Below are 56,621 nucleotides of genomic sequence, written 5' to 3' on the forward strand. Positions count from 1 at the left end.
CGACGATGCCGCGGTACGAGGGCTGCGCGACGGGGATATCGTGCGGATCTTCAACGATCGTGGAAGCTGCCTGGCCGGGTTGGTCGTCGACGACGCGGTCCGGCCGCAGGTCGCGCAGCTGTCGACAGGCGCCTGGTACGACCCGGATCCGGCCGATCCCACCTTCTGTCGGCACGGCAACCCGAATGTGCTCACCGCGGACCGTCCCGCATCGACCCTGAGTCAGAGTTGCGCCGGACAATTGGCGCTGGTCGAGATCGAGCCCTACCAGGGTGAGTTACCGGATGTGGCCGTTGTTCGGCCACCGGCCACGATCGAGGGCATTTCGTGATGGCGCGGGTGAGGCTGGTCTCAACGGGCGGTCCCAGCTGTGGTCCGATATCGGATTTCTGTCAGGATTTCGAATTATGGTGTCGAATCCGTTGCCCGCGGTAGCTCGCCGGATCGCGCAGAAACGCTGGGTCATGCGCACGGCGCCGATAGTGATGCGGCTGGAACGGTTTGTGCGGCGGGTCAGCGGTGGTCGGCGGGGTGTGCTCGATCTAGCGGGTTTGCCGTCGATCGAGCTGACCGTCGCGGGCCGCAAAACCGGTATCCCGCGCACCACATCGCTGCTGTACGTGCCGCGCGGAGACGACTTGCTGCTGGTGGGCTCCAACTGGGGCAGCCCCAAGCATCCGGTGTGGTCGGCAAACCTGCGGGCGGCCGACACCGCCATTGTCGGGCTGAAAGGCGAGCGGTTCGAGGTGACCGTCAGCGAGGTCACCGGTATGGACCGCAAACCGGCCTGGGATCTGGCGGTCGAGTTCTGGCCGGGCTACGAAATGGAATGCGAGCTGTCCGGCGGGCGGATCTTCCGCATTTTCGAGTTGCGCCGCAGCTGAATTCACTCCGCGGCAGGCACGATCGGCGGGCCGGGATGCGGGACCGGTACTGGTGGGGTCAATGCGGCGGCGGGTGAACCCGGCTTGGCGGGTGGTGGCGGTAGGGCCGGTGTGAGCAGTGGCGGTGCGGCGGGTGCGGGAACGACGGCCCGCGGCTTGTCGGGGGTCGGTTCGGGGCAGTCGGGGGCATCGGATTCGGCGCAGGTGGCGGGCACGATCGGGGCCGCATGGGTGACTGTCGACAGCGCGCTCGTGGCGATCGCCAGGACTCCGGCCGCGACCAGGACGGCTGGGCGGGATGCGCGGGCCATGGCGATCACAACCAGATCGGGTCGCCGTACACCGCGACCGAATTGTCGGCGGTATCGGTGGAAATGGTCGCGATCACATACGAGCGCAGGCTGACCGGCCCCATACAGGCGTCGATTTTGATCTGCACTTGATCGGTGGTGATCGAACCATGAGGTCCGGTGAGGGCTTTGGTGCCGAACGGGATGGTGGTGATCGTGCCCGGTTTGAAGGTGGTGGATACGCTGGGCAGTGCCGCGGCCCCGATGCCGACGCTCAGACCGGGAGTCGGTGCGACCATCACATTGACATTCGGTCCGACCGACGCCGCGAGACCGAGTGATATGCCATTGGAAACATCTATCTGGCAACCGATTTGGTAACCCAGCGTGAGCGTGCCCGAGTTGACCGATACACTGCCCGCACCGGTGATATCGGCGGCCGCGCGCACACTGACGAAGCCCTCTCGGGTGAAAGCGGTCTCGGCAAGATTGGGAACCCGATCGAGGTTTTCGGCGGTTTTCGCGATCGTGAGCTGCCAGCCGTCCTCGGTGGTGACCGTGCGGGACTGATCCGGCAGCGCATCCGCCGAAGCCGATTGTGCTGGAACGAAACTCAGCACCCCCGCGGCCAGTAGGCATAGCGGGACGCCGGTCGAGCTATTCATATTGTCGATCTCCTCGCTTACGTTGCAGTCGAACGATATCCGACGCCGTACGGGACCTCCGTCGACAGGTCGCTCGTCCAAAACGGTGCGTGGTCGGTATCGCAGCGCGCAGAATCCGGATATGCGATTCCATGCCTTCAGCGACGATGTGCTTGCCGACTGCGATGCGGTGACGATTGCGAAACTGGTGCGTCGAGGCGAAATCGGCGCAGCCGAGGTCGCCGAGGCGGCGCGAGCGCGGGCCGCGCACGTCGATCCGACATTGCGCGCCGTCGTGGTCTCGGCGGAATCCGCGCTGTCGGCGGGTGATCCGGATGCGCCGCTGTTCGGTGTGCCGACGTATGTCAAGGACAACACCGATGTGCGCGGTCTGCCGACCAATCACGGCACCGCGGCATTCGTCGGGCGGCCTGCCGCAGAGGATGGGCCGTATGCGAAACAGTTTCTGAGCACCGGGATGTCGGTGCTGGGCAAGAGTCGGCTACCGGAGTTCGGTTTGAACGCGAGCACCGAATTCGCCGCGGCCGAACCGACGCGCAATCCCTGGCATACGGACTATTCGCCGGGTGCGTCATCCGGTGGTGCGGCCGCGCTGGTGGCCGCGGGTGTGGTGCCGATCGCGCATGGCAACGACGGTGGCGGGTCGATTCGAATTCCGGCCGCGTGTTGCGGTCTGGTCGGGTTGAAGCCGAGCCGAGGGCGGCATATCGATGGTCCGCAGGCGCGGTCGATGCCGATCAATCTGGTTTCCGAAGGTGTGCTCACCCGTTCGGTGCGCGATACCGCGACGTATTTCGCTGCGGCCGAACGTCATTGGCGCAATCCGAAGTTGCCGCCGGTCGGTCTGGTCGAGGGGCCGGCGCGGCGACGGCTGCGGATCGGGGTGATCGCCGATTCCATCACCGGCACCGAAACCTGCCCGCAGACCCGGGCCGTGCTCGACGACACGGTCGCGCTGCTGGAGAAGATGGGGCATGAGGTACTGCCGATCGCATTGCCGGTGTCGCAACGCTTCGTCGACGACTTCACCACCTACTGGGGACTTTTGGCGTTCCTGATCGAGGCGGGCGGGAAATTCGCGATCGATCCGCGGTTTCAGCCCAGCGATCTGGATGCGTTCACGCACGGACTCGGCGCGTTGTATCGCAAGTCCATGGCACGCACACCGGCGATCCTCTACCGCCTTTCACAAGTGCGTCGCGCCTACGCGGGCATGTTCCGCGACCACGAACTGATCCTCTCGCCGGTTCTGGCCCACACCACTGCGCGACTCGGCCACCTGAACCCGACCGTCCCCTTCGACGAACTATTCGCGCGCCTGATCTCCTGGGTCGCCTTCACCCCGCTGAACAATGTGGCAGGCACACCCGCGATCTCGCTGCCCATGGGCACCTCCACCGAAGGCCTCCCGATCGGCATGCAATTCTGCGCCGCCCACGGCGACGAACGCACACTGCTCGAAATCGCCTTCGCCCTCGAATCCGAACGCCCGTGGCGGCGCATCCAGGACTGACCTCGGCTACCCGGGAATCGCGCGCCAATCCTCGCCGAAGGGCCCGGTACGGCGTGCCACCATATCCAAGGCCTCTTCACACGCGCCCTCGATCGCGCGCTGCCACTGCTCGGGCACCAGCCCCAGCCGAATGGCGAGTGCGTATTCGTCCTCGTCCTTCCACCGATAGCTCAGATCCGGTTCGACAATGAGATCCAGATGCAGATCACTGGTATCGACGCCGTCGGCGGTCCGCGTGAACGGCAACTGGAAATTGACATACCACCACAGGAATTCGCCTTGCTCATTCCACATCGGGGCAATCGCGAAATAGCGATCGGCGTACATGATGGCCAGCCGCGTGGTGTGCTGCCACACCCACGTCCCCATCTCCCATTCCCGGCGCGCATACGCCTCCAGCAAGCGCGCCCGCGCGCCCCGATCGTCCTCCCGCATCGACCTGATCCACAGCTGCGGACCCGCACCGTGCGTCCCGGGCGTCAACAACACCCGCAATTCATCGCCGCGATCGGCCACCACTCGCTGCGGCCACTCGGTGAATGCCCGGCCAAAGATCATGTCCCGCACCACAATCGTCCGACCGACAGCGAAAGGCGTCACCATGTCAGCCTAGTCGGCGCGCCCCGCACGAAGCCTCGGTGATCCAGTCATCCTGAATGATCGGTGACATAGCAGCCCGGTCATGGGATAGATGTCACCATGGCTATGGTGTTCCCTCCGGCCGCAGACTGTCCGACCGGCCGCTGGTCATGGCGACGTGCGGCGAGATCGGTGGGCCGTAATCAGTGCTACCGCTCGTGTTCGCGTGCTCCTTTGCGGAGTGCGCGTGAGTGAGTTCATAGAGCACGCGCCACATTCGTGGCTAGGTTCTTGAATATGGAGAATGACGGACCCAGCCGGACAGCACTCATCACCGCGTACGCCCGCGCCTATCACCAGATCGCTGACCGACCACAGATCTTCACCGACCCCCTGGCGGCACGTCTGCTCGGCGTCACCACAGAGGAACTGGCCGAATTGGGCACGTCCACAACCGATCACCTCGGTGCCGGGGCCAGCGATCGGTCCCGCCGCCTGTTCTTCGCCGCACGCGCGCGCTTCGCCGAGGACGCCGTGGCCGCGGCCGTCGCCGCTGGTGTGCGGCAGGTCGTGATCCTCGGCGCGGGCCTGGACACCTTCGCCTATCGCAATCCGCGCCCGGACGTGCGTGTCTTCGAGGTCGACCACCCCGCCACCCAAGCGTGGAAGCGCGAACGCCTCATTGCCGCCGGAATCGACCGCCCTGAGACATTGACCTTCGTGCCGGTCGATTTCGAAACCCAGACGCTGGCAGCAGGATTGGCATCCACCGGATTCAAACGGACCGACCCGGCCGTATTCGTGTGGCTCGGCGTCGTCTTCTATCTGACTCCGAACGCCGCCCACGCCACTCTCGAATACATCGCTGGCCAGGCCCAGCCGGTCGAGGTGGTCTTCGACTACCTGCAGCCCGCGCACAGCGACGAGGACCGTGCGCACCAGCAGGCACGTGCCGATCGGCTGGCCGGCGTCGGCGAACCCGTATTCAGCTACTTCACGCCCGACGACATCGCCACACAGCTGCGCGCCCTCGGCTTCACCGACCTGGAAGACCACTCCGCCCCCGACCTCGTCACCCGGTACCTCGACGGATCCGCAAAATTCGAAGGCGAACCGCCCCGCGCACTGCGCGCAATCCGCATACTGCGCGCAAGCCGCTGAGGATTGCCCGCCACGCCGACTCGCACTGTGGCGACGACCAGCACCTCCGGCATCGGCCACGGTTTTCAGCGACGCCGCAGCGCGGGTAACGCGCCCTTGCGGCCGCGCCGGCGCGCGTGCTCGGCACGGACGTCAGCGGCATCGAACAACGCCTGGACCTCGTTATAGGTCAGCGGCCGCCGACCGGGTTGGCCCTCGAAGTCGGCGACATGCGCGTTCGTGAACTCACCGAACCGGCGGATGAGGGCGAGCTGGGGCAGTTGCAGGACTAGAGACCGAGTTTGGTGACGGCGTTGTCTTCCAAGGGGTTTGCGGTGCGAATGTAGTTGTGCACGGTGCGCGGGTTGGACCAGCGGCCCTGGCGCATGATCTCGCGGTCGCTGGCACCGCCGAGGGCGGCCTGGGTGGCGAATCCGGCGCGCAGTGAGTGTCCGGAGAAGAGGTCGGGGTCGAGTCCGGCGCGTGCGGCATAGCGTTTGACCAGTTCGGCGATGGCGCGGCCGGACATGGCGTCGGTGCCGATGCCGCCGTGGCGGGTAATGGTGGGAAACAGTGGGAGGGTGTTGTTTTCGGCGAGCGCGGTGCCCTGATAACCGTGGCAGCGGTGGATATCCGGAGATGGGGAAGTCGTTTCGGCGAGCCAGGCGCGGACATCGCCGTGCTCGCGATGCACCTCGAGCAACTGGATCCAATCGGCGAAGGCGCAGACCGGGCAGGTGTGCGGGCGCCGGCCGCGGGGAAGTGCGACGCGCTGCTCCGCGATGCCGGTGGGGTCGGTTTTGGTGGTCGGAAGTTGCACGAGCAGCAGCGGTTCACCGGTGCCGTGGTCGAGATCGACTCGCACATCGGCGATCCGCAATCCGGCGAGTTCGCTGCGGCGCAACGCCCCCGCGAATCCGACGAGCAGCGCCAGCGCGTCGCGGCGGCGCGCGGGCTCGGTGGGCCAGCCGGGCTCCGGCAGCCCAGCGAGCAGTTGTTCGAGGGTGTGCAAGAGCACGGGGCGTTTGCGTTTCGGCTGTGTGCGGCGGGTTCGGCGGATACCGCGCAACGTCAGTCGAACGACATCGGAGCGCGTGGGCGACGGTAATCCGTTGGCGGCGTGCACCGCCGCGATGGCCGCCGACTTGCGCTCGAGCGTGGCCGCACTGAACGCCCACCGCTGCGAACCATCGTCACCGTGACGCAACGCATCCGCTGCCGCTGCCAGGTATACCGCGACGTCGAGCGGATCCGCAGGCAACGCCTGGCGCCCCTCGGCCGCACACCATCCGGCCCATGCGATCCAATCGGTTCGATACGCCCGCAACGTATTCGCCGATTGCGAGGCCTCCAGATAGCGCCGCAACGCCCCGGCCTGCTCATCGTCGAACCGTTCCCGCACCAACCGCAGCGCCACGGTATCGACCAGGACACTGCGCACGCCGCGCCGCAACTCCGTGCGCACCGACTCCGGCACCGCGACTACCGCATCGCCCACCCGTTCGCTCCCATCCACCCGGCCCGGACCGGCCGAGCTTCGACGACCAACACTAGGCGCTCTCCGGTGATTTCGGAGCCGCCGCGGCGACTCGGCGATTCCGGTGTGGTCGCAACAGTGATCAGTCGGGAAGTGGCACCAGTCGCTGGGCATCGTCGAACAGATAGGACTCGGCGACCCGTGCCGCGGTGAGCGCGGCCAGAGCGGTGGCCGCGAGCAGCATGTACATGACCACGATCTGGTAGCGAATGGCGGTGAGCGGATCGACACCGGCGAGGATGAGGCCGGTCATGGCGCCGGGCAGGCTGATCAGCCCGACGACCTTCGTCGCGTCGATCGTAGGGATCATTGCGGTGCGCAGTGCGGACCGGCGGTGTGGCAGGAAAGCCTCGCGCGCCGAAAGCCCCAGGCACAGGCGGGCTTCGATGGCGGGGCGCGCATTGCGCGCGTCCTCATGCAGTCGACGCAGTGCGATGCCGGTGGCCTGCATGGCGGCCGAGACGATCATGCCGCCGACCGGGACGACCACGCGAGCCTGCGTGGAGATCACACCGAGCAGAATGAGAGCGCCCAGGGTGATGGCCGACCCGGTGCCGACCCCGATGGTCGCAGCTCGGCGCGCACGCGGCACACCTCGGCCACGGCGTCCCGCCACCTGCCCGGCGATCAGCACCATAAAGACGACCCAGGCGAGCGCACCCGGTAATCCGGTGTGCCGGAACAGGATAAGCAGAATGGCGCCGACCGCGACCAACTGGGCTCCGGCGCGGGTTGCGGCGATGAGCAGCTCGCGGGTCAGATGCAATCGCTGACGGTAGGCGATCGCGGCGGCCAGTGCGACGAGCACCAGCGAGGTCGCCACACCCGGCCATCCGGGTACGGAAAGCTGTTCTGTCACTGGCGTTTCCGTTCATCGCTGGGAGACAGGTGCCCGTGTTGCAGTGTCCAGGTGCCGTCGGCCACCTCGGTCACGAAGGCGGTGTCGTGGCTGACCAGGATGACACCGCCACCGGAGCCGGTGTGCTCGCGAATGAGAGTTGCCACCGCAGCGGCGGAGTCCGCGTCCAGCGCGGAGGTCGGTTCGTCCAGCAACAACACCTCCGGTTCTACGGCCAGCGCCCGCGCCAGGCACACCCGCTGCGCTTGGCCGCCCGAGAGTTCGAGACAGCGCCGCTCACGGAAGTCCGGTAAGCCCACCCGAGCGAGCAGCGTGTCGATGCGATCGGATGCGAGATCGCCACGACCGACCCGGATCTCATCGGCGACGATATCGGTGAGCAGTGTCGGTCGCTGTGGCACCAACCCGACGCGGCGGCGCAGGTCCGGTGCGGGGAACCCGGTGATCGGGACGTCATCGAGCAGGATCGTGCCGCTAATCGGTTCGTCGAGCCGGTTGAGCAGCCGCAGCAGCGTGGTTTTGCCGGTCCCGCTCGGCCCGACCACCGCGGTGCACCGACCTCCCGGAAACGTCGCGGAGGTGTCGGTGAGTATCGAGGTTTCGCCGTGGCTCGCACTGACCCGATCCAGACTGATGTTCGGCACCGTCCCACCATTCCCTATCTGCGCAAGTGTTTCCTGACGGGGCCGGAAAATCCGGCCGATCACGGGGCGAGTGGACGCGGCCCGCGCACATGCCCGACGATGGGCGGATGTCGCTGGGTACGCATGAGGTCGATCTGTTCGAGAGCACCAGGGGCCGTTTGGCGGCGATCGCCTACCGGCTGCTGGGGTCGGCCGGTGATGCCGAGGACGCGGTGCAGGAGACGTTTCTGCGGTGGCAGGCCGCCGACCGCGACTATGTCGAGACGCCCGAGGCGTGGCTGACCAAGGTGCTCACCAATCTGTGCCTCAACCAGCTCACCTCGGCGCGCGCCAGGCGGGAGACCTACGTGGGCCAGTGGTTGCCCGAACCCGTATTCGCCGGGGACCGGATGCTCGGCCCGGCCGATACCGTCGAGCAGCGTGAATCGGTGTCGATCGCGATGCTCACGCTGATGGAGCGGCTCTCGGCCAAGGAGCGCGTGGTGTACGTCCTGCGCGAGGCATTCGGGTACGCGCACAACGAGATTGCCGAGATGCTCGATATCACTGAGTCGAACTGCCAGCAGATCTATCGGCGCGCCAAGCAGCATCTGGCCACCGATCGGGTTCGCGTGGAGGTCGACGAGGCCGCGGCGCGCAGGATCGTCGAGGAGTTCCTCGCCGCGGCGGTCAGCGGCCGGCCCGAGACGCTGATCAGCCTATTGACCGATGACGCCATCAGCATCGGCGACGGCGGCGGCTACATCGCGACTCTCAGCAGGCCGCTCGTCGGTGCGTCGCGCGTCGTGCGGTTCCTGCGTCTGGCCGTCAAGCCGACCGACGCCAAACGGAACATGCTGGGCGGCAGGCCTGCCATGTTCGCCGCGGTCGCCAACGGCGGGCCCGCGCTGGTGATGGTGGTCGGTGACCGAATCGTCGGCATCGTGTGTTTGCAGGTGACCTCCGACGGCATTGCGGCCATCCACGCCCAGGCCAACCCGGAAAAGCTGGAGCGCGCCACCCGCAGGTGGGCGACTTACGAACATGGAGCACCCCTCCTCGAATCCTGGTGACCCACATCACAGTCCACTCCTGTCAGCATTCGTGCCGCTGTCCGGTTCAGGAAGCGAACCCACCGAGACAGGAGTAAGACCATGAAGCACCGCATCGTCGTCCTCGGAGCCGGATACGCCGGAGCCATCACCGCAGGACGTCTCGCCAAGCGGCTGCACCGCGACGACGTCGAGATCACCCTGGTCAATGCCGACCCCGAATTCGTCGAACGGGTGCGCATGCACCAGCTCGCGAGCGGGCAGGATCTCCCCGTCCGGCCACTGTGCGACGTCTTCGCGGGCACCGGCGTGCAGGTCCGGATCGCGCGGGTCACCGCGGTCGACGTGGACGGCAAGACCGTCGCGCTGACCGGGGAGAACATCGGCTACGACACCCTCGTGTACGCCCTGGGCAGCACCATCGCCGACTACGGCGTCCCCGGTGTCGCCGAGTACGCCTACCACGTGGCTGGGAAGCAGGCGGCGCTGCGGCTGCGGGCACGCCTGAACCAGTTGCGGCCGGGGGAGACCGTGCTGATCGTGGGCGGCGGTCTGACCAGCATCGAAGTGGCCGCCGAAATCGCCGAGGCACGCCCGGACCTCGAGGTCGCGATCGCCGCGCGCGGCGGCGTCGGCGACTGGCTCGACGAGAAGGCTCAACGCCATCTGCGCCGCGCTTTCGAGCGGTTCGGCATCACCGTCCACGAGCACGCCGACGTCAAGCAGGTCACCGGGAACGGTGTGGTCACGAGGTCGGGTCAGCACATCTCGGCCCAAATGACCGTGTGGACAGCGGGTTTCGCTGTGCACCCGATCGCGGCCGCGACGACCCTGGCGGTGTCCGATACCGGACGAATCGTCGTCGACGCCACACTGCGCTCGGTCTCGCATCCGGACGTGTACGCCGTCGGCGACGCCGCGTACGCCGAAGGGGTAGGCGGCAAACCGCTGCGGATGGGCTGCGCCACCGCAACCCCGATGGCATGGCAGGGCGCCGACGCCATCGCCGCGCGCTTGACCGGCCGCAAGGTTCCCGACGCCCCGATCGGCTACGCCAGTCAGTGCATCAGCCTCGGCCGCCGCGATGGCATCGTCCAGAAGGTGACCCCCGACGATCAACCCACATCCAAGGTGGCGACGGGCCGGATGGGCGCGCGCATCAAGGAGCTCATCTGCGCGTCCGCGGCCTGGAGCATCTCCCACTCGACCATGATGCTGCCCAGCCGTCGCCGCCACCTCGTGGCAATCGGCGACGTGGAGCCCCAGTTCGTCACCCGGTGACGCGGCCATCCGAACGCAGTTCGAGCCCGAAACCACCGGTCCGCAGACCGCGGACCGGTGGTTTCGCTTGGCGGCGCGAATATCGTTGCAGCGGAGTGTTATTCGCGCAACAGCTGTGCGCCTGCGGCTGGTGCCCAAGCATCCGGCCCGGCGTGGACCGAGGGCAATGAATTCGTTCGGCCCACAACTGTCCGCTCAGCTGACGGCAGCGCCGAACCACTTCGGTAGCACGCCGATCAGATCCTGCTGATCGTCACCGACCCACGCCACATGCCCATCCGGGCGCAGCAGCACCGCGGGCACCTCCAGCTCCTCGCTGACATCGACGACGTGGTCGACCCGATCCGCCCAGCCTGCCACCGAGAGCCTGCCGGTCTGGTCGAGCAGCAGTCCGCGACCGCCGCGCATCAGGCTGTAGAGGCGCCCGCGCTTCAGTCCGACGTCCCGCAGCCGCCGGCCGAGCAGATCATGTCCCGTGCCGACGTCGTAGCGGATCCCGATCGCCGTGATCTTCTCGATCAGGTACCGCGTCACCTCTTCGAACTCCATCAGTTCGGACATCAGCCGGCGCGCCGCCTGGGGACCCGGCTCGAGTGACGTCAGCTCGACCTGCGCGCGGGTGTTGTCCAGCACGTCGGCGGCCACCGGGCGCCGTTCGGTCTGGTAGCTGTCCAGCAACCCCGCCGGTGCCCAGCCGTCGACCTCGGCGGCCAGCTTCCAGCCGAGGTTGAACGCGTCCTGGATGCCGAGGTTGAGTCCCTGCCCGCCCATCGGCGGGTGGATGTGCGCCGCGTCGCCGGCCAGCAGCACCCGACCGACCCGGTACCGCTCGGCCAGCCGGGTGGCGTCGCCGAACCGGGAGAGCCAGCGCGGTGAGTGCACGCCGAAGTCGGTGCCGGCGACCTCCCGGATCTGTTGCTTCAGCTCGTCCAGAGTCGGCGGGACCGTGCGGTTCTCGGCCACTTCGGCGGCGGGCGCGACGGCGCGGTACACCCCGCCGCCGATCGGCCCGACGCCGAACCCCTTGTGGGTCTCGCGGGCTTCGGCCACCACCGCCGCCACGGTCTCCGGTGACGCGGTCAACTCCACCTCACCCAGTAGCCACTCTTTTCTGGCGGGCTCGCCGGGGAAACTCACGCCGAGCAGCTTGCGCACCGTGCTGCGGCCGCCGTCGCACCCGACGAGGTAACGAGAGCGCAGTTGCGTACCATCGGCTAGTTCGACGGTCACTCCGTCCTCGTCCTGGCTCAGCCCGACCAGTTCGCAGCCGCGCCGGATCTCGGCGCCGACCTCGACGGCGTGCTCGGTCAGCAGGCGGTCGGTGATGGTCTGCGGGATGCCGAGGGTGTACGGATGCGCGGTGTCCAGCCGGTCCGGCGCGGGCTTGATGATGCCGGCGAAGAAACCACCGAGCGGGTGCTGCCGGCCGAGCGCGAGGAACCGCTCCAGCAGTCCGCGCTGGTCCATCACCTCGACGCTGCGCGCGTGCAGGCCAAGCGAGCGCTCAACCTTGGTTGGCTCCGCATCCTTCTCCAGCACGACCACCTGCACGCCGTGCAACCGCAACTCACCGGCCAGCATCACGCCGGTCGGTCCGCCGCCGGCAACGATCACATCAATCATGGAACCCCTCTTTCGACAAAGTTGCTTGTGGGCCGGCTGCTTTGCCCCGTACCGCCACCGGCGGTCCGACATCCCGCGAGACCCACCCGCACTGCCCTCATTTCCGCAGGTACTGGCTTCGGCTGGAGATTCTGCAGCACGACCGGGGTCTTGCCGCAAGACCCGGGGTGCGATATATGTTGAAAGGGATGAGGAGTGTATTACCTCCTTGCCTTTCTTTTCAGTCCTGCTCCGGGCGCCGCACCAGCTTGCCGCAATCCATGTCGACCCGAATCGGTTCGCCCCCAGCATGTTCGAGGGCGGTGTCCGTCTGATCTGTCGTGCCGGATTCCGGCGGTTCGTGCCGTCGGTCGAACGACATGACACCTGTTAGTCGGTATGCAGTAGGTCCAGGGTGTCGAACTGGTGCGTGGACCAGATGCGACGCGAGGGTTCCTCGGGGTAGGGCCGGGTCGTCGCCTCGGCGTTGTAGACGCGGGTGGTTCGGGTGTGCGGATCGTAGGGTGCCCAGGCTGGTTCGCCCGTGGTCGCGAAGGTCACCCAGTCGGTGCGCATGCGGTGGGAAACGTGGGTGATCTCGTTCGCGGCGTTCGGGTGTGCGGATCGGTGGGCGCGTACCTCCTCGCTACCGAGGGTGCCGAATATGAGGAGAAAGTCGAGGCAGTGTGCGGCTCCCTGTTCCCGGTTGAAGCTCCAGCACAGTTCGTAGAGCCGCACCCGTCCGCCTCCGGTGTGCGCGGCATCGGCCAAGTGCAGGCTGGGCATCCGAAACAGCCAGTCGGTGTTGAGGAGTTCGTAGCGTTGCTCGGGTGTGGCGTCCGGGTAGGCGGTGCGGTAAATGCGGTCGGTATCCGTCGCAGGTGCGAGATGGTCGAAGGCTGCGGTCATTTGCGCATCGGTCGGCTCGCCGCCTGGCCGGGACGTGTATAGCCGGTATTCGTCGCGGGTGTGGCCGATGAGCAGGTCGATATCGTGCGCCGCGCCGCGGGCGAGTGCACGCCATGGCGCATCCGGGAGCAGGGTGCCGTCGACGACAGGTGAGAACGGTGTGGGTGTGAGCGCCATGGGACCCCACGATTCGACGAATTCCGGCATCTTCTGAATCACCACCTCCGTCGCGTCGGTCAGTGCGCGCGGTGTGATACGGGCCAGCTCACCGACGGTGGCCCGCACGCCGAGTTGCGCGGCGATCGTCGTGGAGATCGCGGCGGCGAGCCTTCCGGAAAAGTACGTGCCCGGCATGCTCTGACTTATCGCACGGCGAAACAACCCAGCCGCCATCGGCATAACGAGCAGAGCAGCAATGCACGCTGCACCGGCGGACTGGCCGAAGACGGTGACGTTGTCCGGATCGCCACCGAACGCGGCGATATTTGCCTGGACCCAACGCAGCGCGGCGATCTGGTCGAGAATGCCTCGGTTGTCCGGAGCTTCGGCGATATGAGCGAAGCCGTCTGCGCCGACGCGATAGTTCATGCTGACCAGCACCACACCGGACCGGGCCAGTGTCGCACCGTCGCAGTGCGGATTGGCGGAGTTATTCTCCAGGAAGGCGCCTCCCTGGATCCACACCATCACCGGCAATCCCGCGGCACCGAGGTCAGGCGACCAGACGTTGAGCGACAAACATTCGGCGGAACCGTCATCGACGCTGCCGGACAGCGACGACATCACCGAACCCGTATGGGCCACTTGGGGAACCGGTGGACCGAATTCGAGCGCGTCACGGATGCCATCCCACCGCTGCACCGCAACGGGAGCGCCGAACCGACGTGAGCCAACCGGTGGCTCGGCGTAGGGGATACCGCGGAAGACTGCGAGGGTATTCTCCCACCTGCCACGCACAACTCCTGCAGCCGTGCGGATTTCAGGTTCGATATTCACTCGGCGTACTCACTTCCCTCGATGGGTCATCCGCTGCGTGGCTCGCAGTCTTCGACGAACGCTGTAGCCCTGCTCCACCTCACTTGTCGCCCAACCCCGGCCCGCAGCCACGAAGACAGGTCTAACCCATCAGTGCGCAGCATCGGTGTCGAATCCGATCGACTCTCAATAGCATTCGGCACATCTATGGCTGGGGTGGCTCGAAACGGCTTGGAAGACAACAGAACTCGATATCGCGAAGCGCCGCGCCCGAATGTGCGTCAGCCATTGCTGCCGACGGTCGAACGGCACATGGTCGATCATGTAGCGTTCCAACTCCGCGCCCTCATCGTGCGGCAATAGGAGCGGGCTCGAGGTTCGAGTAGCGCCCACAGTCGAGCTGGGTCAGTCCAGACAGAACTCGTTGCCCTCGGGGTCGGTCATCACGATGTGGCCGGCGCCCATCGGGGGACCGGGCTCGTAGCGCTGTACCCGCGTCGCTCCCAGCGCGACCAGCCGGTCGCACTCGGCCTCCAGCGCCGCCATCCGTTCCTCACCCTGTAGTCCGGGAGCCGCACGGACGTCGAGGTGGACGCGGTTCTTGGCGACTTTGTCCTCCGGCACCTGCTGGAAGAACAGTCGTGGGCCGTGCCCGTGCGGGTCCTCGATGGCCGATCTCGTATTGCGCTGTTCCGGCGGTACACCGATACGAGCGAGGAACTCCTCCCACGCGACAAGCGGGTCGGCATCGGCGGGCAGGTCGACTCCGGGCGGGCCGGGGTGGACGTAGCCCAGTACCTCGCGCCAGAAGGTGGACAGCGCCTTCGGGTCGTGGGCGTCGAAGGTGATCTGGATGTGCCGGCTCATCGAGTTGCTCCGTTCGTGGCGGATTTCATGTGCAGGTAGAGGTCGCGCAGCAGGCAGACCTCGGACAGGTGGTGGATCAGCTCGCGGTGGATGTGTAGCACCAGATCGGCCATCGGCAACTCGGGGAAGGGCTCCTTCGCGCCGACCGGGACCCGGAGCCCGGCCTCGCCGAGGCCGCGCACCCCGGCCAGCCAGACCTCGAGCTGGGCCTCGAGTTGGTCGAGCGCAGTGGCCGCACTGGGCCCGTACTCCCAGGTCTCGTACGACGCCGCCGGTGCGCCGAAATGTGCGGCGTTACGTGCCGCCAGCACGCCGACGATGACATGACCGAGTCGCCAGGCGATCGTGGTGAAGGCCGCGGGGACCGGCTGAGGGAAGGCGTAGTCGATCGTGAAGTCCCCCGCACCGACCTGCACGGGCGCCGTCGAGCTGCCGCGTGGCCGCACGCTCCAGGCGTCCGGCACCGGCGACCAGAAGTACTCGTCGTCGGTGAGGCCGTCGAGCCGGGCTCGGATCTGGTGGTTCCAATGGAACTCCCACTGCTCGCGCAGCGTCCGGTTCCAGTCGAGTTCGTCTGCATCCATGAAGTTACCCTGACACGGCTAGCGGACAGAATCGGTCCGCTATGTCTGACAGGGTGGGCGACATGGACGTGGAGCGGGGTACGACGGAGCGGGTGCTCACCCTGCTCGGGCTGCTGCAGCAACGCCAGGTCTGGACCGGCCCCGAACTTGCCGAGCGGCTCGGGGTCACGCCGCGCACGGTACGGCGCGATGTCGAGCGCCTGCGCACTCTCGGCTATCCGGTGCATGCCAGCCAGGGTGTCGGCGGCGGCTACCAGCTCGGCGCGGGGCAGGACCTGCCCCCGCTACTGCTCGACGACCAGGAGGCGATCGTCACCGCTGTCTCACTACTCGTCGGCGCGGGTGGCGCGATCGCCAGCGCAGGCGACGCAGCACTGCGGGCGCTGACCAAGCTCGACCGGGTGCTGCCCGCCCGGTTGCGGCACGAGGTGCGCGCGCTCTCCGGCTCCGTCGAATCCTTCGGCGGCGGCCGCACGCCGGTCGACCCCGCGGTGCTCATGATGCTGGCCAGAGCCTGCCGCGACGAGGTCGAGGCCGGCTTCGACTACCCGTCCGGAAACGAGGTGCGGCGGCGGCAGGTCGAGCCCTACCGTCTGGTCGCCTCCGACCGGCGCTGGTACCTGCTCGCCTACGACCTCGATCGCGATGACTGGCGCAGCTTCCGCGTCGACAAGATGACCGAGGTGTCGGCACGGACCTGGCGCTTCCGCCCGCGCCCGGCGCCCGACGCAGCGACCTACGTGCAGGAGAGTGTGGCGAGCCGGGTTTACCCGCACCAGGCGCGCTTCCTCGTGCACGCCTCGGGCGACACCGTGCGTGCGCAGATTCCAGCGTCGGCGGCCGTCGTACGACCGCGAGGAAACGAGCGCTGCGAGGTACTCGGTGGCGCCGAAAACCTCGACGCCGTGCTCATGCACATAGTTCTACTGGGGCACGACTTCGAGGTACTCGACCCGCCAGAGCTCAGGAGGCGCTGTCGCGTGCTGGCGCAGCGACTGCTGTCGGCCGGTGCAACGATGCCGGACGTGGAGAACTCGTAAGCCGCGACCATCGCCAAGATGGGTGCAGCACAAGGCAATACGGCACGGCGTCACCAGCTTGCCCCGGTGGCCTGTGCGACCCGGTCGCGCCAATGGTCGGCCTCGGTCAGCTCACCCGCTTCGTCCGCGTCGACGCCCAGCGGCCACTCGGACACGACATGCTTGCCGGCGGCGAGCGCTTCCCTGATCACGGCGGCATGCCCGGAAGCCTTCACCGACACGACGACCAAATCGACCTCAGGGAGCCGCATCGCCCGTCAGCTGAACAAGGGCGAATCGCTGCATGGCTGCGCCGCGACCTGCTCTACGCCCACGAGGGCACCATCCGGGCCCGCCAGCTCGAAGGCCAGACCGAGCAAGCGTGGTGCCCGACCTTGGCCACGAACGCTGTGATCGCCTGGACCACAGAGTATTACGGGCTCGCGATCGAGCAGATGCGCCGCGAGGGCCGGCGCATCGACGACGACGTGCTGTCCCACATCAGCCCGGCGCACAGCGAGAACATCAACTTCATCGGCGCCATCGAGGTCGACATCGACGCCGAACTCGCTCAGCTCGGGCCGACGGGATATCGGCCGCTGCGGGTGCGTGACACGCTGTTCTGAGCGGCTCCGCTCGCCTCAGTTTCGGGGTCGGTTCGTGGTTTCGGTCGTTTCGGGGCTGGCGACGGCGTGTTCGGTGGCGGCCCAGGTGGCGAGCAGGGCGAGGTTGTCGGCTGATGCGGTGGCGGGTTCGGCGGTGTAGGCGGTGAGGATCAGTCCGGGTGCTGCGACGAGTTCCATGGAGTCGTAGGCGAGTTCGAGGTCACCGACGACGGGATGGTGGAAGATTTTGACCCCGCCGCGGTGGATGCGGACATCATGGGCGGCCCAGCGGGTCCGGAAGACTTCGCTGTGGGTGGCCAGTTCCCCGATGAGGGCGGTGAGGTCGGGATCATCGGGGTAACGGCCGGTTTCGGCGCGCAGCAGTGCGACCGCAACAGCGAGGGCGCCGTCGTAATCGGGGTAATAGTCGCCGGCGCGGGGGTCGAGGAAGTCGAAGCGGGCGATGTTGGCGCGGTGCGCGGGATTGTCGAGTACCGGTGAGTAGAGGGCGCGTCCGAGCTGGTTGCCGGCCAGGATGTCGAGGCGGCCGTTGCGGACGAACGCGGCAGTACCGGTCATGGAGTCCATCACCCGCTGCACACTCGCCGGTACCTGGGTCTTGGCGCGGCGCCGGGGCGTGCGGGCGGGTTTGGCGGTGCGGGCGAGGTTGAACAGGTGCTCGCGTTCGGCGTCGGTGAGTTGCAGCGCGCGGGCGACGGCGTCGAGCACGTCATCGGAGACCCCACTGATGTGGCCTTTCTCGAGCCGGATGTACCAGTCGGTGCTGACTCCGGCGAGCACGGCGACTTCTTCGCGGCGCAGCCCGGGAACGCGGCGCCGACCGCCCGCGGGCAAGCCGACTTGTTCGGGGGTGAGCTTGGCCCGCCGTGTTGCCAGGAAGTCTCTGATCTCGGCTCGGTTGTCCACGACCTCCACCGTACGAGGCGGCCGGGGAAATGGGAGGTCGAATCACTACCCCCTATAACGCGACCTGTCACCCGGGCGTGAACCGCGGTTACCTGGATGTCGTGACCGTGACCCCCGCTGCGATGCGCCCGCCGATGACACCGGTGGGTGCACACATGCCCGAGCCGGTTTCCGATGCTCGTCATGCACGATCGGCGCTGGCGGCGGCACTGCTCGGCTTCTTTGTCATCACCTTGGACGCGGTCGCGGTGAACGTGACACTGCCCGCGATCCGCGCCGACCTCGGAGGGGGCGTGGCTGGGCTGCAATGGGTGGTCGACGGCTACACTCTGATGTTTGCTGCACTGTTACTGACAGCCGGGTCGGTGAGCGACCGTGTCGGTGCTCGCCGCGCGTTCTCGGCCGGAATGGTGGTGTTCGTGCTGGCTTCGATCGCGTGCGGTCTCGCCCCGTCCCTGCCGGTGCTGGTCGGATCGCGGTTCGTGCAGGGCGCGGCGGCCGCGTCGATGATGCCGGCGTCGATGGCTCTGCTCCGCCAGGGATTTCCCGATCCGGCGGCTCGTGCGCGTGCGGTCGCGCTGTGGGCGATGGGCGGGGCGGTCGCCTCCTCGGCGGGCCCCGTCCTGGGCGGCATGCTCACCATGGTCGATTGGCGGTTGATCTTCTTTCTCAACGTGCCCGTCGGCGCGCTGGCGTTACTGCTGGTGGCGCGCACTGAGGTGAGCCCGCGGCGGCCGGTGCCGTTGGACCCGGTCGGGCAGCTCACCGGCGTCGTCGCCATGGCGGCCTTGACGTTCGCGGCGATCGAGTCCGGTGCCCGTGGGTTCGGCTCGCCGATGGTACTGGGGGCATTCGCGCTCGCTGCCGTCGCGCTGACCGGCTTCGTCGTTGCGCAGCGCCGGGTCGCGTCTCCGATGCTGCCGCGGGGCCTGTTCGCGTCCCCCACGGTGGTGATCACCGTGGTCACCGGGTTCGCGTTCATGGTCGGCTACTACGGGTTGCCGTTCGTGATCAGCTTGTATTTGCAGCAGCACCGTGGCCTGTCCGCGTGGCAGACAGGGCTGGTGTTCGTGCCGATGATGCTCATCGGGGCCGCGCTGACCCCGTTCTCGGCGCGTTTTCCCCGCAAGCCGATCATCGTCACCGGGCTCGCCTTGATGGCCGTCGGCCTGGCCGTCCTCGGCGTGGCCGCCGCGTCGATCCCGCTGTGGGGGCTGGCCGGACTGATGATGCTCGTCGGACTAGGCGGCCCGACTGTGTCACCACCGGCGACCGCGGTGCTGCTCGACGCGGTACCCGCCACGCAAGCCGGAGTCGCCGCCGGGGTTTTCAACACCAGCCGTCAGGTCGGCGGCGCGCTCGCGGTGGCCGTGTTCGGTGGACTGCTTACCCACCCCGACACCTTCGCCGCAGGCGTGCGCACCAGCCTGCTCATCGCCGCGGCCGTTCTCGCCGCTACTGCAGCGCTTGCCCTGTTGGTGCCCTCGATGAAGGAGAACTCGTGACCGAAACCCACTGGACACCAGCCGAACTCGCCCACATCGGTGACACCGAGGAGATCCGGATCAGCACCGGCCGCGACGACGGCACACTGCGGGCGTTCGTGCCGATCTGGATCGTCGCCGCCGACGGGAACCTGTATGTGCGCTCCTACCGCGGCCTCGACGGCGCCTGGTATCGGCACGCCCGACACCATCCCGCAGGCCGCCTCCGCACTGACGGCACCGACCGGAGCGCCATGACCGTCGCCAAAAAAGGTCTTCGGCGACTGAAGACCTCAACCACGCCCACCCCACCATCCGATCCCTGACGACCAGGAGCACGACCATGGAGCTTTTCCCGAAACCGCCCACCACCAAGGGACCCGCCGAAATGTTCACCGGTGACGTCTGGTTCGACACCCTCTTCCGCGGCGAAGCACCCTCGAAGGCCCGCCTCAACGCCGTGCACTTCTCGCCCTGCGCCCGTACCGCCTGGCACAGCCACGGCGTCGGCCAAACACTGCACGTCACCGAGGGCACCGGCCTGGTCGTCACCCGCGACGGCCGCGTCATCGTCATGCGCCCCGGCGACACCGTCTGGACCCCACCCGGAGAAGAGCACTGGCACGGCGCGGTCGCCGACGAGTTCATGACCCATCTGGCCCTGTGGGAAGGCGACGACGTCACCTGGCTCGAACAGGTCACCGACGCCGACTACCACCATGCCCAACCCAGCGGCCAGTGAACGACCCCCGCGACCACCAGTCGGCGGCACCCGAACCCAGCCATGACCTCGCCACGCGAAACGAAGGAGTAGAGCCATCATGATCATGCAAGAGACCTACGCACTGTCCAACGGCGTACGCATCCCGAAGCTGGGCTTGGGTACCTGGTTCATCGACGACGATGCCGCCGCCGACGCGGTGCGTACGGCCGTCGCGCTCGGCTACCGCAATATCGACACCGCGCAGGCCTACGGTAACGAACGAGGCGTCGGCGAGGGGGTCCGCACCAGCGGCATCGCGCGCGAGGACCTGTTCGTGTCCACCAAGCTCGCGGCCGAGATCAAAGACTACGACGCCGCGACCGCCGCGATCGACGGCTCACTGGACACGTTGGGGCTCGACCACATCGATCTGATGCTGATCCACAGCCCACAGCCCTGGAACGACTTCCGCGGCGGCGACTACGCCCAAGGCAACCGGGAAGCATGGCGCGCGCTCGAACACGCCTACCAGGCAGGCAAACTCGCCTCGATCGGCGTCTCCAACTTCGAACAACACGACCTCGACAACATTCTCGCTGCCTGTACCGTAGCGCCGCAGGTGAACCAGCTACTTGTGCATGCGGGCAACACCCCGGCCGAGCTCATCGCCTACTGCGACAGCAAGAGCATTCTCGTGGAAGCGTATTCGCCTATCGCGCACGGTGAGATCCTGAAGAACCCGGACGTGCAGGCGATGGCCGACCGGTACGACGTGTCCGTCCCACAGCTTTGCATCCGCTACACCCTGCAACTGGGCACTGTGTCGCTGCCCAAGACCGCCAACCCCGAACACATGCGCAGCAACGCCCAGGTCGACTTCGAGATTGCCGACCACGACATGGACGTACTACGAACCCTGCGAGCCCGCGACTACGGCGACCACAGCGTATTCCCCGTCTACAGCGGCAAATGACACATCCCGACCAAGGCTGGGACGCACCGGCAGTCCCGGCGTCGGCCCGGCGGTCCATCCCGCCGGACTCCGATACTCCGGTCCGGTCGCGGACCGCGATCGACCGGCTGATCTCCCGGCGCGATGTGCACGTGCGGGAGAAGACGCTGTGGCGGATACTGTACGAAACCTGCGCTCGCACAGAGGAACTGCTCCAGCTCAACATCGAAGACCTCGACCTGGCTGCACGGTTGTGCCTGGTGAAATCCAAGGGCGCCCGGCCGCGCACTCGCCGCCGCGGTGCCGCCCACGCCGAACACGTCCTCGAGACCGTGTACCGGGACGCCAGCACCGCCCGGCTGATCAAGGACCGCACCGCGGGCCCGTTGTTCGTGACCCACCGCCGACCCGGCCCCGGGAAAGTACCTCGCCGACCGCGACATGTGCCCCGACACCGGCTCGGCTCGGCTGTCCTACGACCAGGCCCGCGAACTGCTCGACGACGCCACTACCGTCAACGGCCCGGGAACCGGGTGGGACCTGCACGAACTCCGGGCTCACCCATCTCGGCGAGGCCGGCGCGAGCCTGCTGGAGTTGACGGCCAAGTCCCGGCACCGCAAGGCGGAGAACCTTCGCCGCAACTTCAAGCCGTCACCGCAGGCGATGCGCGAACTCACCAGCCTGATCGGCCCGGGCGCCGATCGCCTTCGGTGACCTGACCTGCGATTACCCGAACTTCGTTGGTTTCTGCGCGATTACTACCTGGACCTCTACCAGACCACTACGCCATATCCGCCCGATTTTCGGCCGATACTACGGCGACCCCGTTCTCGTCGAACACCGCGTCCGGCAGCACCTGGTTCGAGAATCCGTACTGACTCGTTCGCGAAGTGAGCCGAGGTACCCAGTTTTTCATTGGTTCCGTTGGTAATTCGTTTCGTATGTACAAACCAAACGAAAACGAAACTCTGGCAGGCGGATTGCTAGGCTTCACCGATGTATGACCCCCGATAATGTTCACTTATCGGGGGTCAGATCCAATGGGTTGGGGGGCGAAGCGCTTGGGGAGCCACAGATTTAGTTTCGTGTGAATACGTTAGGTTCACACGAAACCAACGCTACGATTCTGCGGTGTCCAACGTTTGCAACTACCCCGGATGTGCTCGACCGATTACGCGCGGGGGCGGGCCGGGGCGGCCCTCGGAATACTGTGATCACCCGGAGCACACGCGGTGGCGCGCTTGGCGGGAACGGCAACGGCAGCAACAGGAATCGCAGACACCGGCGGCTGCCGTCACTGTGACGCAACAGGGTCCGGTGACGGTGGCTCGGTTGCGCGCCGATGAACTGCTCACCCAGTTCCGTGGACTGGCAGATCAATTGGGGAACACGCTCAATGCGGCGGTGGCCGAGCTGTCCACGCTTGCGGATCCGGCGATCGCCGAGGCGCAGGTGCAGGCCGTGCAGGCCGATGCGGCACGGCGCATCGCCGAGGCCGAGGTCGCCACGGTGGCCGCGGATCAGGCGCGCCGCGAAGCGGAAGACGCGCGCGCGGCCGCGGAATCGGCCGCCGACGATGCGGCCGACGCGGCCGAACATGCGGAATCGCTAGTGGCCGAAGCGGATACGGCGCGGTCGGATGCATTGCGTGAGGTCGAACGGGTCACCAAACAGGCCGCCGACGATGTCTTCGCGGCACGCAGCGAAGCCGATGCCGAAATCCGCACCATCCGCCGCGAAGCGGCCGACGATGTGGAACGCGCGCGGCAGCAGGCCACCGAGGATGTGGAACTGGCGCGCCGGAAGGCGACGACCGAAATCGAACAGATCCGCCGCGAGTCCGCCCAGCAGATCACCGCGGCCGGTGCCGAACGCGATCTGGCAGTACAGCGGGCGGCCGATGCCGAGCGCGCCATCGAACGCGCCGAACAGGCCGTGGCCGAACGCAACCAGGCCGTCGCGGAGGCGCGCGATGAACTGAACCGACTGCGCGAGGAACTGGATCGCACGCGCAGTGAACTCGTCGAGGTGCGCCGCACGGCAAGTGCGGAGGTCGCTGCGGTGCGTGCCGAATCGGCGGCCGCACTCGATCAGGCACGGCGCGAAGCCGCGGAACGGTTGGCCACGCTGGACGACGCCCGCGCCCAAACCCTGGCCCGCGCCGAACGCGCCGAACGCCAGCTCGACCATATGGTCGCCGAATTCCGCCAGAGCCGAACCGGATCGGCGTCCGATGGCGCTCCCGGATAGGGGTGCCGGTAAGAATCGCGTCACCAGCCGCAAGGCAGGGCCAGCGCCGGAGTTCCACCGGTAAGGATCGAACTCGGCCGTACCCAGAAGACGGTGTTTCTGGCCCGCTACCTGCGGTCGAGAGGACTTCAGCGGGAGATCAACGACGGGTTGAACGTGATCGAGTCGTGGAACTGCGCGAACTCGATCATCTTCTACGGCAAGAACTCCGAGCTCGCGTCCAACCGGCGCGACGAGCAGGAGATGAGTGTGGTGTGCCTGCGGATCTGCCAGGCCGCCATGGTCTACGTCGACACCCTGATGATCCAGGACGTCCTCGCCGATCCGGATTGGGACGGTGTGCTCACCGCCGAGGACGAGCGCGGCCTGACCCCGCTGTTCTGGTTGCAAGTATTGCCGTACGGCGAGGTCGAACTCACCCGCCTTGCTCTCGGCGGATGACTCCGACTCTCTCCATCGAGTGTGAGTGGCGCACGTCACGTCGCATCGTGTCATGTTTCGGTGATCCGCGGTGTCTCGAGGGCATGACTCAACACAACACACACCACAAGGTCGTCGTTATCGGCGGCGGCTATGCCGGCACAGTCGCGGCCAATCATCTGCGGCTGCGCACCGACGTCGATATCACGCTTGTGAATCCCCGCCCGAGGTTTGTCGATCGAGTCCGGTTGCACCAGTTGGTGGCCGGTACCGGCGATGCGACGGTCGATTACGGCACGCTGCTGGGGGAGGGCATCGAGCTGGTGGTCGACAGCGCCATGCGCATCGACACCGCCGCCCGCGCGGTGCGGCTGGCGTCGGGGGGCGCGCTGGATTACGACCATGTCATCTACGCGGTCGGCAGCACCGCGGCGACTCCGTCGGTGCCCGGCGCCGCCGAGTTCGCCTACCCCATCGCTGAATTCGAGTCCGCGCAACGGCTGCACGCCAGGCTGACGGAGTTGCCCCCCGCTGCTCCGATCACCGTGGTCGGCGGCGGAGCAACCGGTATCGAGACGGCCGCTGAACTGGCCGAACAAGGTCGCATGGTCACCCTGGTGTGTGGCGGATGCCTGATGCCGTCACTGAGTGCACCCGGCCGCCGCTATGTCGCCAAGTGGATGTCGCGCCACGGTGTCGGTGTGCTCGAGGCCAGCAGGGTGACCGAGGTTCGGCCCGATGCGGTCGTTTTTGCCGACGGTGAGGTGCGTCCGAGCGCACTCACCATCTGGACGACAGGTTTCGGCGTGCCGAAACTGGCGGCCGACAGCGGGCTGCGCACCGATACACTCGGCCGGTTGCTCACCGACGAGACACTGACGAGCATCGACGACGAGCGCATCGTGGCGACCGGCGACGCCGCTGCACCGTCGGGACAACCGCCGCGGATGAGTGGCCAGGGGGCGGGGCCGCTCGGAGCTCAGGCCGCCAACACCGTGCTGAGCCATATCGCGGGCACCGAACCCGCGTCGATTGACCTGGCGCTGCTGGGAACCTGCGTCAGCCTCGGCCGCCGCGCCGGGATCCGACAGCTCGCGCGCAAAGATGACATCGCGATCAACCTGTACATCGGCGGCCGCGCGGGCGCGAGAATCAAAGAGATGACTTGCAAGATAGGGGTAAGCAAGATCCGCCGCGAGGCCCGCAAACCGGGTTCGCTGGCCTGGCTCGAGGGCGGCCCACGTCCCGAACAATCGGCCTCCACCGCACAATTGATCAGGTCCGCATGACAACCGACGAGCACGCCGAGCGTTTCACCCTGCTGCGGCCGCTGCTGTTCACGATCGTCTACGAAATCCTCGGCTCGGCAACCGAAACCGATGACGTGCTGCAAGACAGCTACCTGCGATGGGCAGAAGTGGACCTGACGACCGTACGCGACACCAAGTCGTACCTGGCGCGGCTGGTGACCCGTCAAGCGCTCAACTCCGTGCGCGCCAGCACTCGCCGTCGCGAGGACTACATCGGCCCGTGGCTACCCGAACCACTGCTGGTCGACGAGCACGACGCATCGGCGGATATGGTGCTCGCCGAGTCGGTGTCGATGGCGATGCTCGTGCTGCTGGAAACCCTCACTCCACACGAGCGCGCGGTGTTCGTGCTGCGCGAGGTGTTCGGCTTCGACTATGACGAGATCGCAACAGCGGTGGGCAAATCCGTGATGACAGTGCGCCAGGTGGCCCACCGTGCGCGCTCCCACGTGCACGCGCGGCGTAGACGCTTCGAGCCCGTTGACGCAGCCGAGATCGCGCACATCACCGAACAGTTCATGACAGCGGCGACCACCGGCGACACAGTCGGGCTACTCTCGCTCCTCGCTCCCGAGGTCACCTGGACCGCCGACAGCGGTGGCAAGGCCACCGCGGCGCGCCGACCGGTGGTGGGCGCGGAGAAGGTGGCCGCGGTCCTCATGAATTTGTTCCACACCAGGCGGATGACGTCGGACATGCGGATAGAGGTGGTCAATTACAACACCATGCCCGCGATGGTCGCCTACCGCGGCAATCTCCTCGAAGGAGTCTTCCTGATCGAGATCTGCAACGGGAAGATCACCAACCTCTACGCCATCCGTAACCCGGACAAACTCACCACGGTGACGGTCCCGCGCCGGATCAGCCGGTAAAGGCCCAAAGTGTTGCGCTTCGCGGTGAGGCTGCAGACACGACCAAGTTCGACCGCTTCGCCCGCAACATGGCCGAGGTCGGCGAGATCCTCACCGGCCTGCGCAAGCGCGAAGTGTTGTTCGGGCTCGGCAGCTCGATCTACGACTGGCACGACCCGTTCGGCAAATTGTTCGTGCAAACCCTGGCCATGGTCGCCGAATTCGAAGCCAACCTGAACCACCTGCGTACCCGCGAGGGCATCGCCAAGGCCCGCGCGAAGGGGCGCCTCGAGGGCAAGCTGCCGAAACTGGCTCTCGCAGCACGCAAAACGATGCACCGCCGCTATCACGACCCCGATGACGACGCGAGCCTGGCCGACCTCGCCGAGGAACACAGCGTCGGTCGCTCGAACATCCACCGCATCGTCAGTGGCACCGCCCCGCACGCCTAGAACCTCTTGCGGCTGGTGACACGTTCCTTACCAGTACCCCGGATAGGGGCAATCAAACGGGCACCCGTCGTCAGTGCCTTTGTCCGGGTACCGATTCGGATCGACAGGTGTTGCGGCTCTCAACTGTGCAACTGCGCATTGAGTCGTGCGGCCTGTCGCGTGAGGTGGTCGCGTTCGGGCAGGCTGGACGCCGAGCGGGCAGCTTCGCTGTAGAGCCGTGCCGCGGTTACCGGGTCACCGTCATGTTCGTGCAGGTACGCCGCGACGGCGGCGTAGCGAGGCAGGGCGGGATCGAGCTCGGCCAAGGCGGCCAAGCCGGCCCGCGGGCCGTCGGCCTCACCGACCGCGACGGCCCGGTTGAGGCGGGCCACCGGGCTGTCGGTGAGGCGCACCAGTTCGTCGTACCACTCGACGATCTGCACCCAGTCGGTTTCCTCGGCCGTCGGGGCATCGGCGTGCAGCGCGGCGATGGCGGCTTGGGCCTGGAACTCCCCGAGACGGTCGCGCGTGAGGGCTGCCTGGAGGACCTCGACGCCCTCGGCGATCAGACGGGTGTTCCACAGACTGCGGTCCTGCTCGGCAAGAGGTACGAGCCTGCCGTCGGGGCCGATCCGTGCCGGGCGCCGCGCGTGGTGCAGCAGCATCAGCGCGAGCAGGCCCGCGACCTCCTCATGGTGGGTCTTGGCCGCCAGCTGGCGAGTCAGCCGGATCGCTTCGCCGGCGAGATCGACATCACCGGAATAGCCTTCGTTGAAGACCAGGTAGAGCACGCGCAGCACCGTGGCGACATCACCGGGCTGGTTAAACCGGACGCCCGAGACGGTCCGCTTGGCCCTGCTGATCCGCTGGGCCATGGTGGCCTCCGGCACGAGGTAGGCCTGCGCGATCTGACGTGTGGTCAGGCCGCCGACCGCACGTAGCGTGAGTGCGACGGCCGAAGCCGGTGTCAACGATGGGTGTGCGCACAGGAAGTACAGCTGCAACGTGTCGTCCACCGCCTCGCCCGGGCCGGGCACGGGCTCGGCCTCGACGAGCACCTCACGCCGCTGCCTGGAGGGATCGGCACGGGCGGCGTCGAGGAACTTGCGCCAGCCCGCAGTGACCAACCAGCCCTTGGGATCCCGCGGTGGATCATCCGGCCACACCCGCACCGCTTCGACCAGGGCGTCCTGCACGGCATCCTCGGCCGCCGCGAAGTCGGCTCCGCGACGGACGAGAATCCCGATCACCGTGGGGGTGAGGGATCGCAGCAGGACCTCATCCACCGTCCGTCACTCCGTGATGGTCGCGCACGCGGTCAGGAACGGGCGCAACTCGAGCCACTCGTGGATCGGCTTCCCACCCGCCCCCGGTGCCGCGGACAACTCGCCGGCCAGCTCCAGCGCCCGCTCGTAGGTCTCGACATCGATCACCATCCAACCGGCGATCAGGTCCTTGGTCTCCGCGAACGGGCCGTCGGTGACCGGCGGTCGCCCCTCGCCGTCGTAGCGGACGAACGTGCCCTCCGGGGCCAGCTCCTGACTGTCGACGAACTCGCCGGTGGCCTCGAGCCGCGCGGCGAAGTCCTGCATGTACTGCACGTGGGCCGAAACCTCCTCCGGCGTCCACTGGTCCATCGGCACGTCGTTTGCCGGCGCCGGTGCACCTCGGTAGTGCTTGAGCAGTAGGTATTTGGCCATCGTGTTCTCCTTGGTACGGTACGGCCCATTCTGGCCGTGTTCACGTCGTGGACGTAGCGGCGGACGCATTCTCGACATCCCACCGCGAAATTTTCTGGCGGACTTCGAAAACTGCGCTCAGGCGCGCTGACGCTCCTCCCGCTGCCGCACCAGCTCCTCGACCGCGCTCGGCAGAGTCGTCTCGAAGTCGATCAGCTTCGCCCACGTCGGGGTCACCACGATCCGGACCATGCCGTCGTAGAGCGAACGCACCTCCGCCTCCCAATGAACCCGCTGCTCGGGCGTCATCTCGTAGCTGCCGTTCATCTGGAGATACTCGTCCGGGATGCCATCGACAAGGTCCAACTCGGCCCGGCCGCGGATGAGCAAGATCTTGGGCGGGTGCACTTCGGTATCGACCGTCATGGCAACCATTGGATTCTCGCGCAGGGCCGGGAGCTTGGGGGCGTTCTTCGACGTGCACATGACGATCTGCGAACCATTCCAGGTGAACGCGATCGGGACATTGCGGGGTGTGCCGTCCTTGGCGACGTAGGCCAAACGGGTCAGGTCGCGAGCCAACAGTTCTCGGCTGATCGGTCGGTTCAGAACTTCGGTGATCTCGTTCGGTTGCATGGTTATCCCTCTCATTGTCGTCTTCTCGGTCGCCCCAGCGGCCCATCGTGGCCGCTGGTGTCCCTGGGACGGAGTCGGCGCCACATTCTCGACATTCGGAACCATGCTGAGTTCTGGGTCCTGGGTCCGCCTCCGGTACGCCCACACTCCCAAGCCGCGTGAAACCTGCACTCGCCGTTGAAGGATAGGGTGCCCCATGGCTGTTATTCACCGCACGACCATGTCGCCCAGCAAGCTCGAACTGCTTACCGCCTGGTTGCCGACTCGGCCGTGGTATCGAGACGGCGGGCCCGCGCCGCGGCTGAGCAAGGCCGGTGGCTTCCGGCTCGACGATCCGGCGGGTGCGGTCGGCATCGAATTCGTGCTCGTGAACGATGACGCTGGACCGGAACCCATCACCTACCACGTGCCGTTGACCTACCGCGGCGTACCACTCGACGATGCCGATGACGCTCTCGTCGGCACCTCGATGCACGGTGTGCTCGGACAGCGCTGGATCTACGACGCGACCCGGGATCCGGTGGCGATCGCTCAGATCGTCGCGCTGCTGGGCGGGCAGGCGCAACCGCAAGCGCAGGGCATGAGTGACACACCGGATCCCTCCGTTGTCTCGGTCGGCGAGTTCGCCTCCACTGCAACGGAATTCCGCTCAGCTATCGATACCCCGACCCACACCGCCATCGCCGTCGACAGTGATCGAAGTGTTCGGGTCGAGCGGGTACTGCGTCCCGAGCCTCCCACACCGGCTTCCGACCAGACCGATGCCGTCCGAGTATCCGTGCCATGGCAGATCGGCGACGGTTCCACCGTGCGCGGTGTGGTCCTGGCGATCAGCGCATGACCGCACCCGAGCAGCGGTGGTGGTCCTGGACGGTGATACGTCCTCGACTACTGCTCGCATTCGGGCTGATCGCGCTCGCGGCCACCACCATCGGAGTCGTGGACGCGACGCGGACCGCGGGCGACCGGTCGGCCTACGAGCGCGAAGACCATGCGCTGAACCCAGCCCGCGTCACCGATGCCGTCGTCCACGGGGGAGTGACGCGGTCGGCGACCTACCGACTCGAGGTCGACACCGGCATCGAGCGGCACCTCGACTTCCCCTCCGACAACACGATCCTCGCGGCAGCGACACCCGGATCGGCTGTCGAACTGGAGATTTGGCGCGATCACGTCGTCGCGGTGCGCTGGAACGAGATCCGCGCCGAAACGGTCGACGCCCCGACGGCGGATTTCGGCACCGCGATCGGTGCCTCGCTCATGGGATTCGGCTGTGCGCTGCTCGGGTTCGGCGGCTGGCTCGTCGAGTGGAACCGTCGAGCATGGCGGCCGATGGTAGAAGCCGCGCTGGTCGCGGCGCTCTGCGAGGGATTCGTGGTGATCGTCGCGGGCTGGTTGCTGCTGCGAGACCCGTTGCGCGAGAACCTGCTCGCCCGACACGTGCCGCTGATGCTCGTGGCCGCAACGGTGCTCGCTTGCGGTATCGCAATGCTGGTACACCGGCGCAATGCACCACGACACGCTCAGTCGGCGTAGAAATATCGCGACCCGAAAGCAAACACCCGGTTATCCGCGTCCAGGGCCCATACTATGGAGCTATGCCCGAAAACGAGAGTGCGGGTCTTGGGGGTTCGCTTGCCGACGGGGCGCGGCCGGCGGTATTGGTCGCCGGTATCGGCTCGGTGGTTCTCGGAGTCCTGATAGCCGTGTGGCCGGACAAGACCGAGCGGATGGCAGAGTTGTTGTTCGGCCTATACCTACTAGTGAGCGGTGCGATACAGCTGATCATCGCGATAGGCGCCCGGTTCGGGGCGACACTGCGGATGTTCGTATTCTTCAGCGGCGTCACGTCTTTGGCATTGGCCGTGATGGCCTTCCACAGCGCGAATTCGATCCTGTTGCTCGCAGTGTGGATCGGCCTCGGCTGGGCGGTGCGCGGAATCGCGCAGGCGACCGTTGCGGTGTGGGCCGACGAGTTGCCCGAGGGTGGCTGGCAAGAGATATTCGGGCTGCTGACCATGATGGTCGGATTCATCATGGTCGCCCTGCCGTTCGATTCGCTGGACGTACTCGGCATGGCGGCAGGTGGCTGCGCGATCGTGATCGGCATGCTGGAGATTCTCACGCTCGCGCGCGGACGCGGTGAGGTCGACCCGGTCGGGGCGGCCGGGCGTATCCCGGCGGCGCCGAACTGAGCTGGGGCACATCCGAGTTGGCGTGCGATCGCCCTGGCGCGATGATCATGGGGCGGGTTACTGTCGGTCATGGCACGCACCGATAGCGGTTCGGAACTGATCGTCGTCACCCACGGTGCCCGAGCGGGCATCGATCCCCATGCGGTGCGTGAGAGTCTCGCGGCACAATCGCGGCTGGTCGAGTTGCTGCCGGAAGGCGGTGCGCCGGTGCGCATCTTCGGGCCGCCCAATCGGCTGCCGCGGCGGATCGCGGGTACCGCTCGAGAGGATGTGGGCGCGGAATACCTGAACTACTTTGCCGTGCGCGGGGTCGGCGATGAACTCGAGGCGATCGCGGACCGACTGCGCGCCGACGACGCGGTCGAGGCGGCCTACGTCAAACCGCCCGCGGAACCGCCGATCGCGCCACCGGTCGTGCTGGCCGATATCGCGGCACGTCGGCTCGAGGACGCGCCACCGGTCACACCGAATTTCGAAGCCCGACAGGGTTATCTGGACGCCGCGCCACAAGGTGTGAACGCACGCTGGGCCTGGACCCGACCCGGCGGTCGCGGCGCGGGCGTGCGCATTGTCGACGTGGAGGGCGCCTGGCGGTTCACCCACGAAGACCTGCTGGCGAACCAGGGCGGTGTGATCGGCGGTGCCCCGTCGGCGGATGCGGGCTGGCGCAATCACGGCACCGCGGTGGCCGGGGAGATCAGCGGTGATGTGAACACCTTCGGCATCACCGGCATTGCCGCCGATGCCGCCATCCGCGCGGTCTCGGTATTCGACGGGGGCTCCGCGGCCGCCATCCGCACCGCGGCCGACGCACTGAGCGCGGGCGACATCATCCTGCTCGAACTGCACCGGCCCGGACCCCGCAACAACTTCCAGAACCGTGAAGACCAGGCCGGATACATCGCGATCGAATGGTGGCCCGACGACTGGGCGGCCATCCGATACGCGATCGGACGTGGCGTCATCGTGGTGGGCGCGGCGGGCAACGGTTCGGAAGACCTCGACAGCGCCCTCTACGACACCCGCCCCGCCGACTTCCCGACCTCATGGCGCAACCCGTTCCGCGGTGGCGCCGCCGACTCCGGCGCCATCCTGGTCGGTGCAGGCGCCCCGCCACCCGGATTCCACGGCCGCGATCACGGACCCGCACGCTCACGACTCGCCTTCTCCAACTACGGATCCCGCGTGGACGCCCAGGGCTGGGGCCTCGAAGTCACCACCACCGGATACGGCGACCTGCAGGGCGGCGCCGACGAAGACTACTGGTACACAGACACTTTCAGCGGAACCTCCAGCGCATCCCCGATCGTCGTCGGCTCTATCGCCAGCTACCAAGGCTTGGCCGCCGCGGCCGCCGGCCGCAAGACACCGTCGGAGGTACGGGCCCGACTCCGCGCAACCGGTTCCCCGCAGGTCGACGCCCCGGGCCGCCCCATGACGCAGCGGATCGGCAACCTGCCCGACATCCAGGCCATGATCGCACCGTGAACCCGCGGTCGCGTCGCGTCGACGCGAAGTAACTATCGCGCCGCGCGCCGACCGGCCGGGTTCTCGCACACCGTCCGGGCCTCGCACATAAGGACGCACCGCGCGACACATCGGGCTTTCCCTCCAAAGGTGTGCGTCGGGGCGCGCGGGGGTGTGCGGAATGACTTGTCGGTTCGCGGCGGTGCCCGGGTGGGGTGGAAACTTGCGGACAACGCCGGGTGGCGAAAGGTGAATGGCACGTTGAACTTTCAACGCGAATTCGGGACCGGCCCTGGGGCGGCCCGGACCGTCGACGAGATGGCGGCCGGGCTGCTGTTTCTGCCCTGACCTGGGCAGACGCTGCGGATAGCGGTCACGGCAGATGTGCAGGGGCACAGTCGAAATGGGGCTCACCCGCCAGCAATGGGGGGTTTCACCGATGCAATGCCGACCGAAAATTTCGGTAGGGTTCGGCGGCGCGGGCAGGGGCTGGGTGCTGTCGCGACCGGAGATCGATGTGACGCCGAGGAGACTGTGGTGGGTGTCGTTACTGTCCGCGAAGAGCAGGCGATTCAGCGGTTGACCGACCGCTTGGTCGACGACTACCCGGCCGATCAGGTGCAGAGCGTGGTGGGCACCGCGCGGCAGCGGTTCGAAGGCCATCCGGTGCGGGAATTCGTCCCGATTCTCATCGAGCGGATCGCGCGCCGGGAACTGGCGGCATCGACACCAGGGATCGAGTCCGAAAGCGTTGTCGCGCAACAGAACCCGAGTCAGCAGCCCGATCCGGCGCGGGGGATGAGCCGAATCGTGGCGTCCCGCGGCAAGCTGGTCGCCGACAAGCGGCTCATGGCACTCGCGGCGGCGGTCGTGGTCGTCGTCCTCGCACTCGTGGTCGGCTTCGCGGTGCGCCGGCCCGACCAGCCCGCTGCGGCCGGCGCGACAGCAGCGCTGACCACCGTGCACGGTGTCGTCGGCTCGGAGAAGCTGGCCTTCTTCGAAGACCCGCGCGTCGTGGAAGCCTTGGCCCGCAAGGGTGTCAAAGCGGAGGTCGATCCGGCCGGATCGCGGCAGATCGCCACCTCCATCGATCTCGGGAAGTACGACTTCGCGTTTCCGTCGAGTGCGCCTGCGGCGGAACGGATTCAGCGGGCACGCAATATCAGCACGAAGTACACGCCGTTCTCCTCGCCCATGGCGATCGCGACCTTCCAGCCCATCGCCGATCTGCTGACCGCGGTGGGTGTGGTGCGTCCGGGGCCGGTCCCGACCTTCGATATGGCCAGGTACCTCGAACTCGTGCGCACCGATGTCGAATGGGACAAACTCCGCGACAACACCGTCTACCCGGTGCACAAGAACATCCTGGTCTCCACGACGGACCCGCGGACCTCCAACTCGGCCGCCATGTACCTGGCCATCGCGAGCCACGTCGCCAATGACAACACCATCGTGCAGGGCCCGGCCGCCGAGCAGGCCGTGCTGCCCACGGTGTCGCGGCTGTTCGTGCGCCAGGGTTACACCGAGAACTCCACCGACGGCCCGTTCCGCGAGTACCTTGCGGCGGGTATGGGCCCGACACCCATGGTCTGGATCTACGAGGCACAGTTCGTCGAAGCGACCGTCCGCGGCCAGATCAAACCCGGCATGGTGCTGACCTACCCGTCCCCGACCGTGGTCTCCCAGCACACCCTGGTGCCCCTCACCGCGCCCGGCGATCGCATCGGCCGCCTGCTGGCCACCGACCCGGACCTGCAGCGCCTCGCCGCCGAACACGGTTTCCGCACCAGCGATCCCAGCCGATTCGCCAAGGTCGCCGCCGACAACTACGTCCCGGTGCCCGCCGACGTGATCGATGTGATCGACACACCCACGATCGACACCCTCGAACACCTGATCGACAGCGTCACCAAGTCCTACAACTGACGTCGCAGCCGCAGCACCGGGCAGATCCGCAGTCTCACGGCCGCCGCGTGTCTCGGTGCTGGGCCGGTTCGCGTCGCCTTTCGCCAGGGCATCTACCGGCGACCCGTATGTCCAGGTCATGACCGATTGCCGAGGCGGCGCGATCGGAGGATCGTGGACAATAAAGCGGGCATATCGGATCGGGGAGGCCGAGTAGCGGGGGTCGGGGATTCGAGTAGCCGGACACTCGTGGCACGGGGATGTACTCGGGCCAGGCTAGGGGAGGGGAAGAAGAAAGGAGCGTCCTCATGAGCGGGATGTTCACCAGGACGGCGAGATATACGGCCAGATATGCGGGTCCATATCGGTCGGCGCCGACGATCGGGACACACGGGATGGTGGTCTTCGGGACAGGCACCGACTGCTATTTCTCGCATCGGCCGATGTTCTTCTCGCCGTTCGACTTTCAGGTGCTGCTCGATATCGAGTTGGACCAGCGCGGCAGTCGGGCGCTCGGCGCCGATCGACGCACCGGATTCCGCGGCGGCCACGCCTTCGAACCGGCGGACCTCGCACTCGACGAGCTGGCTCCGCGCACAGGTCATCCGCGAACCACGTTCCGGGGCAACCTTATTCGCGGTCATCTCGAGTGCGGCGGCATCGTGATCGCACGTGACGTCATGGCCACCGTGCGCAACATCGTGTCCTTCACCCAGCTCGATCCGCACCCCCTGCGCACCGCGGAACTGCTCACCCATCTGTGCTTCGGCAGGGAGGGCAAAATGTATGTGGCGCACCGGATCGTGCGGCGGCCGAGCTTCGATCAAATCGTCTCCGCCCGGCTCATCCCCGGCACCGTCACCGACCTGCTCGGTGCCCCGTTGTCCGTGGATGTCACCGAGCTGGTGTTCGATCAAGCGCAGCCGATCATCCTGGGACAGCGCGATTTCGCCGGCCAGCGACTGCGGATCGGCGAGACGGCGGTGGCGGCGTTCCATGCGACCGGCACCGCGGGCGGCCGGCAAGGCTTCCTCGTCGACATCGCCATCGAGCGACAGCTCTACCTGGAGGTCGCCGACCTGGTGTGATGTCAATACCCCGGAGGTAGCTGTTCGGGGCGGATCCGATCGGGGCGCGAATCGGTCGGTGGGAGGACGACCGCTCGCGGTGCGGCCGTTACCTTCGGATCATGTTCCGGTGCAGCGGGTTCGACGATGCTGAGCGTGCGCTTTCGTTTCCGGCGAACGCTACCAATAGTGCACGTTCAGCATCGTTCGAAACACCTGCGGGCCGCGGCCGCGTGGGTCAGCGATCAGCAGTCGCTGTCAGCGCCGCCAAGAGCGCACGAGCGAATTCGGTCGGAGTTTCCCGTACGCCACTGTGCCCACCCGGGAACTCGACCAGCGCTCGGTGCAACTCGGACGCGAGGGTCTCGGCGGTCCGATAAGGGAGTTGACCACGGGTCTCCCGACCCGCGGCCAGCACGAGGCGGTCCACGACAGCGGCGAGTGCGGCCGTATCCGGCCGGTAATCGGTGACCGCGCGCAGTTCATGGGCGAACATCAGCGACGTGTTGCCCATGAGACGGCCGAGCATTTCGGCGGTACGGGCCGGGACCTCGGCTGCATCGGGCATCGGCTTGGAGGTGACGCCGACCGCCTGCATGAACCGCGCGCCCGCGACGGCGGGCCCCTGGTCCCGAGCGAGTTCTACGACCTCCTCGACCATCGCCCGATGCACGTCCGCGTCGGACAGGACCGCGAAGCACGGCGGCTCGTGGGCAACGACCAGGCGCAGCCGTTCCGGATGGCGAGCGAGCAGGTCGAGCGCAACGACCGCACCACCGCTGACACCGGCGACGTAGGCGAATTCGCCTGCGGGCGTGAGATGTTCGAGCAGACGGTAGGCATCGTCGCTGAGCACATCCATCCGCTGATCCACGGGTCCGGGAGCGTCCAGAACGCTGCGTGAATACCCGCGCGGGTCAGCAGCCACAACCGTGAAGTGCTCGGCGAGGGCATCGGCGATCGGGTCGAAGATCCCGGCGTCGCCACCGCTGCCCGGCAGCAGGAGCAGCACCGGACCGGTGCCGCGCACCTCGAAATACAGGGTGGCGCCGGGCACTTGCAGGGTTTCGGATCTCACTGCGATTTCGCTTTCTCGTCGGTCGGCCAGTGGGTCAGGGTGATGTGCAGGGCGCCGATAATGCGGTCCCAGGAGGTGGCGGTGGAGCGGGCGTGGCCGAAACCGCCGCTCGCCTCCAGGTTGGCATAACCGTGAAAAGTGCTGCGCAACAGGCGAACCGCGTCGGTGATATCGGGTTCGTCGAGGCCATAGGCACGCAGCATCCCGTAGGTCAGATCGATGGCCCGCCAACCACCGCTCCAATCTGCGGCAACGGCGGGGTCCATCGGCATCTGGGTGGCGGCATAGCGGCCGGGATGCTCCAGGGCGTAGCGGCGCCATTCGTCGGCAAATGCCGCGAGCGCATCCCGTCCGGCGCGCCCGGCCACTGCCGCGGCGATGCGGTCGGTCTTCTCGCCGCTTGCCAGCATGGCCACCCGGTTCCGCAGCTGTTCGAGGTTCTTGATGTGCGAGTACAAGCTCGCGTCCTTGACGCCGAACTTCCTGGCAAGCGCGGCGACGGTGATGTTGTCGAAACCGACCTCATCGGCGAGTTCCGCCGCCGCCAGCGTGATCCGCTCGGCGGTCAACCCGGCCCGTGGCGACACCGCGCCTCCTCGCATCGACCTATGATGCCTAGTTTATAACCTAATATCCCTAGGTTTTGCAAATCGCCGGGCACGATCACCAGTTCCTCGGGGCAGGCAATGGAACAGCTAGTGCAATAGCGACTTCGCCGGCTGGGACATCGCCACCACACAGAATGTCGCCACCTCGGGCAACCTCCTCGGGCTGGCCTCGGAGCAGAGCTTGTACAACCTGGCCTCCCGAACCATAGAGCTCGAGGTGATTCCAGCACTTCGCTACTACGGCATCGGTCTCATCCCCTGGAGCCCACTCGCCGGTGGTCTTCTCGGGGGCGCCTTGCAGAAGGCGAACGAAGGCCGCCGCGCCAGCGAACGCTCCAAGAACTCGACAACATCTGGCCGGGCCCGGGGCAGGCCCCGCAAGCGTACGCTCGGTAGCCGAAAGGGCTTCGTGCGCAACATCGTTGCGCTCAACGCTGCTAGGGGATGGGAGCCCCGGCCTCCAGGAAGAACAGGCCCGCGATGGTTGCGTCCTTGTGCATGGACACCCGGAACTCGCCGGGCTTTCGCTCCATGCTCAGGGGCACGCTCACAACGGTGAGATCGCCCCGCGTGACATCTTGCTGATTCCCGTGCGATTGGTAGCGGCCGAACTCCTTTTGATATGTCGTCCAGCTCGACGCGAGATTGCCCGAAGGGAGCTTTTTCTTCATCGCGTCATCGAAATGGGAGGTGGCCGCGGTGAAGTCTGCGCGCACGATGGCATCCAAGGTTTGCAGGGCGAGCTGGTCGTACTGATTATTCGCGGCAGCCGTTGTGGTCGCGGACGCCACCTCTTCGTGCGTATGCGTGTTCGACCCGCAAGCGCTCACCAGCGTCGGCGCTGCTATGACCAGCACGGCAAATGTGATCAAACGATACCTGCCACCTTCAGTGGTGGTCTTGTTGGATCTCGTGACCATGGCTGCTCCAGGTTGGCTCGGAAATTCACATCGGTGACAGTCCGAATCAGGGCACAGCATTACTCAGCGATCCGCGCCCGGCCAATCTAGCACAGGGAGATCTCCAGCAACCGTCGAAATAAAAGTTGGTGGCGGACCGATTAATTCGGGCGGCCAGTCCGGTCAACATTCTCGGCAGATCCATCACCACTCGTTCGAGGAGATCTTGATGACCCCGACTTTTACCGCCACCACACACAGCCTGGACGTGCCCGGGGCGCGACTGCACTACGAGGTGCGCGGTACCGGACCGCTGGTCGTATTGGTCGGCGCCCCGATGGATGCGGCGGCCTTCGCGCCGCTGGCGGAACTGCTCGCCACCGACCGTACCGTGCTCACCACCGACCCGCGCGGCCATCAGGGCAGCGTGCTCGACGACCCGGAGCAGGACTCGACACCGCAGCTGCGCGCCGACGACCTGGCCTGCCTCATCACCCACCTCGGCATCGGGCCCGCTGTCGTATTCGGCTCCAGCGGCGGCGCTGTGAGTGCATTGGCCCTGGTCCAATCCCAGCCGGACCTGGTCACCACCGTGATCGCCCACGAACCGCCGCTGGGTGAACTCCTGGATGACCGGGACCAGGTGCGCGCCGGAACCGACGACGTGATCGCCACCTACCGCGGCGGGGATGTGCTCGGCGCGTGGCGCAAGTTCATGGCCAACGCGAACATTATGATGCCCGAACCGGTGCTACAGCAGGTGTTCGGCGGCGAACGCGACCCGCGCCAGCTGGCCAGCGAACGCTACTGGTTCGATCACGAGCTGCGCGGCACCACCACGTGGGAGCCGAATATCGCTGTGCTGCAATCGACTCCGGCCCGCATCGTAATCGGCATCGGCTCCGAATCGACCGGCCAGCACTGCGACCGCACATCGCGGGCGCTCGGCGAAGCCGTCGGGGTGAATCCGACCGTATTCCCCGGCGGACACACCGGATTCGTCGAGGACCCAGCCGGTTTCGCCGTCCGGTTGCGTGCGGTACTTGGAGGTGCCGTTTAGTGCGGCCGTACTCGCGCACGTCGCGCGGTCGCAACGAAAGCTCCAGCTCAGGTCAGACGGTGCGGGACCGACTCCGGCCGGCACCGTATTCGCACGCACAGTGATGTTTCCACGCTGAGACGATGTTCACGTCTCGGATATGTCGTGCTAGACAGCCAGTGGCGGTGCCGCCGGGGCGGGCTGGTCAGGTGGTTCGTAGGTCCGCCATGCCTCAGCCAAGCGACGTGCGGCCTCGCGCAGGCTGTCGGGATCGGCGACAAAGCTGATTCGGATGTAATCGCTGCTGCCGCCGGAGGCGTCGAGACCGGCGCCGGGCAGGATCGCGACGCCGTGTCGCAGAGCGCGCTGGGCGAAGGACGTGCCATCCCCGTGGGATAGCCGGATCCACAGTGTCTGGCCGCCGGACACCGGAGGGACCTCCCATTCCGGTAGGCGTTCGCTCAGCTCGGTCACCAGAATATCGTGGCTTTCCTTGCGCTGCTGCGTGATTCGCTCGCGCAACCGGTCGAGGTCGGCAAGCAGCCAGGCGGCGGCCAACTGCGCTGGGATGTTGCCGCCGAGGTCGTGCACGGCGCGCAGCCGGGCCAACCTGGCGATGACCGGGATCGGTGCACGCACCCAGCCGACACGCAGTCCGCCCCAGACGATCTTGCTGAGCGAACCAACGGATATCACGGACTCGTCCAGGGCTGCCAGCGGCGGTGGTGGCGGATCGGTGCCCGGAAATCCGAGATCGGCCAGCACCTCGTCGTCGATCAGCGGCACCTCGGCCGTTCTCGCCGACTCGACCAGTCTCCGGCGGGCCAGCGCGGGAAGTACCGCGCCCGTCGGGTTCTGGTAGGTCGCCACGACATACGCGAGCGCCGCCGGCGTCACCGCGCCGAGGCCCACCGGACCGGTCTGCGGTATCGCCGCGACCTCCCGAAACGCCTCCAGTGCACCGGGATACGTCGGCGCCTCCACCAATATCCGGTCGCCGGACCGCAGCAGTGCGCGGGCGAGCAGCGACAGCGCCTGCTGCCCGCCACCGGTGACGAGAATCTGTTCCGGATCGGTCGGCACGCCGCGTGCCCGATAACGATCGGCGATCGCGTTGCGCAACAGCGGATGTCCGGTCGGCCGATAACCGATATCGCCCTCGACCGCAGCGAGTTCGGGCACGATGTGCCGATACGCCTGGGCCACCTCGGGAGGCGGTGTCGCAGGGGCGGCGCAGGCGAGCGAGATGACATCGGCGTCCGGTTCGAGCAGCTGCAGGAACGCCGGAGAATGGGTGGTCTCGCGGGCCGGAACGGCTGCGGGTCCCGCGACCCGGGTGCCGCTGCCCTGCCTGCGCACCACCCGGCCCTCCACGCTGAGCAGGTCATAGGCCGCCACAACCGTACTGCGCCCTACCGCAAGTACTTTCGCGAGCGCACGGTCGGGCGGCAACGGCATACCCGGCCGCAGTTCACCGTCATCGATCAGCGTCCGCAATCGACCGGCCAACAGCAAATAGAGCGGTCCGCGGTCGGCGGACCAGCGGCCGAGCCGGTCGGCAAGTTCAATTGGCTTCATATGCAAACCAATTCTGCCCGATTGGCTCTAGGGGCGCGACCCCTGTCGTCGCGAGGATGAAGTCATGAGCAAGATCTCCATCACCGATGTCATCGACGACCTGACCGGACCATGGCAGCCGCGGGACCTGGCCATCGCCAACGACGCCGTGGTCCGCATCGCTCGGTTCCACGGCGCATTCCCCTGGCACCACCACGACGAGGACGAGCTGTTCCTGTGCTGGAACGGCACCTTCCGCATCGAATTGCGGGACCGCGAGCCGGTGACGCTCGGTGCCGGTGAGATTTTCGTCGTTCCGCGCGGAGTCGAGCATCGGCCGGTGGCCGAGGAACCGGCTCACGGGATCATGATCGAACGGCCCGAAACCAAACAGTACGGTAACTGAGCACGATCGGAGCCGGACGCAAGCTCATCCGGCTCCGAGCCCCTCGCCCCAAACGTGAGAGCAGCGGAATGTTCGTGGCAGGGTGAAGGGATGAGTCGTGGTGTGTTGGTGACGGGTGCTTCGCGGGGGATCGGGCGGGCGATTGCTGTGGCATTCGCCGAGGACGGCGACCGGGTGGCGGTGCATTACTCCTCCGGGCGCGCAGATGCCGAGGAGACGTTGCGGCGGTTACCGGGTGACGGGCATGTCCTCGTCGAAGGCGATATCGGTTCGCCGGAAGCGGCCGAAGCGATCGTCGCGGCGGCGGTCGAGGGGCTCGGGACCGTGCACGTGCTGGTCAACAATGCGGCGGTGAACCTTGCGCATCCCCTGGCGAAAACCTCGTACGCGCAGTGGCAGCAGGTGTGGCGCGAGACCATGGACGTCAACCTTTTCGGCACGGCCAATGTCTCCTATTGCGCCGCCCGTCACATGATCGATAACGAGGTGCCCGGTCGCATCATCAATCTCGGCTCCCGCGGCGCATTCCGCGGCGAACCAGACTATCCCGCCTACGGTGCCACGAAGGCAGCCGTGCACGCGCTGGGCCAATCGCTCGCGGTGTATCTGGCTCCCTACGGAATCGCGGTTGCCTCGGTGGCACCGGGCTTCGTAGCGACCGAACGCGTCGCGTCCCGCGTCACCGACGAGGTCCGCGCTCAGAGCCCCTTCGACCGCGTCGCCCAACCCGAGGAAATCGCCTCCGCCGTCCGCTATCTTGCTTCGCCGGAAGCAATTTGGAGCTCCGGGGCGGTCCTGAATGTCAATGGAGCCTCGTACCTGCACTGATCCGCTAGGGGGACACATGACACAGCAGCTACCACCTTGGCCCGACACGCCACCGACCTGCGGCCCGATCATCCTGCGGGAGTACACCGAAGCCGACACCCACCTCCCGATCGAGATGGGCGCGGACCCGTACATTCCGTTGATCGGGAGCTTGCCCGCTTTCCCGACCGCTACCGAGGCACTGGGCTGGGTGCACCGTCAACGCGGCAGGCACGCCGAAGGAATCGGTTTCTCCTTCGCCATAGCCGACGCCGAAACCGGCAACGCTGTCGGCGGGATCGGTCTTTGGCTGCAAAACCTGGCGAAAGGCCGAGCGGCAGTGGGCTATTCGGTCTCTCCGGCACATCGCGGCCGTGGATTCGCTGGGGCCGCATTACAAGCCCTGACAAATTTTGCCTGGACCATCCGCACTTTGCACCGCATCGAGCTCTATATCGAGCCATGGAACACCGGCTCGATCCGCGTCGCGGAATCCGGCGGATACCTCCGCGAAGGTCTGCTGCACAGGTACGAGGCGATCGGCGGCACACGACGCGACATGTTCCTCTACGCTGCCACGCGCGAGGAGGGCACATCCTGAAACACGACACCGCCGCACCCGAGTATGGTGCGGCGGTGTCGTGACGGGCTCAGCGGACGAAAGTTGATGCGCGGTCGGACAAGTCGAGCAGCATTTGCGGGATGATGCCGAGCAGTACGGTGGCGCCCGCGGTGAATGCGACGACTGTGGTGGTGAGGAATGGTGCCGCGACGGTCGGGGCATCGGTGGGCGGGTCGGTGAAGAACATCAGGACGATGACGCGGATGTAGAAGAAGGCGGCGATGGCGCTGGAGATGACACCGACGATCACCAAGTAGCCGGCGCTGCCGGAGGCGGCGGCTTGAAAGACCGCGAACTTGGCGACAAAGCCACCGGTCAGGGGCAGCCCTGCGAAGGACAGCAGGAACATGGCGAATACCGTTGCCAGCCAGGGGGAGCGGCGGCCGAGGCCGGCCCACTGGGACATCGCCGTGGCTTCGTCACCGGCGGCATCGCGGACCAAGCTGACGACCGCGAACGCACCGAGCGTGCCGAGGCCGTACGCCAACAGATAGAACAGGATCGCCGAGGTACCGGCCTGGTTCGCCGCAACGACACCGGTCAGGATGAATCCGGCATGCGCGACCGAGGAGTAGGCGAGCATGCGTTTGACGTCGGTCTGGGTGATCGCCATGACCGCGCCGATCACCATGGTCGCGATGGCGATGGCGGCGAGCACCGGACGCCAGTCGTCCCGCAGACCAGGCACGGCGATCTGCAGCACCCGCAGCAGCGCGCCGACGGCGGCGATTTTCGTCGCCGCGGCCATGAACCCGGTAACCGAACTGGGCGCACCCTGATACACATCGGGCACCCAGGACTGGAACGGCACCGCGCCGATCTTGAACAACAGCCCCACCGCCAGCATCGCCACACCGAGCAACGCCAGGGTGGTGTTCTGCGGATGCTGGGTTATCGCATCGGCGATCCCACCGAGCTTGACCGTCCCCGCCTGCCCATACAGCAGCGCAACGCCATAGAGGAAGAACGCGGACGAAAACGCTCCGAGCAGAAAGTATTTCAGCGCCGCTTCCTGCGAGAGCAGCCGCTTGCGCCGTGCCAGCCCGCACAGCAGATACAGCGGCAGCGACAACACCTCCAACGCCACGAACATGGTCAGCAGATCGTTCGACGCCGGAAACAGCAGCAGCCCACCGATCGCGAGCATGGTCAGCGGGAACACCTCGGTGGTCGCGACGCCCGCACGGACCGCGGCCATTTCACCCGCGCTACCGGGCACCGCGGAGGCCTGCGGGGTGAACGCGTCCACGCCGCCGCCGACAGCGGCCGCGGCAACACTCCACGTCCCGGGACCGGAACGCACCCGCGGCCGCGGCTCGGCACCACGTTCGGCCATGAACAGCAGCGCCAGAATCGACACGACCAGAATCGTGCCCTGCAGAAACAGCGTCACACCGTCGATCGCCACGGCGCCGACCATCACGGTCGCCTTGGTCCCGGACAACCGCAACACCGCAACCAGCGCCGCGACCAACCCGGCCAGCCCGAGCGGCACCTGGATGGCATACCGGTGGCGGCGCGGCGCGAACGCCTCGACGAGCACCCCGACCACCGCCACCCCGAACACGATCAGCATCGGCGACAACTTGGCGTATTCGATGCTCGGCGCGGGCATACTCGCCGCGAGCAGACTGCTCATTTGTGGGCACCTCCGTGATCGGCCCCCGCTGCGGGGATCGCGGGCGTCTTCGGCGCGGGATCATGGACGCCGATGGTGGTGAGCGTCTGACCCACCGCGGGATTGATGAAGTCCAGCACCGGTTTCGGGTAGATACCGAGGAACAGCAGCGCGGCGATCAACGGCACCACCACCGCCAACTCGCGCGGCACCAGGTCATAGAGGCGCTCGTTGCCCTCCTTGACCGGTCCGGTCATCATCCGCTGGTACATCCACAGCACATACAGCGCGGCCAGCACCAGCGCACCGGTCGCGATCACCGCCGCGAATCCGTACCGGCTGAATGTGCCGAGCAGCACCAGGAATTCGCTGATGAAGGGCGCCAGTCCCGGCAACGACAGGGTGGCGAGACCAGCGATGAAGAAGGTGCCGGCCAGCACCGGCGCCACCTTCTGCACCCCGCCATAGGCGGCGATGGCCCGAGTCCCCCTGCGCGACACCAGGAATCCCGCGATCAGGAACAGCGCCGCGGTCGAGATGCCGTGATTGACCATGTACAGCGTGGCCCCGGTCTGCCCCTGACTGGTCATCGCGAAGATGCCCAGGATGATGAATCCGAAGTGCGAGATCGAGGTGTAGGCGATGAGCCGCATCACATCGGTCTGTCCGATGGCCAGCAGCGCGCCGTAGATGATGCCGATCACCGCGAGCGTGATCACCAGGGGCGCATAGGTTCCCGAGGCATCCGGGAACAGCAGCAGGCAGTAGCGCAACATGCCGAAGGTGCCGACCTTGTCGACCACCGCCATCATCAACACCGCACTCGACGGCGTCGCCGCCACCGCCGCATCCGGCAGCCAGGTGTGCAACGGCCACAGCGGCGCCTTCACCGCGAAGGCGAACATGAATCCGAGGAACAGCGCATTGAGCACCGCCGGACCGGCGCCGAGCTGTCCGGCATTGGCCGCCGCCACCACGGTGCGGAAATCGAAGGTCCCCGACGAGCCGGATCCGAGGCCCTGCCGCGCGGTGAGCACATACAACCCGATCACCGCGGCCAACATGATCAGACCGCCGAACAGGTTGTACAGCAGGAATTTCACCGCCGCACGCGAGCGCTGCTGGCGATGGGCCAGATCGGCACTGCGCGGCCCGAATCCGCCGATGAGGAAGTACATCGGGACGAGCATCGCCTCGAAGAACACGTAGAACAGCAGAATGTCGAGCGAGACAAAGGAAATCAGCACCATCGCCTCGACGAGCAACGTCAACGCGACATAGGTGTGCGACACCCGCCGCCCGCCGCCGACCTCGCGTTCATCGTTCCAGCCGGCCAGGATCAGCAGCGGCACCAGCGCCGCGGTGAGCAGCACCAGCACCAGCGCGATCCCGTCCAACCCGAGGGTGTAACCCGCGCCGAAGGCCGGAATCCACTCGTGCGATTCGACGAACTGATATTGGGCCCCACCGGGTTCGAAGCGCACGGCCAATACGATGCCGAGCACCAGCACCGCCAATGCGACAACGAATGCCAGCCCGCGCGCCAGGGTGCGCCGGGATGCGGGCAACAGCAGCACCACCACCGCGCCGACAACCGGCAATAACCACAGCGTGGTCAACCAGGGAAAGTCACTCACCAGAGCCTCACTGCCAGCAGGGCGGCGGCCACCAGTGCCGCGCCGGTGAACATGGACAGGGCATAGGACCGGACGAAGCCGGACTGCACTTTCCGGATTCGCCCGGACAGCCCGCCGATCAGTGCGGCGGTGCCGTTGACGATGCCGTCGATGCCGCGATTGTCGAGGAAGACCAGCGACCGGGTCAGATAGGCGCCGGGACGCATGAATACGCCCTCGTTGACCGCGTCGCCGTAGAGATCCTTGCGAGCCGCGATCGTCAACGCCGACACCGCTTCCGGTGCGGTCTCGGGAACCTCACGCTGCGCGAACTGGTTGTAGGCCAAGCCGATTCCGACCGCGACCACGAGCAGCGCCAGCACAGTCACCACGCCCGCGGGCACGACCTCCTCGCCGTGATGCGCCCCGACCACGGGTTCGAGCCAGTTCTGCAGCGACGACCCGAAGACGAACAGACCACCCGCGGCCACCGAACCGATCGCGAGCAGAATCATCGGGCCGGTCATCACCGCGGGTGCCTCGTGCGGATGGGTATCTGGCTTCCAGCGACGCTCGCCGAAGAACGTCAGCATCATCACCCGCGTCATGTAGAACGCGGTCAGCCCGGCACCGAACAGCGTGACCGCACCCAGTGCCACACCGCTTGCGCCGCCCTGGTTGAAGGCCGCCTCGATGATTCGATCCTTGGAGAAGAATCCGGCGAACGGCGGGACCCCGATGATCGCCAGGTAGCCGAGCCCGAAGGTGACGTAGGTGACCGGCAGTAGTTTGCGCAGTCCGCCGTAGCGGCGCATGTCGGTCTCGTCGTCCATCGCGTGCATGACCGATCCGGCGCCGAGGAACAGCCCGGCCTTGAAGAAGCCGTGGGTGAGCAGATGCATGATGGCGATCGCGTATCCGGCCGGGCCGAGGCCCGCGGCGAGCACCATATAACCGATCTGGCTCATGGTGGACGCCGCGAGTGCCTTCTTGATGTCGTCCTTCGCGCAACCGACGATGGCACCGAACAGCAGTGTTACCGCACCGACCAGCACCACACCGAGCCGCGCATCGGGCGCGAGGTCGAAGATCGGCCCGGAGCGCGCGATCAGATACACCCCCGCCGTCACCATGGTGGCCGCGTGGATGAGCGCGGAGACCGGTGTCGGACCCTCCATGGCGTCACCGAGCCAGGACTGCAGCGGCACCTGCGCGGATTTACCGCATGCCGCCAGCAGCAGCAACAACCCGATCGCGGTGAGCGTGCCCTCGCCCGCCTGCGGCGCGGTCGCGAACACCGAGCCGAAGTCGATCGAGCCGAAGGTCGCGAACATGGTGAACATGGCGATCGCCAACCCCATATCACCGACTCGGTTGACCACGAACGCCTTCTTGGCCGCGGTCGCCGCTGTCGGCTTGTGGTACCAGAATCCGATCAACAGGTAGGAGGCCAGACCGACGCCCTCCCAGCCGAGGTACAGGACGAGGTAGTTGTCCGCCAGCACCAGCAGCAGCATGGCCGCCAGGAACAGATTCAGGTAGGCGAAAAACCGCCGCCGTCCCGGATCGTGGTTCATATAGCCGACGGAATAGATGTGGATCAGCGATCCGACGCCGGTGATCAGCAGCGCGAAACACACTGACAGCTGGTCCAATTGGAGGCTGAAGTCCACCTGCAATCCGTCGACGGGCACCCAGCTGAAAAAGTCTTTGTGGATTGCGCGGGCGGCATCGTCGCGGTCGAGCATGTGGAAGAAGGCGACGACGGCGAAGCCGAACGAGGCCAGCGCGGTGGCACAGCCGAGCAGATGCCCCCACCTATCGCTGTAGCGCCCGATCAGCAGCAGCACGACGGCACCGGCCAGCGGCAGTGCGGGCAGTACCCAGAGCGTTGCGGTATCCACGTCAGAACTTCAGCAGGTTGGCGTCGTCGACCGAGGTCGAACGGCGGGTGCGGAAGATGGTCATGATGATGGCCAGTCCGACGACGACTTCGGCCGCGGCCACCACCATGGTGAAGAACGCGAACACCTGTCCGTCCAGATTCGAATGCAGCCTGGCGAAGGTGACGAAGGCGAGATTGACCGCATTGAGCATCAGCTCGATGCACATGAACACCACAATGGCGTTGCGCCGCAGCAGCACACCGGCCGCGCCGATGGTGAACAGCAGGGCGGACAGGAACAGGTAGTTCTCAGGATTCACCGCTTGCCTTCCTCGTCTGCCTCGCGGGCGGGGGTTTCGGGCTCCTCGACCTCCGAGGCGAAGGTCGGGGTCGTGCCGACCGAGATGACCGCTGCCTCGGTGAGCGCCCTGGTGCGGCGATGCCGCAAGATGGTGCTGACCGACAGCTCCTCGAAGGATCCGTCCGGCAGCCGCGCCGGAATATCGACCGCGTTGTGCCTGGCGTATACACCGGGCGTCGGCAGCGGGGTGGCGCGATCGGAGGGCCGGGCCGGGTCGTAGGCGCTGCGGAAGCGGCGGCGTGAGAGCTCCCGCTGATCCAAACGCGGTCCGAAATTCTCCCGGTGCGCCAGGATCATCGCGCCGATGGTGGCGGTGATGAGCAGTGCGCCGGTGAGTTCGAAGGCCCACACATAGCGGACGAAGATCAGTTCGGCGAGTCGGCCGATCACGTCTTGATATGCGAACCCCTTTGCCGGATAAGTGATTCCGGAGTTGCGGATGCCGTTGGCGATACCGCTGATCAGCAGCAGCCCGAAGCCGAGACCGACCGCGGCCGCGGCGAGCCGCTGCCCGCGCAGTGTTTCCCCCAGCGATTCGGGGGAGTCGACGCCGACCAGCATGAGCACGAACAGGAACAGCATCATGACCGCGCCGGTGTAGACGACGATCTGCACGACGCCGAGGAACAGCGCGTCCTGTGCCATATAGAAGGTCGCGAGCACGATCATGGTGGCGGCCAGGCAGATCGCCGAATGCACGGCCTTGCCCGCGAAAACCATGCCGAGCGCGCCGATCACGGCGACCGGGCCGAGAATCCAGAATTGGACGGCCTCGCCGGTGGAGGTATGGGTCAGTGGCTCTGCGGCTAATGTCTGAGCGGCCACAATGAATTCGGTCACCGCGCGCCTCCTTCCGCGCCCGCGGGGGCGGGCTCCCTGGGATCCGAACCGCTTTCCCCGCCGGGGACATTGCCGCGGTAGTAATCGCCTTCCGTCGCACCGGGATACATCGCGTGCGGCGGTGCGGTCATACCGGGCTGCAAGGGGGCGAGCAGCCGGTCCTTCTCGTAGATCAGATCGGCGCGATTGTCATCGGCCATCTCGTACTCGTTGGTCATGGTCAGCGCCCTGGTCGGGCAGGCCTCGATGCACAATCCGCAGCCGATGCAGCGCAGATAGTTGATCTGGTAGACCTGTCCGTAGCGCTCGCCCGGCGAAAAGCGTTCGGTCTCGGTGTTGTCCGCGCCCTCGACGTAGATCGCGTCCGCGGGGCAGGCCCACGCGCACAACTCGCAACCGATGCACTTCTCCAGACCATCCGGATGCCGATTGAGCTGGTGGCGGCCGTGATAGCGGGGCGCGGTCGGCACCTTCTGTTCGGGGTAGGACTCGGTATTGGGCTTCTTGAACATGGTCAGGAAGGTGACGGCGAAGCCGGTCAACGGTTCCAGCAGTCCCGCCTCGGGTTCCGGACGCCGCGTCGATGGATCCGGCAGCGGTGGCGTCGGGAAGCCGAGGAAGACCGCGCTGCCCGATTCTGCCGAGGCGGGTTCCTCGACCGCCGGCGGCGCGCTCTGTTTGCGGCCGGCCCGCAGGAACATCAGCACGATCAGTCCGGAAATGATGATTCCGCTGATCACCAGCAGCGGCGTCTGGATCCCGTAGCCCTCGTTCTGCAGCACCCGGGCGGTAGCGACCAGCATCACCCACAGCAGCGAGGTCGGAATCAGCAGCTTCCAGCCGAGATTCATGAACTGGTCGTAGCGCAGGCGGGGCAGCGTGCCGCGCAACCAGATGAACACGAACAGGAACGTCCACATCTTGGCGATGAACCACAACGCCGGCCACCAACCGGAATTGGCGCCGTTCCACAGGTTGATCGGGAACGGTGCGTGCCAGCCACCGAGGAACAGCGTGGTGGCGAGCGCGGAAACCGTTGCCATATTGATGTATTCGGCCATCATGAACATGGCGAATTTGAGCGAGGAGTATTCGGTGTGGAAGCCGCCGACCAGCTCGCCCTCGGCCTCGGGCAGGTCGAACGGCGCACGGTTGGTCTCACCGACCATCGACACGCAGTAGATCAGGAACGACGGCAGCAGCAGGAAGACGTACCAGGTGCCCTCCTGCGCCTGCACGATCCCGGAGGTGGCCATGGTGCCGCCGAGCAGGAACACCGTCGCGAAGCACAGCGCCATCGCGATCTCGTAGGAGATCACCTGCGCGGTCGAGCGCAACCCGCCCAGCAGCGGATATGTCGAACCCGACGACCACCCCGCGAGCACGATGCCGTACACGCCGATCGAGGTGATAGCCAGGATGTAGAGCACCGCCACCGGCAGATCGGTGAGCTGCAGTGCGGTCCGGTGGCCGAGGATCGAAACTTCCGGCCCGATCGGGATGACCGCGAACGCCATGAACGCGGGCACCACCGAAATGACCGGCGCCAGAATGAAAATCGGCTTGTCGACGATGGCCGGGACGATATCTTCCTTCAGCGCCATCTTCACGCCGTCGGCGACGGCCTGCAGCGTGCCCTTGGGGCCGACCCGGTTCGGGCCGATGCGCATCTGCATCCAGGCCACGATCTTGCGCTCCAGATACACCGCCATCATCGGCGTGAGCAGCAGGAAGGCGAAGATCGCCAGGGATTTCCCGATGACGAGCCACAGCGGGTCGTGGCCGAAAAGAGAGAGATCACTCATGGCGGTGTTCCTTCATCCTCTCGTCGGCGCGGTGCAGCTGCACCACACCGCCCGGCTGGGTGGCGAGCTGTTCGTTGACCGAGCAGCCCGGCGAGTTCAGCGGCAGCCACACGACCCGATCGGGCAGATCGGTGATCAGCAGTGGCAGCGTGATGGTGCCGCGATCGGTGGCGACGATGATCGGATCGTCATCGGCGGCCCCGATTTCGGCAGCGGTGACGGGGGACAGCCGCACCACCGGCGGCCGGGCGACACCCGCCAGATTCGGCTCGCCGTCCTGCATGCGCCCCTGATCCAGCAGCATGCGCCAGCCGGACAGGATGGCGGTGCCGGGATTGGGTTGGGTAACCGGATGCGGCCGATGCGCGGGCGCGGGCACCGGCGGACCGTCCCAGGCGCCGAGTTCGGCGAGTTCGGCGCGCGCGGATTCGGTATCGGGGAGGCCGAGCGCCACCGCCATCTCGGTCGCGATGGCTTGCAGCACCCGCTGATCCGACAGGGGTGCGGGTTCGCGGCGCACCATCGAATCGCCGAGTGCCGCATCGAATTGCCGCGGCCTGCCCTCCCAAGTACGGAAGGTGCCGGATTTCTGCATCGCCGAGGCCACCGGGAAGACGACATCGGCGCGTTCGGTGATCGCGCTGTGCCGCAGTTCCAGGCTGACCACGAAGCGAGCGGCGTCGATGGCCTCGAGCGCCGCCTTGGGGTCCGGCATGTCGGCGATCTCGACGCCGCCGATGACCAGTGCGCCCAGGGTCGGCGCGGCCTCCAGAATGGCTGCCGTATCGCGGCCGGCGGTGACCGGCAATTCCGCGACATTCCAGATGGTGCGAACCTCTTGGCGCGCACGGGGATCCACGACCGGTCGGCCACCGGGCAGCAGGCCGGGCAGCGCACCCGCCTCGACCGCACCGCGTTCACCGGCGCGCCGCGGCACCCAGGCCAAGGCGGCACCGGTTTCTTCGGCGAGCCGGACCGCGGCGGACAGTGCGCCGGGGATTCCGGCCATCCGCTCACCGACCAGCACCACGGCACCCGGCTGACGTAACAGCTGTGCGGCCGTCGCCAAAGCGGCGGCGTCGGTCTCGCCGGTGCGCATGGCATCGAGCAGATGAGGTTCGGCCCCGGGCACGGCTTGCAACAGCGTGCCCGACATCCGATCCAGCCCGCGCGAGGAGTAAGCGGCGAGCGAGAAGATCGGCAGACCGCGCTTGCGTGCCGCCTTCCGCAGCCGCAGGTAGATGATCGGCGACTCCTCTTCCGGCTCGAGTCCGGCCAGCAGTACGACCGGCGCGTTCTCCAGGGCGTCGTAGTCGACAGTGACACCCTGTCCGGCGATACGGGCGGCGAGGAAGTCCGCCTCTTCGGCCGAATGCACTCGGGCGCGGAAGTCGATGTCATTGGTGCCCAAGGCAACTCGGGCGAATTTGGCGTAGGCGTAGGCGTCTTCCTCGGTGACGCGACCGCCGATCAGTACGCCCGCACTGCCGAAGGCCGACGCCAGACCCTCGGCTGCGGCGGCCAATGCCTCGGACCAGGACGCGGGGGCGAGGTTGCCGTCCCAGCCGCGCACCAGTGGTGTGGTGAGCCGGTCACGCTCGGTCGCGTAGGTGAACGCCCACCGCCCCTTGTCGCAGTTCCACTCCTCGTTGACCTGCGGATCGTCACCCGCCAAGCGGCGCAACACTTTTCCGCGCCGATGGTCGGTGCGCTGTGCGCAGCCCGATGCACAGTGCTCGCAAACGCTCGGGCTGGACACCAGATCGAAGGGGCGGGCCCGGAACCGGTAGCTGGTGCCGGTGAGCGCACCCACCGGGCAGATCTGCACGGTATTGCCGGAGAAGTAGGAGTCGAACGGTTCGGCCTGTGCGGTGCCGACTTGTTCGAGCGCACCGCGATCCATGAGTTCGATGAACGGATCCCCGGCGACCTGCTGCGAGAAGCGGGTGCAGCGGGCACACAGCACACAGCGTTCCCGGTCCAGCAGCACCGCCGTGGACAGCGGAATCGGCTTGGGGTAGGTGCGTTTCACGCCGTCGAACCGGGTTTCGGGGCGGCCACTGGACATCGCCTGGTTCTGCAGCGGGCATTCACCGCCCTTATCGCAGACCGGACAGTCGAGGGGGTGATTGATGAGCAGCAGCTCCATCACGCCCTCCTGGGCCTTGGCGGTCGGAGGTGAGGTCAGCTGAGTGCGCACGATCATGCCGTCGGCGACGGCCATGGTGCAGGATGCGACCGGCTTACGCTGCCCCTCCACCTCGACCAGACACTGACGGCACGCGCCGACCGGGTCCAGCAGCGGATGATCGCAGAAGCGTGGGATCTGGATGCCGATGAGTTCGGCGGCCCGGATCAGCAGGGTGCCGGCGGGCACACTCACCTGGGTGTCATCGATGGTGACGGTGACCAGGTCAGCGGGAACGAGTCCACTGGTATTGGTATCCACGGTGGCGGGCCCACCCGTCGCCCGACCACCACCCCCCACGGAATCGCCGCGCGATGCTGTACTCATTTGGTTACTCCTTCGGCCCAGGCGGTGGATCGCGCGGGATCGAACGGGCAGCCGTCGAGCCGCAGATGGTCGACGTATTCCTCGCGGAAGTACTTCAGCGAGGAGATGATCGGGCTGGCCGCACCGTCGCCGAGTGCGCAGAACGATTTGCCGTTGATGGTGTCGCTGATATCGAGGAGCTTCTCCAGATCCGATTCGGTGCCGCGGCCCGCCTCGATTCGCTTCAGCAGTTGGACGAGCCAGTAGGTGCCCTCGCGACAGGGCGTGCACTTGCCACAGGATTCGTGGGCGTAGAACTCGGTCCAGCGCAGCACCGCACGCACCACACAGGTGGTGTCGTCGAAGATCTGTAATGCCTTGGTGCCCAACATGGATCCCGCTCCGGCCACACCCTCGTAGTCCAGTGGTACGTCGAGATGCTCGTCGGTGAACAGCGGCGTCGACGAGCCGCCCGGCGTCCAGAACTTCACCTGATGTCCGGCGCGCACACCACCGGCATAGTCGAGCAGTTCGCGCAGGGTAATGCCCAGTGGCGCTTCGTATTGCCCCGGCCGGGCCACGTGCCCCGACAGCGAGTACAGCGTGAAGCCCGGTGACTTCTCACTGCCCATGGACCGGAACCAGGCCGTACCGTTCAGGATGATCGGCGGCACGCTCGCAATGGATTCCACATTGTTGACCACCGTCGGGCAGGCATACAGACCCGCGACGGCCGGGAACGGTGGCCGCAGTCGCGGCTGGCCGCGCCGCCCCTCCAGCGAATCCAGCAGCGCGGTTTCCTCACCGCAGATGTAGGCACCGGCGCCGGCGTGCACGATGAGTTCCAGGTTGTAGCCGGAGCCGAGAATGTTCTTTCCGAGGAATCCGGCGGCGTACGCCTGCGCGACCGCGGCCTGCAGCCGCCGCAGCACTGGCACGACCTCACCGCGCACATAGATGAACGCGTGTGCCGCCCGAATCGCATACGCCGCGATGATGACGCCCTCGATGAGGGTGTGCGGAGTGGCCAGCATGAGCGGAATATCCTTGCAGGTGCCGGGTTCCGACTCGTCGGCATTGACCACGAGATAGTGCGGTTTGGTGACACCGTCCGGGCCTGTGCCCTGCGGGATGAAGCTCCATTTCATCCCGGTCGGGAAGCCCGCGCCGCCGCGGCCGCGCAGACCGGCGTCCTTGATGGTCTGAATGACCTCATCGGGTTCCATCCGCAAGGCCTTGCGGATGGCCTGATAGCCGTCGTGGCCGCGGTAGTGCTCGATGGTCCACGACTGCGGGTCGTCCCAATACCGGGTGAGTACGGGAGTCAATGTCATGTTCACTCCTCGCCCGGCTTCGGTTCCGGCGCTTGCATATTCTGTTCGTGGGCAACCCGCAGACCGGCCAGCGTCGCCTCGCCCGCCGCACCGTCGAGCACCCCGGGGCGCTCGTCCGGGAAGCCCGCGAGGATGCGCGCGGTCTGCTTGAACGTGCACAGTGGCGCACCGCGTGTCGGTGTCACCTGCTCGCCGCGGCGCAGCGAATCCACCAGTGCGGCAGCCGATTCCGGTGTCTGGTTGTCGAAGAACTCCCAATTGACCATCACCACCGGCGCGAAATCGCAGGCCGCATTGCATTCGATGTGCTCGAGGGTGATGGACCCGTCCGCCGAGGTCTCGCCGTGCCCGATGCCGAGCCGGCGCTGCAGGGTTTCGAGAATGGCATCGCCACCCATCACCGCGCAGAGCGTGTTGGTGCAGACACCGACGTGATAGTCGCCGGTTGGGGTGCGCCGATACATCGAATAGAAGGTCGCCACCGCGGTGACCTCCGCACCGGTCAGCCCGAGCTGTTCGGCGCAGAATTCGATGCCGGTTCCGGTGACGCAGCCCTCCTCGGACTGCACCAGATGCAGCAGCGGTAGCAGCGCCGAGCGCGGCTCCGGATAGCGGGCGATGATCTCCTTGGCATCGACCTCCAATCGCTCGCGCACGAACGGCAAGAAAGGTTGCGGCCGGGTGGACAGCTTCAACAGGATCTCGGTCATCGGTCAACTCCGCCCATCACCGGGTCGATGCTGGCGACGGAGGCGATCACATCGGCGACCATTCCGCCCTCGCACATCGCCGCCACCGCTTGCAGATTCGTGAACGAGGGGTCGCGATAGTGCACCCGATAGGGGCGGGTGCCGCCGTCGCTGACCATATGCACACCGAGTTCGCCACGCGGCGACTCCACCGCCACATACACCTGTCCCGCCGGGACCCGAATGCCCTCGGTGACGAGTTTGAAGTGGTGGATGAGCCCCTCCATGGACGTGCCCATGATGCGGCCGATGTGCTTGGGGGAGTTGCCGAGCCCGTCCGGACCCAGCTGCAGATCCGCGGGCCAGGCGAGCTTCTTGTCGTCCACCATCACCGGACCCGGCCGCAATTTGTCCAGGCACTGCTCGACGATCTTGAGTGACTCCTTCATCTCCGCGACCCGAATCCAGTAGCGGCCGTAGCAGTCACAGCCGGTGGTCGTGGGCACATCGAATTCGTAGTTCTGGTAACCGCAATACGGCGCTGCCTTGCGCAGATCGTGCGGCAGACCGGTCGAACGCAGCACCGGACCGGTGATGCCGAGGGCCATGCAGCCCGCGAGGTCCAGATAGCCGATGTTCTGGGTGCGTGCCTTCCAGATCGGATTCTGGGTGAGCAGATGATCCATATCGCGCAGCCGCTTGGGCAACAGCTTCAGCAGCTCACGGACCTTGGTGACGCCGTCGTCGGGCAGATCCTGAGCTAGACCGCCGGGCCGGATGTACGCGTGATTCATGCGCAGCCCGGTGATGGTCTCGAAGACATCCAGAACCAGTTCGCGTTCCCGGAAGCCGAACAACATCGGGGTGAGGGCGCCCAACTCCATACCACCGGTCGCCAGCGCGACCAGATGGGAGGAGATCCGATTGAGCTCCATGAGCATGACGCGCACGATGGTGGCGCGCTCGGGAATCTGGTCCTCGATATCGAGCAGTCGCTCGACGCCGAGGCAGTATGCCGTCTCGTTGTAGAACGGCGACAGATAGTCCATCCGAGTGACGAAGGTGGTGCCCTGCGCCCAGTTCCGGAATTCGAGATTCTTCTCGATGCCGGTGTGCAGATAGCCGATGCCGCAGCGGGCCTCGGTGACCGTCTCGCCCTCGATTTCCAGGATCAGCCGCAGCACCCCGTGTGTGGACGGATGCTGTGGACCCATATTGACGACGATGCGTTCCTCACCCGCGCCGTCGAGGGTTTCGGTGACCGCGTCCCAGTCCTGGCCTGCCACCGTGACCACAGCGGGTTCGGGCCCGGTGTCGTTGTGGACGCCGGGCCGGGTGTCGATGTCGTTCATTACTTGTACGCCCTCCGCTCGTCGGGCGGCGGGATACGCGCGCCCTTGTACTCGACCGGGATCCCGCCGAGCGGGTAGTCCTTGCGCTGGGGGTGGCCACGCCAGTCGTCGGGCATGGTGATGCGCGTCAGCGATGGGTGGCCGTCGAAGACGATGCCGAAGAAGTCGTAGGTTTCCCGCTCATGCCAGTCGGTGGTCGGGTACACGCTGAACAGCGACGGGATATGCGGGTCGGCGTCGGGTGCGGAGACCTCGACGCGTAGGCGCCGATTGTGGGTGATGGACATGAGGTGATAGACCGCGTGCAATTCGCGGCCCTCGTCGTCCGGGTAGTGCACGCCGTTCACGC

The 56,621-nt window shown here is 66.7% G+C and carries 55 protein-coding genes and 4 pseudogenes (2 of these 59 cut by a window edge); 28 read left to right on the forward strand and 31 right to left on the reverse strand.

Annotated features, from left to right (window positions below; all coding sequences use genetic code 11):
- Both ACQPYR_RS19415 and ACQPYR_RS19420 read left to right on the forward strand, forming a co-directional pair.
- Nucleotides 1–331, forward strand: partial view of a molybdopterin guanine dinucleotide-containing S/N-oxide reductase gene (locus tag ACQPYR_RS19415; RefSeq protein WP_433634155.1) — the 3' end only. 1,952 nt of this gene lie to the left of the window's left edge; the window shows 331 of its 2,283 coding nt (coding positions 1,953–2,283); its start codon lies off the left edge, out of view; the stop codon is at nt 329–331.
- Between the two features lie 76 nt (nt 332–407).
- Nucleotides 408–884, forward strand: a complete 477-nt coding sequence (locus ACQPYR_RS19420; RefSeq protein ID WP_433634157.1) for a nitroreductase family deazaflavin-dependent oxidoreductase — start codon at nt 408–410, stop codon at nt 882–884.
- 2 nt (nt 885–886) lie between these two features.
- On the opposite strand, the gene ACQPYR_RS19425 is transcribed toward ACQPYR_RS19420, so the two are convergent.
- Together ACQPYR_RS19425 and ACQPYR_RS19430 are read right to left on the reverse strand one after the other, a co-directional pair.
- Nucleotides 887–1,195 (reverse strand): hypothetical protein, encoded by a 309-nt coding sequence (locus tag ACQPYR_RS19425; RefSeq protein ID WP_433634159.1) that lies wholly within the window; start codon nt 1,193–1,195, stop codon nt 887–889.
- Nucleotides 1,196–1,200: 5 nt separating this feature from the next.
- Entirely contained in the window at nt 1,201–1,839 is a 639-nt protein-coding gene (locus ACQPYR_RS19430) for an MspA family porin (RefSeq protein ID WP_433634161.1), read from the reverse strand.
- Nucleotides 1,840–1,960: 121 nt separating this feature from the next.
- Here ACQPYR_RS19430 and ACQPYR_RS19435 point away from each other — a divergent pair, with 121 nt between their 5' ends.
- Nucleotides 1,961–3,352 carry an amidase gene (locus ACQPYR_RS19435; protein WP_433634163.1) on the forward strand — a complete coding sequence of 464 codons (1,392 nt, stop codon included), beginning with the start codon at nt 1,961–1,963 and terminating at the stop codon, nt 3,350–3,352.
- A gap of 6 nt (nt 3,353–3,358) precedes the next feature.
- Here ACQPYR_RS19435 and ACQPYR_RS19440 read toward each other — a convergent pair whose 3' ends face one another.
- Nucleotides 3,359–3,910, reverse strand: a complete 552-nt coding sequence (locus tag ACQPYR_RS19440; RefSeq protein WP_433634164.1) for a DUF402 domain-containing protein — start codon at nt 3,908–3,910, stop codon at nt 3,359–3,361.
- Between the two features lie 318 nt (nt 3,911–4,228).
- On the opposite strand from ACQPYR_RS19440, the gene ACQPYR_RS19445 reads away from it, so the two are divergent.
- A complete protein-coding gene (locus tag ACQPYR_RS19445; protein WP_433634166.1) occupies nt 4,229–5,092 on the forward strand; it encodes a class I SAM-dependent methyltransferase in 864 nt (287 codons plus the stop codon).
- Nucleotides 5,093–5,166: 74 nt separating this feature from the next.
- Here the strand turns inward: ACQPYR_RS19445 and ACQPYR_RS19450 are convergent.
- From ACQPYR_RS19450 to ACQPYR_RS19465, 4 genes and pseudogenes are all read right to left on the reverse strand, one after another.
- Nucleotides 5,167–5,304 (reverse strand): annotated as a pseudogene (locus tag ACQPYR_RS19450) (tyrosine-type recombinase/integrase); the annotation flags it as partial.
- Nucleotides 5,305–5,360: 56 nt separating this feature from the next.
- A complete protein-coding gene (locus ACQPYR_RS19455; protein WP_433634168.1) occupies nt 5,361–6,569 on the reverse strand; it encodes a site-specific integrase in 1,209 nt (402 codons plus the stop codon).
- Nucleotides 6,570–6,690: 121 nt separating this feature from the next.
- Nucleotides 6,691–7,467 carry an ABC transporter permease gene (locus tag ACQPYR_RS19460; RefSeq protein ID WP_433634170.1) on the reverse strand — a complete coding sequence of 259 codons (777 nt, stop codon included), beginning with the start codon at nt 7,465–7,467 and terminating at the stop codon, nt 6,691–6,693.
- Nucleotides 7,464–8,111 (reverse strand): ABC transporter ATP-binding protein, encoded by a 648-nt coding sequence (locus tag ACQPYR_RS19465; protein ID WP_433634172.1) that lies wholly within the window; start codon nt 8,109–8,111, stop codon nt 7,464–7,466. Before ACQPYR_RS19465 ends, ACQPYR_RS19460 begins: the two co-directional genes overlap by 4 nt.
- 107 nt (nt 8,112–8,218) lie before the next feature.
- Here ACQPYR_RS19465 and sigJ (ACQPYR_RS19470) point away from each other — a divergent pair, with 107 nt between their 5' ends.
- Nucleotides 8,219–9,163: an RNA polymerase sigma factor SigJ gene (gene sigJ / locus ACQPYR_RS19470; protein WP_433634174.1), complete on the forward strand. Its 945-nt coding sequence runs from the start codon at nt 8,219–8,221 to the stop codon at nt 9,161–9,163.
- Between the two features lie 81 nt (nt 9,164–9,244).
- Nucleotides 9,245–10,423, forward strand: a complete 1,179-nt coding sequence (locus ACQPYR_RS19475) for an NAD(P)/FAD-dependent oxidoreductase (protein WP_433634176.1) — start codon at nt 9,245–9,247, stop codon at nt 10,421–10,423.
- Between the two features lie 195 nt (nt 10,424–10,618).
- On the opposite strand, the gene rox is transcribed toward ACQPYR_RS19475, so the two are convergent.
- The 4 genes from rox to ACQPYR_RS19495 all read right to left on the reverse strand — a co-directional run bounded on the left by rox (nt 10,619) and on the right by ACQPYR_RS19495 (nt 15,360).
- Nucleotides 10,619–12,046 (reverse strand): rifampin monooxygenase, encoded by a 1,428-nt coding sequence (rox, locus tag ACQPYR_RS19480; RefSeq protein ID WP_433634178.1) that lies wholly within the window; start codon nt 12,044–12,046, stop codon nt 10,619–10,621.
- 369 nt (nt 12,047–12,415) lie between these two features.
- On the reverse strand, nt 12,416–13,930 hold the full coding sequence (locus tag ACQPYR_RS19485) for a carboxylesterase/lipase family protein (RefSeq protein ID WP_433634180.1): 1,515 nt from the start codon (nt 13,928–13,930) through the stop codon (nt 12,416–12,418).
- Nucleotides 13,931–14,314: 384 nt separating this feature from the next.
- The gene (locus ACQPYR_RS19490) at nt 14,315–14,776 is read right to left on the reverse strand and encodes a VOC family protein (protein ID WP_433634182.1); all 462 of its coding nucleotides are present in this window, start codon (nt 14,774–14,776) and stop codon (nt 14,315–14,317) included.
- The gene (locus ACQPYR_RS19495; protein ID WP_433634184.1) at nt 14,773–15,360 is read right to left on the reverse strand and encodes a DinB family protein; all 588 of its coding nucleotides are present in this window, start codon (nt 15,358–15,360) and stop codon (nt 14,773–14,775) included. Before ACQPYR_RS19495 ends, ACQPYR_RS19490 begins: the two co-directional genes overlap by 4 nt.
- Before the next feature lie 62 nt (nt 15,361–15,422).
- On the opposite strand from ACQPYR_RS19495, the gene ACQPYR_RS19500 reads away from it, so the two are divergent.
- Nucleotides 15,423–16,400 carry a helix-turn-helix transcriptional regulator gene (locus tag ACQPYR_RS19500; RefSeq protein ID WP_433634186.1) on the forward strand — a complete coding sequence of 326 codons (978 nt, stop codon included), beginning with the start codon at nt 15,423–15,425 and terminating at the stop codon, nt 16,398–16,400.
- A gap of 50 nt (nt 16,401–16,450) precedes the next feature.
- On the opposite strand, the gene ACQPYR_RS19505 is transcribed toward ACQPYR_RS19500, so the two are convergent.
- On the reverse strand, nt 16,451–16,651 hold the full coding sequence (locus ACQPYR_RS19505) for a Gfo/Idh/MocA family oxidoreductase (protein ID WP_433634190.1): 201 nt from the start codon (nt 16,649–16,651) through the stop codon (nt 16,451–16,453).
- On the opposite strand from ACQPYR_RS19505, the pseudogene ACQPYR_RS19510 reads away from it, so the two are divergent.
- Nucleotides 16,647–17,005: pseudogene (locus ACQPYR_RS19510) on the forward strand (Tn3 family transposase); the annotation flags it as partial. The gene ACQPYR_RS19505 and the pseudogene ACQPYR_RS19510 overlap by 5 nt on opposite strands.
- Before the next feature lie 15 nt (nt 17,006–17,020).
- On the opposite strand, the gene ACQPYR_RS19515 reads toward ACQPYR_RS19510, so the two are convergent.
- Entirely contained in the window at nt 17,021–17,911 is an 891-nt protein-coding gene (locus tag ACQPYR_RS19515) for a helix-turn-helix transcriptional regulator (protein ID WP_433634193.1), read from the reverse strand.
- A gap of 101 nt (nt 17,912–18,012) precedes the next feature.
- Between ACQPYR_RS19515 and ACQPYR_RS19520 the strand changes: the two genes are divergently transcribed.
- The 9 genes and pseudogenes from ACQPYR_RS19520 to ACQPYR_RS19560 form a co-directional block, all read left to right on the forward strand.
- Nucleotides 18,013–19,416, forward strand: coding sequence for an MFS transporter (locus ACQPYR_RS19520; protein ID WP_433634196.1), 1,404 nt, complete (start codon nt 18,013–18,015; stop codon nt 19,414–19,416).
- Nucleotides 19,413–19,721: a DUF2255 family protein gene (locus ACQPYR_RS19525; RefSeq protein WP_433634198.1), complete on the forward strand. Its 309-nt coding sequence runs from the start codon at nt 19,413–19,415 to the stop codon at nt 19,719–19,721. Before ACQPYR_RS19520 ends, ACQPYR_RS19525 begins: the two co-directional genes overlap by 4 nt.
- A 17-nt stretch (nt 19,722–19,738) precedes the next feature.
- Nucleotides 19,739–20,137 (forward strand): (R)-mandelonitrile lyase, encoded by a 399-nt coding sequence (locus ACQPYR_RS19530; RefSeq protein WP_433634200.1) that lies wholly within the window; start codon nt 19,739–19,741, stop codon nt 20,135–20,137.
- 76 nt (nt 20,138–20,213) lie between these two features.
- Nucleotides 20,214–21,071 (forward strand): aldo/keto reductase, encoded by an 858-nt coding sequence (locus tag ACQPYR_RS19535; RefSeq protein ID WP_433635187.1) that lies wholly within the window; start codon nt 20,214–20,216, stop codon nt 21,069–21,071.
- Between the two features lie 1,279 nt (nt 21,072–22,350).
- On the forward strand, nt 22,351–23,301 hold the full coding sequence (locus ACQPYR_RS19540) for a hypothetical protein (RefSeq protein ID WP_433634202.1): 951 nt from the start codon (nt 22,351–22,353) through the stop codon (nt 23,299–23,301).
- Between the two features lie 66 nt (nt 23,302–23,367).
- The gene (locus ACQPYR_RS19545) at nt 23,368–23,742 is read left to right on the forward strand and encodes a Tn3 family transposase (RefSeq protein WP_433635188.1); all 375 of its coding nucleotides are present in this window, start codon (nt 23,368–23,370) and stop codon (nt 23,740–23,742) included.
- Nucleotides 23,743–23,825: 83 nt separating this feature from the next.
- Entirely contained in the window at nt 23,826–25,010 is a 1,185-nt protein-coding gene (locus ACQPYR_RS19550) for an NAD(P)/FAD-dependent oxidoreductase (RefSeq protein ID WP_433634206.1), read from the forward strand.
- Entirely contained in the window at nt 25,007–25,903 is an 897-nt protein-coding gene (gene sigJ / locus ACQPYR_RS19555) for an RNA polymerase sigma factor SigJ (RefSeq protein ID WP_433634208.1), read from the forward strand. Before ACQPYR_RS19550 ends, sigJ (ACQPYR_RS19555) begins: the two co-directional genes overlap by 4 nt.
- A gap of 50 nt (nt 25,904–25,953) precedes the next feature.
- A pseudogene (locus ACQPYR_RS19560) lies at nt 25,954–26,334 on the forward strand (recombinase family protein); the annotation flags it as partial.
- 119 nt (nt 26,335–26,453) lie between these two features.
- Here the strand turns inward: ACQPYR_RS19560 and ACQPYR_RS19565 are convergent.
- The 3 genes from ACQPYR_RS19565 to ACQPYR_RS19575 all read right to left on the reverse strand — a co-directional run bounded on the left by ACQPYR_RS19565 (nt 26,454) and on the right by ACQPYR_RS19575 (nt 28,628).
- Nucleotides 26,454–27,599: an RNA polymerase sigma factor gene (locus ACQPYR_RS19565; protein WP_433634210.1), complete on the reverse strand. Its 1,146-nt coding sequence runs from the start codon at nt 27,597–27,599 to the stop codon at nt 26,454–26,456.
- Between the two features lie 6 nt (nt 27,600–27,605).
- A complete protein-coding gene (locus ACQPYR_RS19570) occupies nt 27,606–28,013 on the reverse strand; it encodes a YciI family protein (RefSeq protein ID WP_433634212.1) in 408 nt (135 codons plus the stop codon).
- A gap of 117 nt (nt 28,014–28,130) precedes the next feature.
- Nucleotides 28,131–28,628, reverse strand: coding sequence for a pyridoxamine 5'-phosphate oxidase family protein (locus tag ACQPYR_RS19575; RefSeq protein WP_433634214.1), 498 nt, complete (start codon nt 28,626–28,628; stop codon nt 28,131–28,133).
- A 196-nt stretch (nt 28,629–28,824) separates the two neighbouring features.
- Here ACQPYR_RS19575 and ACQPYR_RS19580 point away from each other — a divergent pair, with 196 nt between their 5' ends.
- From ACQPYR_RS19580 to ACQPYR_RS19605, 6 genes are all read left to right on the forward strand, one after another.
- On the forward strand, nt 28,825–29,469 hold the full coding sequence (locus tag ACQPYR_RS19580; RefSeq protein ID WP_433634216.1) for a maltokinase N-terminal cap-like domain-containing protein: 645 nt from the start codon (nt 28,825–28,827) through the stop codon (nt 29,467–29,469).
- Nucleotides 29,466–30,164 (forward strand): hypothetical protein, encoded by a 699-nt coding sequence (locus tag ACQPYR_RS19585; RefSeq protein ID WP_433634219.1) that lies wholly within the window; start codon nt 29,466–29,468, stop codon nt 30,162–30,164. The genes ACQPYR_RS19580 and ACQPYR_RS19585 overlap by 4 nt, the downstream gene beginning before the upstream one ends.
- A 62-nt stretch (nt 30,165–30,226) precedes the next feature.
- Nucleotides 30,227–30,823, forward strand: coding sequence for an HdeD family acid-resistance protein (locus tag ACQPYR_RS19590; RefSeq protein WP_433634222.1), 597 nt, complete (start codon nt 30,227–30,229; stop codon nt 30,821–30,823).
- 69 nt (nt 30,824–30,892) lie between these two features.
- Entirely contained in the window at nt 30,893–32,311 is a 1,419-nt protein-coding gene (locus ACQPYR_RS19595) for a S8 family serine peptidase (RefSeq protein WP_433634224.1), read from the forward strand.
- A 516-nt stretch (nt 32,312–32,827) separates the two neighbouring features.
- Nucleotides 32,828–34,216, forward strand: coding sequence for a three-helix bundle dimerization domain-containing protein (locus ACQPYR_RS19600; protein ID WP_433634226.1), 1,389 nt, complete (start codon nt 32,828–32,830; stop codon nt 34,214–34,216).
- 287 nt (nt 34,217–34,503) lie between these two features.
- Nucleotides 34,504–35,283: a hypothetical protein gene (locus tag ACQPYR_RS19605; protein WP_433634229.1), complete on the forward strand. Its 780-nt coding sequence runs from the start codon at nt 34,504–34,506 to the stop codon at nt 35,281–35,283.
- Between the two features lie 217 nt (nt 35,284–35,500).
- Here the strand turns inward: ACQPYR_RS19605 and ACQPYR_RS19610 are convergent, their stop codons facing one another.
- Both ACQPYR_RS19610 and ACQPYR_RS19615 read right to left on the reverse strand, forming a co-directional pair.
- Nucleotides 35,501–36,340, reverse strand: coding sequence for an alpha/beta fold hydrolase (locus ACQPYR_RS19610; protein ID WP_433634231.1), 840 nt, complete (start codon nt 36,338–36,340; stop codon nt 35,501–35,503).
- Nucleotides 36,337–36,927, reverse strand: coding sequence for a TetR/AcrR family transcriptional regulator (locus tag ACQPYR_RS19615; protein ID WP_433634233.1), 591 nt, complete (start codon nt 36,925–36,927; stop codon nt 36,337–36,339). Before ACQPYR_RS19615 ends, ACQPYR_RS19610 begins: the two co-directional genes overlap by 4 nt.
- A gap of 139 nt (nt 36,928–37,066) precedes the next feature.
- Here ACQPYR_RS19615 and ACQPYR_RS19620 point away from each other — a divergent pair.
- A pseudogene (locus ACQPYR_RS19620) lies at nt 37,067–37,339 on the forward strand (aldo/keto reductase); the annotation flags it as partial.
- 46 nt (nt 37,340–37,385) lie between these two features.
- Here ACQPYR_RS19620 and ACQPYR_RS19625 read toward each other — a convergent pair.
- Nucleotides 37,386–37,868 (reverse strand): DUF3887 domain-containing protein, encoded by a 483-nt coding sequence (locus ACQPYR_RS19625; RefSeq protein ID WP_433634235.1) that lies wholly within the window; start codon nt 37,866–37,868, stop codon nt 37,386–37,388.
- A gap of 208 nt (nt 37,869–38,076) precedes the next feature.
- On the opposite strand from ACQPYR_RS19625, the gene ACQPYR_RS19630 reads away from it, so the two are divergent.
- The gene (locus tag ACQPYR_RS19630) at nt 38,077–38,907 is read left to right on the forward strand and encodes an alpha/beta fold hydrolase (RefSeq protein WP_433634237.1); all 831 of its coding nucleotides are present in this window, start codon (nt 38,077–38,079) and stop codon (nt 38,905–38,907) included.
- 147 nt (nt 38,908–39,054) lie between these two features.
- Here the strand turns inward: ACQPYR_RS19630 and ACQPYR_RS19635 are convergent, their stop codons facing one another.
- Complete coding sequence (locus ACQPYR_RS19635) at nt 39,055–40,464, reverse strand: PLP-dependent aminotransferase family protein (RefSeq protein WP_433634239.1); 1,410 nt, start codon at nt 40,462–40,464, stop codon at nt 39,055–39,057.
- Nucleotides 40,465–40,528: 64 nt separating this feature from the next.
- On the opposite strand from ACQPYR_RS19635, the gene ACQPYR_RS19640 reads away from it, so the two are divergent.
- From ACQPYR_RS19640 to ACQPYR_RS19650, 3 genes are all read left to right on the forward strand, one after another.
- The gene (locus ACQPYR_RS19640) at nt 40,529–40,849 is read left to right on the forward strand and encodes a cupin domain-containing protein (RefSeq protein WP_433634241.1); all 321 of its coding nucleotides are present in this window, start codon (nt 40,529–40,531) and stop codon (nt 40,847–40,849) included.
- 90 nt (nt 40,850–40,939) lie between these two features.
- Complete coding sequence (locus ACQPYR_RS19645) at nt 40,940–41,677, forward strand: SDR family NAD(P)-dependent oxidoreductase (RefSeq protein ID WP_433634243.1); 738 nt, start codon at nt 40,940–40,942, stop codon at nt 41,675–41,677.
- 16 nt (nt 41,678–41,693) lie between these two features.
- Complete coding sequence (locus tag ACQPYR_RS19650) at nt 41,694–42,257, forward strand: GNAT family N-acetyltransferase (protein WP_433634246.1); 564 nt, start codon at nt 41,694–41,696, stop codon at nt 42,255–42,257.
- A 49-nt stretch (nt 42,258–42,306) separates the two neighbouring features.
- Here ACQPYR_RS19650 and nuoN read toward each other — a convergent pair whose 3' ends face one another.
- The 11 genes in view from nuoN to ACQPYR_RS19705 are tightly spaced (at most 2 nt apart) and all read right to left on the reverse strand, a layout consistent with a single transcriptional unit that may run on beyond the window.
- Nucleotides 42,307–43,917, reverse strand: a complete 1,611-nt coding sequence (nuoN, locus tag ACQPYR_RS19655; RefSeq protein ID WP_433634248.1) for an NADH-quinone oxidoreductase subunit NuoN — start codon at nt 43,915–43,917, stop codon at nt 42,307–42,309.
- A complete protein-coding gene (locus ACQPYR_RS19660; RefSeq protein WP_433634250.1) occupies nt 43,914–45,533 on the reverse strand; it encodes an NADH-quinone oxidoreductase subunit M in 1,620 nt (539 codons plus the stop codon). The genes nuoN and ACQPYR_RS19660 overlap by 4 nt, the downstream gene beginning before the upstream one ends.
- The gene (gene nuoL, locus ACQPYR_RS19665; RefSeq protein ID WP_433634252.1) at nt 45,530–47,416 is read right to left on the reverse strand and encodes an NADH-quinone oxidoreductase subunit L; all 1,887 of its coding nucleotides are present in this window, start codon (nt 47,414–47,416) and stop codon (nt 45,530–45,532) included. The genes ACQPYR_RS19660 and nuoL overlap by 4 nt, the downstream gene beginning before the upstream one ends.
- A gap of 1 nt (nt 47,417) precedes the next feature.
- Nucleotides 47,418–47,717, reverse strand: a complete 300-nt coding sequence (gene nuoK, locus ACQPYR_RS19670) for an NADH-quinone oxidoreductase subunit NuoK (RefSeq protein ID WP_062982135.1) — start codon at nt 47,715–47,717, stop codon at nt 47,418–47,420.
- Nucleotides 47,714–48,598, reverse strand: coding sequence for an NADH-quinone oxidoreductase subunit J (locus ACQPYR_RS19675; protein ID WP_433634255.1), 885 nt, complete (start codon nt 48,596–48,598; stop codon nt 47,714–47,716). The genes nuoK and ACQPYR_RS19675 overlap by 4 nt, the downstream gene beginning before the upstream one ends.
- On the reverse strand, nt 48,595–50,403 hold the full coding sequence (gene nuoH, locus ACQPYR_RS19680) for an NADH-quinone oxidoreductase subunit NuoH (RefSeq protein ID WP_433634258.1): 1,809 nt from the start codon (nt 50,401–50,403) through the stop codon (nt 48,595–48,597). Before nuoH ends, ACQPYR_RS19675 begins: the two co-directional genes overlap by 4 nt.
- Entirely contained in the window at nt 50,396–52,918 is a 2,523-nt protein-coding gene (locus ACQPYR_RS19685) for an NADH-quinone oxidoreductase subunit G (protein WP_433634261.1), read from the reverse strand. The genes nuoH and ACQPYR_RS19685 overlap by 8 nt, the downstream gene beginning before the upstream one ends.
- Nucleotides 52,915–54,231: an NADH-quinone oxidoreductase subunit NuoF gene (nuoF, locus tag ACQPYR_RS19690; RefSeq protein WP_433634263.1), complete on the reverse strand. Its 1,317-nt coding sequence runs from the start codon at nt 54,229–54,231 to the stop codon at nt 52,915–52,917. The genes ACQPYR_RS19685 and nuoF overlap by 4 nt, the downstream gene beginning before the upstream one ends.
- A gap of 2 nt (nt 54,232–54,233) precedes the next feature.
- Nucleotides 54,234–54,941: an NADH-quinone oxidoreductase subunit NuoE gene (gene nuoE, locus ACQPYR_RS19695; protein WP_433634265.1), complete on the reverse strand. Its 708-nt coding sequence runs from the start codon at nt 54,939–54,941 to the stop codon at nt 54,234–54,236.
- On the reverse strand, nt 54,938–56,272 hold the full coding sequence (locus ACQPYR_RS19700) for an NADH-quinone oxidoreductase subunit D (RefSeq protein ID WP_433634267.1): 1,335 nt from the start codon (nt 56,270–56,272) through the stop codon (nt 54,938–54,940). The genes nuoE and ACQPYR_RS19700 overlap by 4 nt, the downstream gene beginning before the upstream one ends.
- Nucleotides 56,272–56,621, reverse strand: the 3' portion of a protein-coding gene (locus tag ACQPYR_RS19705) for an NADH-quinone oxidoreductase subunit C (protein WP_433634269.1). 421 nt of this gene lie beyond the right edge of the window; only the last 350 of its 771 coding nucleotides appear in the window; its start codon lies off the right edge, out of view; its stop codon occupies nt 56,272–56,274. Before ACQPYR_RS19705 ends, ACQPYR_RS19700 begins: the two co-directional genes overlap by 1 nt.

It is taken from the genome of Nocardia sp. CA-120079, from assembly GCF_050955745.1.
In the GTDB taxonomy this organism is placed as follows: Bacteria; Actinomycetota; Actinomycetes; order Mycobacteriales; family Mycobacteriaceae; genus Nocardia.

Coding starts and splice junctions, on each gene's coding strand:
- ACQPYR_RS19420 (WP_433634157.1), top strand. CDS start 408: ATGGTGTCGAATCCGTTGCCCGCGGTAGCTCGCCGGATCGCGCAGAAA.
- ACQPYR_RS19530 (WP_433634200.1), top strand. CDS start 19,739: ATGGAGCTTTTCCCGAAACCGCCCACCACCAAGGGACCCGCCGAAATG.
- ACQPYR_RS19445 (WP_433634166.1), top strand. CDS start 4,229: ATGGAGAATGACGGACCCAGCCGGACAGCACTCATCACCGCGTACGCC.
- ACQPYR_RS19590 (WP_433634222.1), top strand. CDS start 30,227: ATGCCCGAAAACGAGAGTGCGGGTCTTGGGGGTTCGCTTGCCGACGGG.
- ACQPYR_RS19645 (WP_433634243.1), top strand. CDS start 40,940: ATGAGTCGTGGTGTGTTGGTGACGGGTGCTTCGCGGGGGATCGGGCGG.
- nuoF (WP_433634263.1), bottom strand. CDS start 54,231: ATGACATTGACTCCCGTACTCACCCGGTATTGGGACGACCCGCAGTCG.
- ACQPYR_RS19550 (WP_433634206.1), top strand. CDS start 23,826: ATGACTCAACACAACACACACCACAAGGTCGTCGTTATCGGCGGCGGC.
- ACQPYR_RS19430 (WP_433634161.1), bottom strand. CDS start 1,839: ATGAATAGCTCGACCGGCGTCCCGCTATGCCTACTGGCCGCGGGGGTG.
- ACQPYR_RS19495 (WP_433634184.1), bottom strand. CDS start 15,360: ATGGATGCAGACGAACTCGACTGGAACCGGACGCTGCGCGAGCAGTGG.
- nuoH (WP_433634258.1), bottom strand. CDS start 50,403: ATGAGTGATCTCTCTCTTTTCGGCCACGACCCGCTGTGGCTCGTCATC.
- nuoN (WP_433634248.1), bottom strand. CDS start 43,917: ATGAGCAGTCTGCTCGCGGCGAGTATGCCCGCGCCGAGCATCGAATAC.
- ACQPYR_RS19630 (WP_433634237.1), top strand. CDS start 38,077: ATGACCCCGACTTTTACCGCCACCACACACAGCCTGGACGTGCCCGGG.
- ACQPYR_RS19570 (WP_433634212.1), bottom strand. CDS start 28,013: ATGGCCAAATACCTACTGCTCAAGCACTACCGAGGTGCACCGGCGCCG.
- ACQPYR_RS19585 (WP_433634219.1), top strand. CDS start 29,466: ATGACCGCACCCGAGCAGCGGTGGTGGTCCTGGACGGTGATACGTCCT.
- ACQPYR_RS19440 (WP_433634164.1), bottom strand. CDS start 3,910: ATGATCTTTGGCCGGGCATTCACCGAGTGGCCGCAGCGAGTGGTGGCC.
- ACQPYR_RS19650 (WP_433634246.1), top strand. CDS start 41,694: ATGACACAGCAGCTACCACCTTGGCCCGACACGCCACCGACCTGCGGC.
- ACQPYR_RS19635 (WP_433634239.1), bottom strand. CDS start 40,464: ATGAAGCCAATTGAACTTGCCGACCGGCTCGGCCGCTGGTCCGCCGAC.
- ACQPYR_RS19475 (WP_433634176.1), top strand. CDS start 9,245: ATGAAGCACCGCATCGTCGTCCTCGGAGCCGGATACGCCGGAGCCATC.
- ACQPYR_RS19685 (WP_433634261.1), bottom strand. CDS start 52,918: ATGAGTACAGCATCGCGCGGCGATTCCGTGGGGGGTGGTGGTCGGGCG.
- nuoE (WP_433634265.1), bottom strand. CDS start 54,941: ATGACCGAGATCCTGTTGAAGCTGTCCACCCGGCCGCAACCTTTCTTG.
- ACQPYR_RS19580 (WP_433634216.1), top strand. CDS start 28,825: ATGGCTGTTATTCACCGCACGACCATGTCGCCCAGCAAGCTCGAACTG.
- ACQPYR_RS19435 (WP_433634163.1), top strand. CDS start 1,961: ATGCGATTCCATGCCTTCAGCGACGATGTGCTTGCCGACTGCGATGCG.
- ACQPYR_RS19425 (WP_433634159.1), bottom strand. CDS start 1,195: ATGGCCCGCGCATCCCGCCCAGCCGTCCTGGTCGCGGCCGGAGTCCTG.
- sigJ (WP_433634208.1), top strand. CDS start 25,007: ATGACAACCGACGAGCACGCCGAGCGTTTCACCCTGCTGCGGCCGCTG.
- ACQPYR_RS19700 (WP_433634267.1), bottom strand. CDS start 56,272: ATGAACGACATCGACACCCGGCCCGGCGTCCACAACGACACCGGGCCC.
- ACQPYR_RS19640 (WP_433634241.1), top strand. CDS start 40,529: ATGAGCAAGATCTCCATCACCGATGTCATCGACGACCTGACCGGACCA.
- ACQPYR_RS19490 (WP_433634182.1), bottom strand. CDS start 14,776: ATGAGCCGGCACATCCAGATCACCTTCGACGCCCACGACCCGAAGGCG.
- rox (WP_433634178.1), bottom strand. CDS start 12,046: ATGATTGATGTGATCGTTGCCGGCGGCGGACCGACCGGCGTGATGCTG.
- ACQPYR_RS19575 (WP_433634214.1), bottom strand. CDS start 28,628: ATGCAACCGAACGAGATCACCGAAGTTCTGAACCGACCGATCAGCCGA.
- ACQPYR_RS19605 (WP_433634229.1), top strand. CDS start 34,504: ATGAGCGGGATGTTCACCAGGACGGCGAGATATACGGCCAGATATGCG.
- ACQPYR_RS19625 (WP_433634235.1), bottom strand. CDS start 37,868: ATGGTCACGAGATCCAACAAGACCACCACTGAAGGTGGCAGGTATCGT.
- ACQPYR_RS19505 (WP_433634190.1), bottom strand. CDS start 16,651: ATGCGGCTCCCTGAGGTCGATTTGGTCGTCGTGTCGGTGAAGGCTTCC.
- sigJ (WP_433634174.1), top strand. CDS start 8,219: ATGTCGCTGGGTACGCATGAGGTCGATCTGTTCGAGAGCACCAGGGGC.
- ACQPYR_RS19500 (WP_433634186.1), top strand. CDS start 15,423: ATGGACGTGGAGCGGGGTACGACGGAGCGGGTGCTCACCCTGCTCGGG.
- ACQPYR_RS19595 (WP_433634224.1), top strand. CDS start 30,893: ATGGCACGCACCGATAGCGGTTCGGAACTGATCGTCGTCACCCACGGT.